45 protein-coding genes (1 of these 45 running past the window's edge) are annotated in these 57,671 nt (G+C 63.7%); 13 read left to right on the forward strand and 32 right to left on the reverse strand.

Annotated elements, in window-relative coordinates; all coding sequences use genetic code 11:
• Positions 1-185, forward strand: a 185-nt coding sequence (locus AC1DVS_RS18715) for a transposase (protein ID WP_478025435.1), incomplete at its 5' end; no start/stop codon positions are given.
• Positions 186-264: 79 nt separating this feature from the next.
• Here AC1DVS_RS18715 and AC1DVS_RS18720 read toward each other — a convergent pair.
• The 3 genes from AC1DVS_RS18720 to AC1DVS_RS18730 all read right to left on the reverse strand — a co-directional run bounded on the left by AC1DVS_RS18720 (position 265) and on the right by AC1DVS_RS18730 (position 7,012).
• Entirely contained in the window at positions 265-669 is a 405-nt protein-coding gene (locus AC1DVS_RS18720) for a hypothetical protein (protein ID WP_478025436.1), read from the reverse strand.
• 104 nt (positions 670-773) lie between these two features.
• The gene (locus AC1DVS_RS18725; RefSeq protein ID WP_478025704.1) at positions 774-3,797 is read right to left on the reverse strand and encodes a beta-galactosidase; all 3,024 of its coding nucleotides are present in this window, start codon (positions 3,795-3,797) and stop codon (positions 774-776) included.
• A 113-nt stretch (positions 3,798-3,910) separates the two neighbouring features.
• The gene (locus AC1DVS_RS18730) at positions 3,911-7,012 is read right to left on the reverse strand and encodes a TonB-dependent receptor (protein WP_478025437.1); all 3,102 of its coding nucleotides are present in this window, start codon (positions 7,010-7,012) and stop codon (positions 3,911-3,913) included.
• Positions 7,013-7,381: 369 nt separating this feature from the next.
• Here AC1DVS_RS18730 and AC1DVS_RS18735 point away from each other — a divergent pair, with 369 nt between their 5' ends.
• A complete protein-coding gene (locus AC1DVS_RS18735) occupies positions 7,382-9,259 on the forward strand; it encodes a rhamnogalacturonan lyase (protein WP_478025438.1) in 1,878 nt (625 codons plus the stop codon).
• 356 nt (positions 9,260-9,615) lie between these two features.
• Here the strand turns inward: AC1DVS_RS18735 and AC1DVS_RS18740 are convergent, their stop codons facing one another.
• Genes AC1DVS_RS18740 through AC1DVS_RS18750 form a run of 3 tightly spaced genes read right to left on the reverse strand, consistent with a single transcriptional unit; the run spans position 9,616 to position 12,619 of the window.
• Complete coding sequence (locus AC1DVS_RS18740; protein WP_478025439.1) at positions 9,616-10,596, reverse strand: alpha/beta hydrolase; 981 nt, start codon at positions 10,594-10,596, stop codon at positions 9,616-9,618.
• Positions 10,596-11,828: a rhamnogalacturonan acetylesterase gene (locus tag AC1DVS_RS18745; protein ID WP_478025440.1), complete on the reverse strand. Its 1,233-nt coding sequence runs from the start codon at positions 11,826-11,828 to the stop codon at positions 10,596-10,598. The genes AC1DVS_RS18740 and AC1DVS_RS18745 overlap by 1 nt, the downstream gene beginning before the upstream one ends.
• Positions 11,819-12,619 (reverse strand): rhamnogalacturonan acetylesterase, encoded by an 801-nt coding sequence (locus tag AC1DVS_RS18750; protein ID WP_478025441.1) that lies wholly within the window; start codon positions 12,617-12,619, stop codon positions 11,819-11,821. Before AC1DVS_RS18750 ends, AC1DVS_RS18745 begins: the two co-directional genes overlap by 10 nt.
• A gap of 254 nt (positions 12,620-12,873) precedes the next feature.
• Here AC1DVS_RS18750 and AC1DVS_RS18755 point away from each other — a divergent pair, with 254 nt between their 5' ends.
• On the forward strand, positions 12,874-15,588 hold the full coding sequence (locus AC1DVS_RS18755; RefSeq protein ID WP_478025442.1) for an exo-rhamnogalacturonan lyase family protein: 2,715 nt from the start codon (positions 12,874-12,876) through the stop codon (positions 15,586-15,588).
• On the opposite strand, the gene AC1DVS_RS18760 is transcribed toward AC1DVS_RS18755, so the two are convergent.
• A complete protein-coding gene (locus tag AC1DVS_RS18760; RefSeq protein ID WP_478025443.1) occupies positions 15,585-16,367 on the reverse strand; it encodes an IclR family transcriptional regulator in 783 nt (260 codons plus the stop codon). The two genes, AC1DVS_RS18755 and AC1DVS_RS18760, sit on opposite strands and share 4 nt — an antisense overlap.
• Positions 16,368-16,688: 321 nt before the next feature.
• On the opposite strand from AC1DVS_RS18760, the gene AC1DVS_RS18765 reads away from it, so the two are divergent.
• The 5 genes from AC1DVS_RS18765 to AC1DVS_RS18785 all read left to right on the forward strand — a co-directional run bounded on the left by AC1DVS_RS18765 (position 16,689) and on the right by AC1DVS_RS18785 (position 21,125).
• Positions 16,689-17,627, forward strand: a complete 939-nt coding sequence (locus tag AC1DVS_RS18765) for a LysR family transcriptional regulator (RefSeq protein WP_478025444.1) — start codon at positions 16,689-16,691, stop codon at positions 17,625-17,627.
• A gap of 88 nt (positions 17,628-17,715) precedes the next feature.
• Complete coding sequence (locus AC1DVS_RS18770; protein WP_478025445.1) at positions 17,716-18,687, forward strand: sterol desaturase family protein; 972 nt, start codon at positions 17,716-17,718, stop codon at positions 18,685-18,687.
• Positions 18,684-20,261 carry a sulfotransferase family protein gene (locus tag AC1DVS_RS18775; protein ID WP_478025446.1) on the forward strand — a complete coding sequence of 526 codons (1,578 nt, stop codon included), beginning with the start codon at positions 18,684-18,686 and terminating at the stop codon, positions 20,259-20,261. Before AC1DVS_RS18770 ends, AC1DVS_RS18775 begins: the two co-directional genes overlap by 4 nt.
• 12 nt (positions 20,262-20,273) lie before the next feature.
• Positions 20,274-20,675 (forward strand): hypothetical protein, encoded by a 402-nt coding sequence (locus tag AC1DVS_RS18780; RefSeq protein ID WP_478025447.1) that lies wholly within the window; start codon positions 20,274-20,276, stop codon positions 20,673-20,675.
• A gap of 123 nt (positions 20,676-20,798) precedes the next feature.
• Positions 20,799-21,125 (forward strand): UrcA family protein, encoded by a 327-nt coding sequence (locus AC1DVS_RS18785; protein WP_478025448.1) that lies wholly within the window; start codon positions 20,799-20,801, stop codon positions 21,123-21,125.
• A gap of 45 nt (positions 21,126-21,170) precedes the next feature.
• Here AC1DVS_RS18785 and AC1DVS_RS18790 read toward each other — a convergent pair whose 3' ends face one another.
• The 10 genes from AC1DVS_RS18790 to AC1DVS_RS18835 form a co-directional block, all read right to left on the reverse strand.
• Positions 21,171-22,076 carry a Vgb family protein gene (locus AC1DVS_RS18790; RefSeq protein WP_478025449.1) on the reverse strand — a complete coding sequence of 302 codons (906 nt, stop codon included), beginning with the start codon at positions 22,074-22,076 and terminating at the stop codon, positions 21,171-21,173.
• A 66-nt stretch (positions 22,077-22,142) separates the two neighbouring features.
• The gene (atzF, locus tag AC1DVS_RS18795; RefSeq protein ID WP_478025450.1) at positions 22,143-23,906 is read right to left on the reverse strand and encodes an allophanate hydrolase; all 1,764 of its coding nucleotides are present in this window, start codon (positions 23,904-23,906) and stop codon (positions 22,143-22,145) included.
• A complete protein-coding gene (gene uca / locus AC1DVS_RS18800; RefSeq protein WP_478025451.1) occupies positions 23,903-27,505 on the reverse strand; it encodes an urea carboxylase in 3,603 nt (1,200 codons plus the stop codon). Before uca ends, atzF begins: the two co-directional genes overlap by 4 nt.
• Positions 27,502-28,137 (reverse strand): urea amidolyase associated protein UAAP2, encoded by a 636-nt coding sequence (locus AC1DVS_RS18805; RefSeq protein WP_478025452.1) that lies wholly within the window; start codon positions 28,135-28,137, stop codon positions 27,502-27,504. Before AC1DVS_RS18805 ends, uca begins: the two co-directional genes overlap by 4 nt.
• Positions 28,138-28,154: 17 nt before the next feature.
• Complete coding sequence (locus AC1DVS_RS18810; protein ID WP_478025453.1) at positions 28,155-28,979, reverse strand: urea amidolyase associated protein UAAP1; 825 nt, start codon at positions 28,977-28,979, stop codon at positions 28,155-28,157.
• Positions 28,976-29,455: a CopG family ribbon-helix-helix protein gene (locus tag AC1DVS_RS18815; RefSeq protein ID WP_478025454.1), complete on the reverse strand. Its 480-nt coding sequence runs from the start codon at positions 29,453-29,455 to the stop codon at positions 28,976-28,978. The genes AC1DVS_RS18810 and AC1DVS_RS18815 overlap by 4 nt, the downstream gene beginning before the upstream one ends.
• 9 nt (positions 29,456-29,464) lie before the next feature.
• Complete coding sequence (locus AC1DVS_RS18820; protein ID WP_478025455.1) at positions 29,465-30,247, reverse strand: ABC transporter ATP-binding protein; 783 nt, start codon at positions 30,245-30,247, stop codon at positions 29,465-29,467.
• Positions 30,244-31,059 carry an ABC transporter permease gene (locus tag AC1DVS_RS18825; RefSeq protein WP_478025456.1) on the reverse strand — a complete coding sequence of 272 codons (816 nt, stop codon included), beginning with the start codon at positions 31,057-31,059 and terminating at the stop codon, positions 30,244-30,246. Before AC1DVS_RS18825 ends, AC1DVS_RS18820 begins: the two co-directional genes overlap by 4 nt.
• A gap of 55 nt (positions 31,060-31,114) precedes the next feature.
• Positions 31,115-32,197, reverse strand: coding sequence for a putative urea ABC transporter substrate-binding protein (locus AC1DVS_RS18830; protein WP_478025457.1), 1,083 nt, complete (start codon positions 32,195-32,197; stop codon positions 31,115-31,117).
• Between the two features lie 171 nt (positions 32,198-32,368).
• Positions 32,369-32,662, reverse strand: a complete 294-nt coding sequence (locus tag AC1DVS_RS18835) for a hypothetical protein (protein WP_478025458.1) — start codon at positions 32,660-32,662, stop codon at positions 32,369-32,371.
• Between the two features lie 299 nt (positions 32,663-32,961).
• Here AC1DVS_RS18835 and AC1DVS_RS18840 point away from each other — a divergent pair, with 299 nt between their 5' ends.
• The gene (locus tag AC1DVS_RS18840) at positions 32,962-35,364 is read left to right on the forward strand and encodes a TonB-dependent receptor (protein ID WP_478025706.1); all 2,403 of its coding nucleotides are present in this window, start codon (positions 32,962-32,964) and stop codon (positions 35,362-35,364) included.
• Between the two features lie 113 nt (positions 35,365-35,477).
• Complete coding sequence (locus AC1DVS_RS18845) at positions 35,478-36,362, forward strand: MBL fold metallo-hydrolase (protein ID WP_478025708.1); 885 nt, start codon at positions 35,478-35,480, stop codon at positions 36,360-36,362.
• Between the two features lie 611 nt (positions 36,363-36,973).
• On the opposite strand, the gene AC1DVS_RS18850 is transcribed toward AC1DVS_RS18845, so the two are convergent.
• The 12 genes from AC1DVS_RS18850 to AC1DVS_RS18905 all read right to left on the reverse strand — a co-directional run bounded on the left by AC1DVS_RS18850 (position 36,974) and on the right by AC1DVS_RS18905 (position 53,456).
• Positions 36,974-37,606 carry a hypothetical protein gene (locus AC1DVS_RS18850; protein WP_478025710.1) on the reverse strand — a complete coding sequence of 211 codons (633 nt, stop codon included), beginning with the start codon at positions 37,604-37,606 and terminating at the stop codon, positions 36,974-36,976.
• Positions 37,607-37,745: 139 nt separating this feature from the next.
• The gene (locus tag AC1DVS_RS18855; RefSeq protein WP_478025459.1) at positions 37,746-38,741 is read right to left on the reverse strand and encodes a sterol desaturase family protein; all 996 of its coding nucleotides are present in this window, start codon (positions 38,739-38,741) and stop codon (positions 37,746-37,748) included.
• 391 nt (positions 38,742-39,132) lie between these two features.
• Positions 39,133-40,590 carry a GH1 family beta-glucosidase gene (locus tag AC1DVS_RS18860; protein ID WP_478025460.1) on the reverse strand — a complete coding sequence of 486 codons (1,458 nt, stop codon included), beginning with the start codon at positions 40,588-40,590 and terminating at the stop codon, positions 39,133-39,135.
• Between the two features lie 26 nt (positions 40,591-40,616).
• A complete protein-coding gene (locus AC1DVS_RS18865; RefSeq protein ID WP_478025461.1) occupies positions 40,617-42,941 on the reverse strand; it encodes a glycoside hydrolase family 31 protein in 2,325 nt (774 codons plus the stop codon).
• A gap of 460 nt (positions 42,942-43,401) precedes the next feature.
• On the reverse strand, positions 43,402-44,709 hold the full coding sequence (locus AC1DVS_RS18870; protein WP_478025462.1) for a spinster family MFS transporter: 1,308 nt from the start codon (positions 44,707-44,709) through the stop codon (positions 43,402-43,404).
• Positions 44,706-46,334 carry a thiamine pyrophosphate-requiring protein gene (locus AC1DVS_RS18875; RefSeq protein ID WP_478025463.1) on the reverse strand — a complete coding sequence of 543 codons (1,629 nt, stop codon included), beginning with the start codon at positions 46,332-46,334 and terminating at the stop codon, positions 44,706-44,708. Before AC1DVS_RS18875 ends, AC1DVS_RS18870 begins: the two co-directional genes overlap by 4 nt.
• Positions 46,331-47,284, reverse strand: coding sequence for a TauD/TfdA dioxygenase family protein (locus AC1DVS_RS18880; protein ID WP_478025464.1), 954 nt, complete (start codon positions 47,282-47,284; stop codon positions 46,331-46,333). The genes AC1DVS_RS18875 and AC1DVS_RS18880 overlap by 4 nt, the downstream gene beginning before the upstream one ends.
• 77 nt (positions 47,285-47,361) lie before the next feature.
• Entirely contained in the window at positions 47,362-49,833 is a 2,472-nt protein-coding gene (locus AC1DVS_RS18885) for a TonB-dependent receptor (protein ID WP_478025465.1), read from the reverse strand.
• 159 nt (positions 49,834-49,992) lie between these two features.
• Positions 49,993-50,772, reverse strand: coding sequence for an IclR family transcriptional regulator (locus AC1DVS_RS18890; RefSeq protein WP_478025466.1), 780 nt, complete (start codon positions 50,770-50,772; stop codon positions 49,993-49,995).
• Between the two features lie 77 nt (positions 50,773-50,849).
• Positions 50,850-51,299, reverse strand: coding sequence for a DUF3237 domain-containing protein (locus AC1DVS_RS18895; protein ID WP_478025467.1), 450 nt, complete (start codon positions 51,297-51,299; stop codon positions 50,850-50,852).
• Positions 51,296-52,963: a CocE/NonD family hydrolase gene (locus AC1DVS_RS18900; protein ID WP_478025468.1), complete on the reverse strand. Its 1,668-nt coding sequence runs from the start codon at positions 52,961-52,963 to the stop codon at positions 51,296-51,298. The genes AC1DVS_RS18895 and AC1DVS_RS18900 overlap by 4 nt, the downstream gene beginning before the upstream one ends.
• Before the next feature lie 10 nt (positions 52,964-52,973).
• A complete protein-coding gene (locus AC1DVS_RS18905) occupies positions 52,974-53,456 on the reverse strand; it encodes a DUF3237 family protein (protein WP_478025469.1) in 483 nt (160 codons plus the stop codon).
• 103 nt (positions 53,457-53,559) lie between these two features.
• Here AC1DVS_RS18905 and AC1DVS_RS18910 point away from each other — a divergent pair, with 103 nt between their 5' ends.
• Together AC1DVS_RS18910 and AC1DVS_RS18915 are read left to right on the forward strand one after the other, a co-directional pair.
• Positions 53,560-54,072, forward strand: a complete 513-nt coding sequence (locus AC1DVS_RS18910; protein ID WP_478025470.1) for a MarR family winged helix-turn-helix transcriptional regulator — start codon at positions 53,560-53,562, stop codon at positions 54,070-54,072.
• 100 nt (positions 54,073-54,172) lie between these two features.
• Positions 54,173-55,633 carry a spinster family MFS transporter gene (locus AC1DVS_RS18915; protein ID WP_478025471.1) on the forward strand — a complete coding sequence of 487 codons (1,461 nt, stop codon included), beginning with the start codon at positions 54,173-54,175 and terminating at the stop codon, positions 55,631-55,633.
• 26 nt (positions 55,634-55,659) lie between these two features.
• Here AC1DVS_RS18915 and AC1DVS_RS18920 read toward each other — a convergent pair whose 3' ends face one another.
• Together AC1DVS_RS18920 and AC1DVS_RS18925 are read right to left on the reverse strand one after the other, a co-directional pair.
• Positions 55,660-56,223 (reverse strand): NUDIX domain-containing protein, encoded by a 564-nt coding sequence (locus AC1DVS_RS18920; RefSeq protein ID WP_478025472.1) that lies wholly within the window; start codon positions 56,221-56,223, stop codon positions 55,660-55,662.
• A gap of 37 nt (positions 56,224-56,260) precedes the next feature.
• The gene (locus AC1DVS_RS18925) at positions 56,261-56,686 is read right to left on the reverse strand and encodes a hypothetical protein (RefSeq protein ID WP_478025473.1); all 426 of its coding nucleotides are present in this window, start codon (positions 56,684-56,686) and stop codon (positions 56,261-56,263) included.
• A 14-nt stretch (positions 56,687-56,700) separates the two neighbouring features.
• Between AC1DVS_RS18925 and AC1DVS_RS18930 the strand changes: the two genes are divergently transcribed.
• Entirely contained in the window at positions 56,701-57,129 is a 429-nt protein-coding gene (locus tag AC1DVS_RS18930; RefSeq protein WP_478025474.1) for a Crp/Fnr family transcriptional regulator, read from the forward strand.
• A gap of 15 nt (positions 57,130-57,144) precedes the next feature.
• On the opposite strand, the gene AC1DVS_RS18935 is transcribed toward AC1DVS_RS18930, so the two are convergent.
• On the reverse strand, positions 57,145-57,671 hold the final stretch of the coding sequence (locus AC1DVS_RS18935) for a glycoside hydrolase family 130 protein (protein WP_478025475.1). It continues 787 nt past the right edge of the window; the window shows 527 of its 1,314 coding nt (coding positions 788-1,314); the start codon falls outside the window, past its right edge; the stop codon is at positions 57,145-57,147.

A 57,671-nucleotide genomic window follows, 5' to 3' on the forward strand; every position in this document is an offset into this window, starting at 1 on the left:
TCCGACGACAAACCGTGGAGCACGTCTTCGGGACCATCAAGGACTGGATGGGCCGAAGTCACTTCAAGACGCGCACGCTGCGAAACGTCCCTACCGAGATGAGCCTCCACGTCCTCGCCTATAACATCAAACGCGCAATCGCCCTGATGGGAGCAACCGGTCTGATCGCCGAGATGCAGCGGTAAGAATGCTCGTGCCGCAGCTCAATGCGCCGCTGCTCAAAATGGCGTTTTCACACAGCCTCGGTGGCTAGCGGACGTTCGTCTACGGGCGAGAGGCGCATTTCTCGTCAGACGTAAGGCGTTCCAGTTTCTTGATTTTCACAAAGATAAACTGGCTTCCCTCCCACGGCTGCATTGACGATGGCTGCCGGGGGGCGAGAAATCCCTGTCCAATAACGCGAAAGCAAATCGTCTCATCAGGACGGAACCTCATGGCCTGATACAAAGGTGCAGCGTAGATTTTCTGCCATTTTCCTTCTCTTATCTGGAAGTCCATGACTTTCAGACCTGAACCTTCGTCCGGAACGAAGTTCGGATATTCCCAATGCGCGTTTAAGTAACCACGAACCGAGAGCAATCTTTTGGTGCCATCCGGATCTCGACCGGCAGCGGGCGAAGCGATGGACGCCACGATAAGGCATAAGCCGAGCGTAATGGGCTTGATCATCGAGGGAGGCTGGCAGCAATTCCCGATGTCCGCAATTGGGCGAAAGTAGGTAGGCCGCCTTTATGAGTCTACGACCTAGTGGCGCCCGATGACGATGACGCCGATCATTGCGCGGCGACCGGATTCAGCTCGGCGGGGCGCGCAGGAGCGGCCACCAGCCGCACCGGCACCCCGCCGGCGACATTGCGCAACGTCACCAGCTTGACCGCCTCCAGTGCATCGCCCGGCGCACCGTCCGAGGTCACCGCCAGCGCGACCGTGTTGGCCCCGTGGTGATTCAGAATGCCCTCGGGAATCGGGAACACGCGCTGTGGCCCGACATGGGCGATGAACTGGCCCATGTTCCAGCCGTTGACGAAGATCAGCACGCGGTACCGCCCCGGCGATCGCGGCGTGGCGGGATCGCCGAACGCCAGCGCAATCGTTGCATCCTGTCCCTTCGGTACTGCGAGATCGAAGCGCGTGCGATACCAGGCGGTGCCGGCCGTCGGCGCCGATGCTGGAACCGTCGCGGCTGCCCATGTCGTGTCGTCGAACCCGGGAAGGTGCCAGCCCATCCGCTCGCCATATTGGCCGCCATTGTTGGCGGGGCCGCGCGCCGGATCGGGCAGCGTCTCGCCGCCCGCCTTGCCCTGGATCTTCCAGGCGAGCGGCACCGCGAAGCTGCGCCCGGCTGATGCCTCGATCGAGGCCGAGACGAGCCCGCGCGCCTCTTTGTGAAAGTCGTCCGCGCCGAGGTCCCAATTGTGGCCGTTGTTGCGCACCATGACCGAAAGCACATGGTCGCCGGGCGCGCGCGCTGCCTCGGGCAACGCAAAGCGCGCCAGTCCGGTGGTGATCGGCCGTGGCAGGCCGCCTGGCAATTCGTCCTGGCCGACCAGCTTGCCGTCGAGGAACAATTGCAACATTCCCGCGCCGCCCGCGCCGTAGAACAGCGCGATCTGCTGCGCTTCAGGCGATCCGCTGAAACGGCCGCGATACCACACGTCACCCTCGTGAAAGCCGTATGGATCCATGGCCAGGTTCGGCTGACCATCGGGCTTGGCGGTGATCGTCGCCGTCTCGCGATTGTCGATAGCTTGCCACTTGCTGTCGTCGAAGGCGGGATTGGTTTCGGGCGACCCTGCCGCCATCCGCCAGGCGGTCAGCGCGGGAAGCGCGAAATCGCCGGGTCCGGCCAGCGGTCGCGTCGCGAGGCGGTTGCCGATTGCGCCGGATTTCAGCGCGACCGCCGCGCCGTTCCAGCGCACCTGTTTGATTGCAACCGGCGCCCAAAGCTCGAGCGGCGTCTCAGCCCTGGTATCGCCGGTCAGCATCAGCGTGCCGCGGCTTGCATCGGCCCGTCGAACGAGCGCGGGGCCGCGCACAAGGACCGGACCCGCGGCAGTGTCGCGGCGCCAGTACCGAACACCTTCCGCTTCGTCGGTCAGCAGCAGCGTGAGCGGCGGACGCCCCCCGCCGGTCACGCGGACCACCACTCGACCATCGTGCGCGTAGTTCAGCCGAAGATCACCCTTCGCCGCGTCGAACACACTGGTTGCCTGTCCCTCCAACACCTCGACTTTGGGCGCGGAGGCGTAGCGCATGACGGTCTCCCCGCCCTCGCCCTGCCGGCCATAGAGCAGGATCAGACCATCGCCGTCGACGTTCAGCCACGACTGCAGCTCGGACGTCGAATAGACCAGGCGGTGTGCGCCCAGATCGACTCCCGCGACCAACCATTTTGCGTCGAAGCCGTGCAGCCGCATCGGCTCGGCCTGCGGGAAGGTGTAGCGCCCATCGGGCAGATCGGCGGTGATCGTGAAGCGGTCGTCACTCTGTCCGTTCGAGGGCCGGTGCGTGACCATCAGGAAGCGCGCGCCGCTCTCGGGGCTCTTGTCGTGATAGACCTGGATATTGGGCGAGGATGCGATCGCAGGCCCCGCCGGAACCATGCCGGCGAGATCGGGGACACTGGCAATCAGGCCGCCCAGCTGTTTCAGTTCCTCGGCCTTCTCGCGCACCTCCCGCGCTTCGGAAATCGCCGCTCCGTAATCATAGCTGGAAAACACCACCGGTGCCGGCAGCCAGCCCCAGCTCGTACCACCATAGCCCATATAGAAGCTCTGGATGTCGATGCCGTTCGCCAGGTTGGTGCCATAGAAGACGCGCTGGAACCGCTTGCCACGCTGGATCGCGTTGCACTCATACCCGCCGTTCGACCCCCAATAGTCGAACCAGCCGCCGCCGAATTCGGCAAGGAATGCGGGCGTGTCGGGCGAGGCCGAGGCCCCTCCCCTCGCGCCGCCGGGACCGTAAAAGCCCCAGTCGGGCGCGGCCGATCCGCGCGTGACTTTTCCGGTCACGGTGCAGGTGCCGCCGGGATAGCCGTCGAACGCGTACAGATCGTTCGGCCCCTTCACGACATTGTCGACAGGCGAGCTCTCGGGCACCCAATAGCCGTTGCGCCCCTGGTCGTTATGAAACACCGGGATGGTGACGCCGTCGGCGCGCACCTTGGCATAGAGATGGTCCATGTAGCGCCGTTGTGCCGAGGTGGTCAGCGGCAGCTCATTCTCGATTTGATAGAGGATGATCGTACCGCGATGTCCCTTGCCATCGCCATTGATCTGATGCCGCGCGACGATCGCGTCGATCCTGCTCATCCACTCATCGACTGCCGCCAGATAGGCAGGGTCGTCGGTACGCGCGCGCGCCTTCTGATTGACCAGCCAGCCGGGAAAGCCGCCGCGCGACAGTTCGGCATTCACATAGGGCCCCGGGCGAGCGATGACGTAGAGGCCCTCCTCTTCCGCCATGGTCAGCACGCGATCGATGTCGCGGATGCCGGTGAAATCATATTCGCCCTGTTTCGACGTGTGGTAGCCCCAGTCGAAATACAGAGCGACGGTGTTGAACCCGCTCGCCTTCATCTTTTGCAGGATGTCGCGCCACAGGTCCGGACTGGGCAGGCGGAACGGGTGGAACTCGCTCGACCAGATGACCTTGCGTTCGCCGTCGATCATCAGCGACCGCGCATCATAGGATACGCGACCGAAGGTCTTCACCGGCGCGGCCAGGTTCTCGGTCGGGCGCGCGGTCTGTGCCGGGGCGACGGTGGCCAGAAGGAGACCGACCAGCGCGCCCATCCCGATCGATGCCCGCGCCGTCCTGCGCAACCATGCGCCTCGTCCCCAACGGCAGAAAGCGGCCGGCAGCCCGTTGAGCTGCCGGCCGAGGGGGGAATCGTGACCGCCTCGCGTCAGAACTTGACCTGGACGCCGGCGAAGAAACGCTGGCCCGGATAATAGACTTCCGAAGTGCCGATGCCCTTAACGTAGGACCTGGAATATTCCTTGTTGATGTTCTGCATCTCCGCGAACAGGCTGAAGTGCCATTTGGGGAAGCGGACGGTGACCTTACMGTCCAGATAGCCTTCGGCCTGGCGATAGATTGGCAGGTTGCCGTTGTTCGCGTCGGCGATGGTCACCAGCCAATCCGAGCGGTAATTGTAGTTCATCCGGACGTTCAGCCAGCCCTTGTCGTAGAAGACGCTCGCATTCCAGGTCCAGGTCGAGAGGCCGGGATATTCGTTGAGCGGAGCGCCGGTCGCCGAATTGGTCAGGTTGGTGCGGATCGCCCGGGCATAGGTCAGGTTTCCCGACACGCCAAAGCCGTCAAAGGGTTTGGGCAGGAAGCTGAAGACCGTTTGCGCGCTCGCCTCGACGCCATCGAGCAGGGCACCGAACCCGTTGATCGGCTGACGGACGGTATAGGTGATGCCGTCGTGGAACAGGTCCACCCCGCTCCGCGTCACATTGGGAACTACAAAGCTCGATTCATATTTCTTGTAGTAGCCCAGGCTGATCAGCGTATCCTTGTTCGGATACCAGGCGAGGTTGAGCTCCCACTGGTCGGCACGATAGGGTTTCAGATCGGGATTGCCGGCCGTGCAGGTATCGTCGGCGGAGGCGACGGTGGCATCGTCGAGGCAATTGATGTTCGGCACGAGGTCGGTCGGTTTCGGACGCGCCAGGTTCTTTGCCCAATTGGCGCGCAGCACCAGATTTGGAGTGAACTCCAGCGCGGCGTTGAACGCCGGCAGCACATCGGAATAGCTGTTCTTCAGCGTCGCCTGTTGCGCGGCCAGCACCACCGTCTCGGTGCCCCCAGTCGAGTTGAAGCGAGTCACGCGGCTGATGTTGGTGCCCATGCCGCTGTCTCTGGTGAAGGCATAGCGCACGCCGGCGTTGCCGGTCAGTCGCATACCGAACAGGCGAGTGTCGAAATCGGCCTTCAGATAGCCGGCGGCGACCGTCTCACTGATCTTGTATGCCGGGATTTGCGGCAGGCCGTTGGCGTTCAGCACGAGATCCTGGTCAAAGCCGGACAGGTCATAATATTTGCTGAGGACGTCCGAGTTGAAATTGGCGTACGAGATCCGACCCGGAATCTTGTCCKGGGCGCCCTGCAGGCCGGTGAACAACGGTGCGCCACCGCTCACGGTGCCGAGCGCACTGATGAGGCCGGCATATTCCGTGCGCGTGAGGTAATAAGTGGAGCCGTTCACGCGCTGCGGCACCGTGGCTGCATCGACGACGTTGGTCGTAAACGAGACGTTGGCGCTGGACTGGTAGACGAGCGGCGTGACCCCCGGCGCGGAAATCAGGCGCGAACCGCCGCCGGTATAGGAAATATAATCCTGTCCGCGGAGCTGGGCGCCAAATTCGAGCATCTGCAGCGGGCCGAAATCGACCTGCCAATCCATGTCGAGCTTCAACTGCTTCTCGGTGTTGTTCGACTGGCCGGGACGATATTGCACGTTCGGGCCTGCCTGGCCCAAGTTTCCGGCGCGGTTATAGTCGACATAGATGTTGGGATCGGCTGGATCGACGCTGCTCGGATAGGCCAGCACCGGAATACCCAGAGCGTTGCGCGTATCCATCGACGCACCCGCGATGCCCGTGCTCAGCGATATGAGGTTCGTGTCGCCGGTCGTGTCGGCTTTGGCATAGGAACCCATCCCCTTGACCTTGAGCCGGCCGACCTCCCAGTCGAAACCGGTGGTGAAGTATTTCGACATTTGATTGTATTGAAAGTCGCGGCGCTGGACGCCCAGAATGTTGCTCGATCCGCTGTAATTGGGCGCAGCGGCGGTGCCGATGTTCACCGAGTTCAAGGCGGTCGTATAGCTGGTGACCACGTGGTTGCTATCGACCGTCGAGGTGCCGGTTTTGACCTGCGGTGTCGAGCTTGTGCCCAATGAAGGGTCGAGCTGGAAACGCTGATAGCGGCCGATGTCGAGTGAATAGTTGGTGTCCATCAACCGCTGATCGCGGTTGTTTATCTGCGCCTCGGCATACCAGCGAAGATTGTGCGCGACCTCATATTGGACGGTGAAGTCGCCCGACAGGCGCTTGTCGCGGCGCACAAGATTGCGATAGCGCGGGACCGTTGCCACCCAATCGAAGAACTGCGTCTCGCATGCCGTGCGGCGCGTCGCGAACGTCGCAGTCGGCGTGGAACCGACGGTCGCGCAGCTCGCATAAGTATTGTAGTTGGCATAGTTCGCGTCAGCGACGGTCTTCTGGTCCGAATGGTCGAAATCGGCGAGCCGTTTGTAGTTGGTATTGCTGGCATAATCCTGGCGCGTCGTGACGTCGTCATAGGTAACGTTGATCAGCACGCCGAGCTTATCGGTGAACAGATGGGGGGTTCCGATCACGAAGGTCCCGCGCGGCCGCCAATCCTGGCTGGTGTCGAGATGCTGTTCGGAAAACACGATAGTGCCGAGCGGCTTGGTCAAATCCAGCGGCTTGCGGGTCTCGATCGAGATCGTCCCGCCGATGCCGCCCTCGGTCAGGTCTGCCGAATAGCCCTTGTAGACATCGATCGATTTGACGAGCTCGGTGGCGAGCTCGCGAAAGTCGCCCCCGCGCGTGCCCAGCGCTGACACCTGGCTCATCCCGTTGACCTCGACGCGATTGAGATCCGGCTCGACCCCGCGGATCGACACCTGCACCCCCTCTCCGAAGTCGCGGCTGAGCTGTACGCCGGTCACGCGCGCGACGGAGTCGCCGACATTCTTGTCGGGGAAGCTCGCAATGTCGTCGGCGACGATGGAATCGACGATCGTTCCCGCATTGCGCTTGCGCGCGATCGCCGAGCGCAGCGACGCACGCGTGCCGATGACGATGATGTCCTCGGCCTTGGCGCTGTCTGACGACGTGCCAGCCTTGTCTTCGGTTTGCGGTGCCTCGGCGGTCTGGGCCAGCGCGGGCGCGGTGGCAGCGCAACCCAGCGTCAAGGCGAGAACGGAAACAGTGGTTAGACAATACCCCATCCGCCGGCGATCTGCAGTCATCGATCTCTCTCCTGTATTCGCGCTTCGCATTGTCCCGATGCCCCCTGGCTGGTGCGAGTCAGCGTATTTCTTGATTATCTGGCTCCGAAAGATGCGCAGCGGCGCGCAGCCGAACGGCCACGTGACGGGAATTTCTGCCGGAAGAATTGCACCTTCATCGCCATCCCTCTCCCCCCGACGCGGTCTTTACCGTCGCCACCAGCTTTCGCCGAAGTCCCACATTGTGGACAGTCGTTCCACTCTATGTTGTCAAATCGTGGAATGCAATCCTATTAAGTAGGATAATTGCCACGCTCATGGAGAGAGGATGTCATGCAGGGGTTCAGGAGATTGCTGATAGCGACGTCTGCTCTGGGCGGCCTGTTGGCAGTGGCAAACGCCCTCAGCGCTGCGCCACCGCGTGAGGCCGAGCGGCTCGATCGCGGGCTGATCGCGTTGCCGGCCAGAAACGGAGGTTGGCTGGTCAGCTGGCGTCTTCTGGACAGCGATGCACCCAATGCCCGCTTCGACGTCTATCGCGACGGACGCCGTATCAACCGCCAGCCGATCGCCAGGACGACCTCGTTCGTCGACCCCTCCGGGTCCGCTACCGCGCTTTATACAGTGCGCGGCGCCGGCGCTTCAGCGACAAGGAAAGCGAACACCGCGGCGATCATGATGCCCAAGGGCTATCTGTCGATCCCGCTGGCGCCGCCTGCCGACGGCAAAGCGCCCGATGGAGAGAGCTACACCTATACCGCCAACGACGTGTCGGTCGGCGATCTCGACGGCGATGGCCGGTACGAACTGATCCTGAAATGGGATCCCAGCAACAGCCACGACAACAGCCAGGCGGGCTATACCGGCGACGTTTTCGTGGACGCCTACAGGTTGGACGGCAAGCGGCTCTGGCGGATCGATCTGGGCAGGAACATTCGCGCAGGCGCGCATTACACCCAGTTCCAGATATTCGATTTCGACGGCGACGGCCGCGCTGAAGTAGCGATGAAAACGGCTGATGGCACGGTCGATGGCGCCGGCAAGGTCATCGGCGATGCCCAGGCAGACTGGCGAAGCCATGACGGTGAGGTGCCCCAACCCGACCGCACCGGCGCCAGGCTGTTGGCCGACGGTACCAGGGTGGCGCCGCTCAAGGGCCGCATCCTGAAGGGCCCCGAATATCTGACCGTGTTCGACGGCCGGACCGGCCGGGCGCTGGCCACCGCGCCTTACGACCCTCCCCGCTATCCCGACGGCAATCCCACCTTCGAGCAACTCCGCGACACCTGGGGGGATGGCTATGCCAACCGCGCCGACCGCTTCCTGGCCGGCACCGCCTATCTCGACGGGCGGCATCCCAGCATGATCTTCGGCCGCGGCTATTATGCCCGCACGGTGATCGCCGCCTGGGACTATCGCGGCGGCAAACTGACCAGGCGCTGGTTGTTCGATTCAGCGGCGCCCGGCAATGGCGACTACGGCAATCGCGGCAATCATCAGCTCAGCATCGCCGATGTCGATGGCGACGGCCGTGACGAGGTGATCTACGGATCGATGGCGATCGACGACGATGGCAAGGGATTGTGGACCGACCCGCTCTATCACGGCGACACGATGCATGTCGGCGACCTCGACCCTTTGCGTCCGGGGCTCGAGAAATGGGGCGTGTTCGAAGAGGTGAAGGCGAATGGCGGGCTCGGCTCAGGCCTGCTCGAAGCGCGCACGGGCGAAGTCCTGTGGACCAAGCCGGCCGAGACGGACACCGGGCGCGGCGTGGCTGCGGATATCGATCCGCGGCATGTCGGCGATGAATTCTGGGGGTCGAACAGCCGCGATCTGTTCGACGTCCATGGCAATGCGATCGGCCCGGCGCCGCGACAGACCAACTTCGCGATCTACTGGGACGGCGATTTTCTGCAGGAACTGCTCGACGGCACGACGATCAGCAAATGGGACTGGAATAGCGGCACCGCCATCACCCTGCTGCATCCTGATGACGTCGCCTCGAATAACGGCACCAAGGCGACCCCTGCCCTTCAGGCCGACATTCTCGGCGATTGGCGCGAGGAGGTGGTGTGGCGCTCAGCCGATAATCGCGAGCTCCACATCTACACCACGCCCTATCCGACGACGCACCGATTGGTCACGCTGATGCAGGATCCGGTGTATCGGGCCGGCGTGGCGTGGCAGAACACCGCCTATAACCAGCCGCCACATCTCAGCTATTTTCCCGGCGCCTTGAAACCAGGCGAGACGGCGGCACAATGACGGCTGCGCCGCCTCGCCCGCTTTAGGTCCATGCTGGAGCAGCATGCGTCAAACCTGAACCATATGCGCCGTTTCAGGGCTGGCGCATCGATTCAACGCGAGACGACGATGCTCTATGCTGTTTCCACCGCCGCGGCGGGTTGGGACCCAGGCTGTCGGAAATGTCAGCGCCCCGCATGACATTTCCAACAAGCGCCTTCCTGCGAGCAGGTCCGACTCGGCCTCGATTCAACATCGCGGCGAACCGTCATAGACCGGCAAGGCCATCAAAATGGTGCGGCTCATTCTCATCGCTGGATAAGATTTTCAGTCCGCGCCGTGGCCCGCGGTCTTTGGAGTCTTCCGTTCTACGATCGTCAGCCGGGCCAGCCGTGGTCACGGCTCCACGCCAGGAACAGGTCCAGCCACGGCACCGGCGTGCCGTCTTTGTGGTTGGCAGGCGGGCCGTGACCGCCCTTTTCGAAGACCATCAGTTCGGCCGCGACGTTCGCGGCCTTCAACGCCTCGAACATCAGCATCGCATTGCGGAACGGCACCACCGGGTCATCGCCATTGCAGGCGACGAAGCTGGGCGGCATCGACGACGGCAGGTCGCGTTGGGCAGAATATCGCTGCTGCCATTGCGGATCCGCAGCGTGCGCGCCTAGCAGCTCGCGGCGGGACTGGGCATGGACGCCGTCGTCGAGCATCGTGATGACCGGGAAGAACAGCCCTGCCACGGCGGGCGCCGCGGACAGGCGATCGGTGGCGTCCTGCGGCTGATAGGTCGACAGCGCCGACCGGCTCGCCAGCCGCGCCGCGAGATGCCCGCCGGCCGAAAAACCGGCCACCGCGACGCGGGCCGGATCGACGGTCCAGCGCGTGCCGGCACCGGCGCGGATCACCCGCATGGCGCGTTGCGCATCCTGGAGCGGCGTGTCGGGGCCCGCTGCCCAATTGTCGTGCGGCAGCCGGTACAGCAGCTCGAACGCCGTGATGCCACGTGCGGCGAAGTCGCGCGCGATGGCGCCGCCCGTACGGCCCACCGCGACGCGGGCATAGCCGCCGCCCGGACAAATCAGCACAGCCGCGCCGGTCGGTCTGGCCGGCTTGACCATTGTCAGCATCGGCGACGCGACATGCGGCCATGCGATGTCGTCGACGCCGCCATTGGGCGATCTTTTGACCCATTGTTCGACCACCGCCGGCGTCGGTGCGCCAGGCGGCGCCTTGGGCCAGATCGGGAAGCGATCGACCGTGACGCCCTCACCCGCCGCGTCTGGCCCCGCGCTCAGGGTCGCGGGAAGGGCAAAAGATGCGGCGATGGAGCCGGCGATCAGCGAGCGGCGCGTCGGCATCAATTGCCCTCCGGACGGCGCGCGTCGTGCGCGATGCTGGGTGCCAGCCGAAAGCTCGACGGATCGGGCGGGCGGGCGGGATCGAATGGCTGCAGGTCCGATTTCAAACGGCGTGCCAGCAGTAGCTTCGCATCCGCCAGCCCCATCGCCACGCAGCGCGCCAGCACCCAGGCGCCGTAATTGTCATGATGCGTTGCGTCCTTGCCATTGTCGTTGAAGGCAAGGGGTGCCCGATCCGGCCCCAGCGCCTCATAAAAGGCCGTGCTCATGGCATTGAGGTCGATCACCGGCACGTTGAGCTCGGTGCCGACCGCCTTCACCGCCGCGGCATAGTCGCTCAGGGTCGGGCGGATTCTCGTGCCCGTCCAGAAACGCCGCTCGGGAGAGGTGACCAGCACGGGCGTGACGCCGCGCCGGCGGAACTCGGCGATCCAGGTGCGCAGATAATCGCGATAGGTCGTCTCGGCCGCGGCATAGGTCTGCGGCCAGTTCGCCTTCTGGTCGTTGTGGCCGAACTGGATCAATGCCCAATCGCCGGGCCTGGCCAGCTCGAGCACCTTGGCGAAGCGCAACTCGGTCATGAACGACTTCATCGTCTCGCCACTCTCGGCATGGTTGGCGATGGCGATGTGGGGGGCGAAAAAGGCGGGAAACATCTGCCCCCAACTCGCGGCCGGCTCGGCCGGCTGGTCGGTGACGGTGGAATCGCCGAGCAGGAACACCATGGGCAATGTCACCGGCTCGATCGCGATCGCGGTGACGCCGGGATGCTCGCCGAGAATCTCCAGCGTCAGCTTGTCGTCCCAGGTGAACGAGTCCTTTTCGCGCGGCTTCAGCAGCACCTGCGATCCGCCCGGCGCGTTCGCAGGCGGCGGCACCAATTTGGCATCGCGCACGTTGACGATGAAGCTGACGGTAACGGGCCGTCCGGCTGGAATCTTCAGCGCATCGACCATCAGGCGGCGCGACTCAGCTTTGATTGTGGTCTCGGTCGCCAGGTTCCGCAGACCGATCGTCACCGTCACGCGGTAATTGCCTGGTGCCGCCGCGACTGAGAACAGCGCGTTGCTGCCCGGTTCGTAGCCGTATCCGTCCGCATAGGCGCGACCTGGAGCGACCGCGACGGTATCGGCGGTTGTCGGCACTGTGCTCAGGGCGAAGCGGCGGACCTGGGCGGCGGCAGGCTGGATTGTCGCGGCGGCGATCATCGCAGCGATCGGGATCAGACGCATGAAGGCCCGCCCGCCGGAATATTGCGGGTCAGCGCGGGAACATGGGGCGTCACCCGCTTCGAAATCGGCAGGCGCAACGCCTTGAGGTCCATCGCGACAAGGTCGGCGATATGGCGCGCACCGACCTCGTTGAAATGCGTGTCGTCGGACACGCCGTTGGGATAGCCGGGCGCCCCCGCCGCACCGTCATAATGCATGTAATAAGCCTTGGCGGCGTCCTGACCCAGCGCCTGGACCATCGCCTGCGAACTCTTGCCCAGGTCGATCAGTGGCGTGCGCGTTTCCTTCGCCACCTGGCGCGCGGCATCGGCATAAGCGGGGAAACTCGGCTGCTCGACGCCGTCCTTGAAGTCGCGGCGCGCGACGGGAGTCAGGATGACCGCCCTCGCCCCCGCCTTCTTCGCCACGTCGAGAAAGCGGTGGAGGTTGGCGATATATTGCTCGATCGTCGTGTACCGTTCCGGCTTGTCGATGCTCGCGTCGTTGTGGCCGAACTGGATCAGCAGGGTGTCGCCCTTTCTCAGGTCGGCGGCAATCTTGTCGAGCCGGCCTTCGCGGATGAAGCTGTTGGTGCTGCGTCCACCAATCGCGCGATTCTCGATCGTCACTCCCGGACCCACGGCACAACGCAGCATCGTGCCCCATCCCGACTGCGGATATTTGTCGGGTTTGTAATCCTGTGCGGTCGAATCGCTCGCGATGAAAATGCGCATCGGAGCAGGCACCGCTGCCGGCACGCTTCCAGCAACGCACAGGGCCAATGTCCCGATCAGCACGACGGGCACCCGCATCTCTTTTCTCCCTCACGGACTTGTTCCGCATTATGCAACCACGTCCTACAGGCCGCAACCAGCCGAGACAATTTGCGACACTTTTTTCCCAATATGTAGACATTGTATCTATATTTCGGGATATGCTAGGCCAAGTGATCGACACGGCCCGCGACACCGGCCACTCTTCGCACGGCCGATCCGAGGTGCGGATCGCTCGGAGCCCGCCGTCTATCCGCCGTCCGCCAGTCCCAGCTGTTGATGGAGAGAAAGAGATGAAGCTGAGCCGTCGCGAAGCGCTGAAGGCCGGTCTGTTGGCGGGAGTGACAATCGTGCTTCCGATCAGACTGAACGCCGCGATCGCTGGTTTCGTCCCCGCGCCAGTGCGCTGGATCGACGGGCAGACGCCCGCAACGCATAGCGGCCAAACCTTTGGCGTCGCCTGGCCGCGCGGGACCGTCAAGCGCGACACGCCGCTGACTATTTTGGATGGCGCGGGGAAGCCGGTGCCATCGCAGGGCTGGACCACCGCGACCTGGCCCGACGGTTCGGTCAAATGGACCGCGCATGCGATTCCGGCTGACCTGTCGCCGGACGCGCTGACCGTCACGCGCGGCCGGCCTCTGCCTCCAGCCCAGCCGGTTGTGGTCACGGAGAGCAACGCCACGATCACGATCCGCATCGGCGACCTCGCCTGGGAGATCGCCAAGGGCGGCGATGCCCTGATCCGCTCGGCGACGCAGGGCGGCCGGACGGTGCTCGGTCCCGTCTCACTGGTCGGGTCGTCGCGCAACGAACCGATCCACGGCGCCGACACGGTTTTCACCGGCAGGATCGAGACGGTGACAGTCGAGCAGCGCGGGCCGGTCCGTGCGGTGGTGCGGATCGATGGTCACCATATGTCGGGCGAGCGCGCCTGGATGCCCTTCGCCGTCCGCCTCTATGCCTATGCCGGGTCGACCGGCTTGCGCATCGTGCACTCGGTCGTGTTCGATGGCAGCGCGAGCCGCGACTTCCTTTCCTCGCTCGGCATAAGCGCGGCGGTGCCGATGCGGGGTGCGCTTCATGATCGTCACGTCCGCATTGCAACCGATGGCCAGATGTTCGCCGAAGGTGTCCGCCCGCTGACCGGCCTGCGTCGCGACCCCGGCAAGGCATTTCGCGACGCCCAGATTGCCGGCCACGCAGCACCCCCGCTCGACCAGATGACGCAAGCCGTCCGCTCGACGCTGGACCGCATTCCCGCCTGGGGCGACTTTCGCCTGGAGCAGCCGACCGCCAATGGCTGGGCGCTCACCAAGCGCACTGGACCCGATCAGGGTTGGATCGACGCGGCGGAGGGGCGCCGCGCTCCGGGCCTTGCCTATGTCGGCGGACCAGCCGGAGGCGCCGCGATCGGCGTGCGCTATTTCTGGGAGCGCCATCCGACCGCGCTGCACATCGACCGCGCCACGGGCGACACCGCGCAGCTGACCGCCTGGCTCTGGTCGCCCGCGGCGCCCGCCATGGATCTGCGCCCCTATCACGGCCCGATGGGAATGGAGGGGTATGACGCGCAAAATGAGGGGCTTTCGGTCACCTATGAGGATTATGAACCCGGCTGGGACGACGCCTCGGGCATCGCACGCACCAGCGAATTGATGCTGTGGGCGCTGCCCGCCACGCCCGACCACGACACACTGACGGCGATGGCCGCCGCTCAGGCGCAGCCGCCGCAATTGATGGCCGCACCCGCACACCTCCATGCTTCGGGCGTTTTCGCCGATTACGGCCTTCCCGACCGCTCGACGCCCAACCGGACCGTGGTCGAAAACCAGCTCTCCAACCTGGTCGATTTCTATGCCGGTGAGGTCGATCGCCGTTCCTGGTACGGTTTCTGGAACCATGGCGATGTGATGCACACCTATGACAGCGACCGCCATCGCTGGCGCTACGACATTGGCGGTTTCGCCTGGGACAATAGCGAGCTCTCGCCCGACCTGTGGCTATGGTATCAGGCGCTCCGAACCGGTGACGCCCAAACCTGGCGCCTTGCCGAAGCGATGACGCGCCACACCAGCGAGGTCGACGTTTATCACAGCGGACGTTTCGCCGGGCTCGGCACGCGCCACGGCGTTCAACATTGGAGCGACAGCTCAAAGCAACCGCGCGTGAGCAATGCCAGCTACCGCCGCATCTATTATTATCTGACCGCCGATGAGCGGGTCGGCGATTTGATGCGGGCGCTCATCACCTCCGATCGTGCGTTGACCAGTGTCGAGATCGGACGAAAGGTCCCCGGAGCGAAGAAGCCGCAATTGCCGCCCGGCACTGTCGAGATGGCCTTCGGCACCACCTGGTGCCCCCTCGCCGCGGCCTGGCTGACCGAGTGGGAGCGAACCGGGAACACCGGGTGGCGCGACCGGATCGTCATGGGGCTGGAAACGATCGGCCGCCTTCCGCACGGCTGGATGACCGGGAGCGCGCCGTTCGAACTGGCGACCGGCCGCTTCATCGACCAGAAACGCGGAATCGGGTTGTCCCATCTCAATGCCGTCTTTGGCGCGGTGGAAGTCAGCTCGGAGCTGCTGCGCCTGCTCGATATTCCCGCCTATCGCACCGCATGGCTCGACTATTGCCGCTGGTACAACGCACCGCAGGCAGAATATCTGGCGAAGTTCGGGCCGCCGTTCGGGCCCCGCAACCTGCGCGAGGGGCATTCGCGGCTGACCGCCTATGCCGCGTTCGAGGAGAGAGATGCAGCGCTTGCGACCCGCGCGGCCAGCGAGTTCCTGTCGGGCGATGCCGGGCTCGGGACATGGCCGCGCGACCCGCGGCACATGGTCGATGGTGTGCTCGAATGGCCGGGCGTGTCGACCAACGCCGCGGCGCAATGGGGGCTGGCGGCGATCCAGTGCCTGGCCCTGGTGCCCGAAGCGCTCGATCACGTGCCGATTGTCGCGCCCGACGCTCCCGGGCGCAGGCGGCTGGGCGATTCCGGCCGCGACTAGTCGGTGGACGCTCGATAGCCAAGGGAAGCACCGATGCCAGCCGCCGCCGCCTTTACGGGATCGGCAAGCTCCTCGACGACCTTGTCCGTCAGATAGGCCGCTGCTCCGGCGATGCTGATGGCAACCACGATATTGCCCTTGTCGTTCCTCACCGGCGCCGCAACGGATCGGACGAAGTCGCCCGCCTCGCTCTCGTGAAGCACCACGCCCCGCGCTCTGTTCTCACGCATGGCGCCGAGCCAATCGTTCAGCGTCTTCGCGCTGGCCTGGGGTTTTTCGGCCTGGAACAACTTGGTGAGCGCGTCTTCCGATTGGTCGAGCAGCAGCGCCTTTCCGATGCCGGTCTCCACGATCAATCGTCGATCGCCGGGCGCCGTCGCCACCCGGAGGCGCTGCCGCCCGGTCACGCGGTCCAGATGACGAGACCAGTCGCCCTCACGCTTGCCCAGGAAGACGCAATATCCGGTTTCGGCCGAAAGTGCCTCGAGATGCGGCCTGGCAACCCGCACATAGTCGGTCTGCTCCTGCGCCGACGATCCGAGCTGGAGAAGCTTCGGACCCAGCGAATAGCCGTCCGGCGTGATCGCAAGATAATCGCGCGCCTTCAGGGCTTGGGCAAGTCGATGGGTCGTCGATCGCGTGAGATCGAGATTTCGCGCCAGGTCAGCCGACTTCACGGGGCCGTTGATGACCTGGTCAAGAATATCCAACGCGCGCAGCAGCGATTGCGCGCCCTTTAGCGAAGCGTCAGGATCCTTGACGTCGGTATCTTTCGGCATCGAATTTCATCTCCGCGCTAGCGCCAGCGCACTGGTGAATGCTGATGAGTTTCCCTGGGGACTGCGGGATGAGATCGTTTCCTCCCCGCTCTGCCACTAGCGGTCCGAGGAAGGAAACGGAAGCCGCGCGCGGTAGCCACGATCGATGCGTTCCCGGATTCGAACCCAGGTGCGCAGGATTGATCCGGCAGGCATAGGGCTAGACCCCACGCTATCCCATTCTGCATCAATTTCATCTATGACCAGGCGATGAGCCCGTGCGATCCGTGATTGCGCAGGCATGCCCGGGCGGCAGGGCGGCCGGGCAAGGAAAGGCGATGCATGAGCGATCCGACGCCGTTGACTGACAAGAAGTTCGCTAACCGGGTCGACTGGAATCTGATGCGAACCTTCGTGGATATCGTTAGGGCCGGCGGCATCGGCGCGGCTGCGCGACAGCTCAACCGGCAGCAGCCGAGCATCAGCGCCGCACTCAAACGGCTCGAGGATCATGTCGGCGCCAGCCTGCTGCGCCGCACGGCTACCGGTGTGGAGATGACCGCGGCCGGCAAGGCGATGATGGCACTGTGCGAGGACATGCTGGAATCTGCCAGGATGGTGCCACACCAGATCGCTCAGGCGACGAAGCGGGTCGAAGGCATCGTCCGCATCCAGATCGTGTCGGGGCTGGTGTCGGTCGAGTTCGACGAGGCCATTGCCAGTTTCCACCGGCGCAATCCCGAGATCCATATCGAGATCCGCGTCTCGCCCTGGCGGCAGGTGCTCGATGCGCTGGAACGCGGTGAAGTCGAGATCGGCGTCGGCTATGACAGCGCCGTTCGCGGAAGCCTGATGTACGAACCGCTGCTGGTAGAGCGCCAGCAGCTCTATTGCGCGCGAAGCCATCCCTATTTCGGGTACCGGGTGAGCCGGTTCAACGAACTCAAGGATGAGGGGTTCGTGCTGACCGGCGATGACGAGATCGAACTGATCACCCAGCTGCGCCGCCGCTATCGGCTGGGCACTGAGGTGAACGGGCTGGCGGAGGACATCAACGAGGCGCGTCGCCTGATCGTCCACGGCGTCGGCATCGGGTTCCTCCCGATCTACGTGGCCGAGGATGATGTAGCCAAGGGCCGGCTCTGGCCCCTGCTTCACGCCGATGCCGAGCCATTCTATGACATTTTCCTCCTCGCACGCGCTCAGCCGGCGCGGGACACAGCGACGCAGCTTTTTTGGGACGAGGTCATCAGGCGGGTGCGCGCAAAGCAGAGACCATAGATTAAATCTATGCCTTTCATCGCAACTTTGCCCCTCCCTTGATGACGCAGCGCAACGCAGACTGACAGCTCTGAATGGAGCTGCGGTGATGCAAAGCACGAAGAATACGATCTTCAACCACATCCCCCCCGCGATGCTCGCGGTGGTGGTGATGTTCTGGGCCTATGGTCCGGAGGCGATGCTGAAAAGCCCCTGGACTCTCATCGTGGTGTCGCCGCTCATCACGCTGACCGTGTTGCTGCTCGAATTCGTCAACGAACGGCATGCCGGCTGGCGCATGAACTGGCGGGAATTCTTCACCGACCTTTATTATAACGTCCTGACTGCGACCGTGATCTCCTGGGTCACGGTGCATCTGGCCGAAGACCCTTTGAAGGCCGTCAAGACTTCGCTGGGGATTTCCACCCAATGGGCCATGCATATGCCCTGGATCGTGCAGGTCGCGCTGGTCTTCTGCCTGATCGAGTTCGGCCAATATTGGATGCACCGGCTGATGCATAACTGGCATCCGTTCTGGCTCACCCATGCGCCGCATCATCATATCACCCAGCTGAATGCGGCGAAGGGCGCCGTCGGCAATCCCATCGAGCTGTTTCTGATCACGCTGAGCGTGGTTGCGCTGTTCGACCTCGACAATACCGCCATATTCGCCGCCTATGGTGCAGGGAGTGTGGTGTCGACATTCGCCCACGCCAATGTGCGCTCCGATCCGCCGATCTGGTACTCCTTCTTCTTCACGACGATCCGGCACCACAGCCTGCATCATTCGACCGATTATGACTGCACGCGCTCCAATTTCGGCAATTCGCTGATCCTGCTCGATCGCATGTTCGGCACCTATCGCGAAGGCGAAGGCGTGTTGGTGGGCCAGGGCGACCGCAAGCGCCTGTCTGTCTGGCAGCAGACGCTGTTTCCGTTCCAGTCGATGATCGATGCCTACAAGGCCCGTCGAGCAGCATCTGCCTCCGCTGACGGATCGCCGGCGACCTGTACGCTCGAGCTCGGCGATACCTCGAGCGGCGATCCGCTGGATAGCGCGGGAGGCACGGCGACCGCATGACCGCCCTGCGCTCGGGACAGATCAGCGCGGCGCGGAGCGCACTTTCTCGCGGCGACCTCAATACGACCCACCGGTTCGCCGCGACGCTGGTGGCCAACAATCCCAGGGATGCCGAGGGCCACTTCCTCCTGGGCATCGCTGCGTCCGGCGCCGGTCGCGTCCAGACCGGCATCCAGCATGTCGGCAAGGCGGTGGCGCTCGATCCACAGGGCGAATATCGCGCGCACCTCGCCAAGCTCTTCACGCTCGTTCGGCGGGATGGCGATGCGGCCGCGACGCTCCACGATGCCGAACAGGCCCTCCCCGCCGATGCGCTCAGCCGGGACACGATGGGCTGCGTCTATGCCCGGCTTGGCGACCATCTGGCGGCGCTCACGCATTTTGCCGAGGCGGTGGAGCTTGAACCCCGAAACACCGGATATCGCTATAATCTGGCGACGACCCTCAATTTCCTGGGGCGGACCGACGAGGCCGAGGCGGCGCTGGAGACGTTGATCGCGCTCGCGCCGCATGATGCCCGCGCCCATCACCTCCTCGCCAGCCTGCGCAAGCAGACACCCGGGTGCAATCATGTCGAGCGCCTCCTTCGGACACATGCCGAATCCCGCGACGGGCGCGAGAGACTGTTGCTGGGCTATGCCGTTGCGAAAGAGCTGGAGGATGTAGGCCAGCCGGACGAGGCGCTGGACAGGCTTTGCGCGGCGAACGCCGAACATCGCAGGTCCCTGCCCTACACCTTCGCGCGCGATGCCGCAGTCTTTGACGCGATTGAAGCGAACTGGCCGAAACAGGCGGCGGCGCCGGCGACCGAGAGACCTGCGGACGCGCCGATCTTCATCATCGGCATGCCGCGCACCGGCACCACGCTGGTCGACCGCATCCTCTCGTCGCATCCCGAGGTCGAAAGCGCGGGCGAGCTGCAGGCGATGCCGCTCTCGGTGAAGAAGGCGGCCGGCACGCCCAGCCCCATGGTCATCGATCCGGAAACGATCGCCGCCGCCACGATCAGTGACATGGGGGCTGTCGGGCACGACTATCTGCAGCGCGCCCGTCATCACCGGCGCGACCCGGCGCTCAGGTTCACCGACAAGTTTCCGGGCAATTTCCTCTATGCCGGGTTCATCGCGCAGGCGTTGCCTTCAGCGAAGATCGTGTGCCTGCGCCGACACCCGATGGACACGGTGCTCAGCAATTTCCGCAATCTGTTCGCGGTCAGCTCGCGCTATTACGACTATAGCTACGACCTTCTCGACATCGCCGCTTATTATGTCCGCTTCGATCGGCTGATGAGCCTGTGGCGCGAGGCCCTCCCGGGCCGCGTGATCGAAATACGCTATGAGGATCTGGTCGCCCACCAGGAAGAGGAAAGCCGGCGGCTCCTGGCCCATTGCGGCCTTGCCTGGTCGGACGACTGCCTGTCGTTCCACACCAACAACGCCCCCGTTTCGACCCCAAGCGCCGCGCAGGTCCGCCGACCGATGTACCGGGACTCGGTCGCGCGGTGGAAGCGGCATGCCGCGGTTCTGGAACCCGTTCAGCGCTTCTTCGAAGACGCCGGCATCGATCTCGACTGAGGAGAATACACCATGCCCCTGCCCCCATACTCTCGCGCGCGGACATCGGGGCTGGCTGCAATGCTTGTCGCCGGCCTGGCTGGCTTCTGCGCGCCAGCCTGGGCCGCGACTGAGCCAAGGACGCGGGTGGTAGCCTGCGAGACTGGCAGCTGCCTGCTCGTGACCGGGCGCCGTACGAACGCGGCATCGATGGTGAGCATCAACGGACGCGCGGTTTCCGCCGAGGGCGCTCGCAACTGGCGCGTCCGCGTGCCGGTCGACACCGTACGCAAATGGTCCGCGCCTTTCGCGCGAACGATTGTCGTTTCAGTGGTGGATGCCGGCACCCGGACCGATGCCACGGCCGAGGTGGATCTCCCGATCGGATTGCTGGGGCAGGTCGAGGACCTCGCGCTGGTCGTCAGCGCCAAGTAATACCCAAAGCCATGGTAAGTAATAAAACTACAAAACCCGCCAATCTGTTGTAATTTTCCATGCCTGGGCCTATGTGGACTTCAGTCGCCGCAGAGCGACGCTCGTTACGCATAGGAGAAGATGATGAAAACTGGCCTCCTGGCCCTGGCCTTGCTCGCCGTTGCGAGCTCGGCGTCCGCCACCGACAATCCTTTCGCCAAGGACAAGGCGATCCTCAATCTCAAGGGACTCGATCTCTCGACTGCCGACGGCCAGCAGCGCCTCGCAATCCGCATGGACCGGGTCGCACGCGATGTTTGCGGCGATCGTCTCGCAAGCGTGCACCTTGCTCTCGACCAGCAGGCGCAGGAGTGCCGCACGGCAGTGATCGCCGATGTCCGTGCCCAGATCGAAACCCGTAATGCGCACGTCGCGACTGCTTCGTCGGTGCCTGTGACATCCGCCCGCTAAGCTATCAGCCTCGTTCCGCAGCCCGGAGCCCGGGCTGCGGACGAGTCATTTCTTGAACTGGGACGGCTTGGGCCACCAGGTCAGGGTGTGAACGTCATGGGCCGATGTCCAGATGCCCGAATGCGTATAGCGCAGCGCGCCGCTGCCTTCCGGCTTTCCCACTCGGGTAAGAACCGTCATTGTCTTCGGGTCGATCACGGCGAAGGTCTGGTCCTCGGTGGTCCGCAGCCACACCATTCGGCCACCCGTGTCGATGTCTCCATATTTCACAACCGCCCCGACCTTCACGCGGCCCAATAGCTCGCCGCTCCTGGGATCGATGCGAGCGACGGTGCCGTCGCCCTGCTCCTGAACCCACACCGCGCCTGCACCGGCGGCAAGGAATCCAGGTTCCTTGCCAAGCTCCGTGCGCTTGGCGACGGCGTTGGTCCGGGGGTCGATGCGCTGAACTGACTGGGCTTTGCTGCTGACAGCCCAGAGCGATCCAAGGCCGAATGCGAGATAATAGGTTCCGGGATCGACCGTGATGGAGGCCGTCACGCTGTTGGTCCGCGGGTCGATTCGGGCCACCACGCCTTTCTCCTCGGTTGCGACCCAGACCGACCCCGCCCCCGCGACGACATTCATTTCCCCGGCTGGATTGGCGATGCCGGTGGCGATCGTGGCGGTCTTCTGTGCGGTGCGCGTGTCGATCCGGACGACAGTGCCATCCTTGCAATCGGCGACCCACAGCGCATGGCGGAAGATGACCATGCCGCCGCAGGGCTTCGACATGGGCACTTCGGCGATCTTGCCCTGCCTGGACCAATGCTCGACGCGTCCGTGGTTCGTCGCCCAGACCGTATCTCCGTCGACCGCCAGAAAGTCGGCAAAGCCCGGCACGGTGATGACCTGTTCACCCTGCGCTCCCGCAGCAGACGCAATCGAAACGCAGCCCGCCGCTACTGCCATGACCATTCCCCTGAGCTTATGCATGACGTCCCCTTTTCATCCGTGATGGCTGCTTTTGGTGTGCGGTCAGCTGCGCTGGGCGATATAGGCGCGCCACCCGCCGAGGCTGGTGATGTCCTCGGCATTGGTCAGTGCGCGCGGCTCGGCGACGAAGCCCTTCACGCTGCTGCCGTCGGCCAGCGTCACCGTGCCGATGGCGAGCGGAGCGGGCACTTCGACGACGAAGCTGCCGAATTCGGCTACGCCCAGCTCATAGACTTCGAGCGCAATCGCCCCGCCATCTTCGCTATGGACCAAAGCGGGCTTGGGCGGCACGCTGTCCGCCATCGCATAGAGCCGATACGTCGGCGCGGTCTCGAAAGCGCCGACGAATTTCGCGTCGCGGGAGGTGAGCTGCCAGTGAAGCGGCATGTCCTTCAGATGAGCGCCGACGACGGCGAGTTTCACGGTCTGCATTCTGCCCTCCAGATCGAGTGGTGGTGGTGACGGAAGATTGGCGGCGGCGAGATACGCATCCGCCGCATCCAGCAGCGCGACATCGCTGTCCGCCGGACCGATCAGCGTGATGCCGAAGCCGGTGGCGTTGGCGCGCGTCCCGGCGGGCACGGCGACCGCAGCCATGTCCAGCAGGTTCACGAAATTGGTGTAGAAGCCGAGAGCGCTGTTGAGTGTGACCGGCGCCGCCAGGAGCTCGGCGACGCGGTAGGTCGTGCCGGTGGTCGGGAACGCCAGCAGGTCGATATCCGCCCAGAGGGTGTCGGCATGGCGCTTGAGCTCGGCCAGGCGATAGATGCCGTTGAACAGTTCGACAGCGCTTATTGTCTCACCCGGTTCGACAACGGTGCGGACAGTCGCGTCGACGGCGTCTGGGTTTTCGGACAGGATACCCGCCATCGCGGCGGTCCGCTCAGCCACCCAGGGGCCGCTATACAAGAGCTGCGCGGTCTCCTTCAGCGGTTCCAGATCGATCTCGACGACGTCCGCGAGTCCCGCGAGCGTCTCGAGCGTGCGGTCGTAGAGATATTCGGATTCGGCATCGCCAAACCAGACACGCTGGTCGCGGCGCGGGACACCGATGGTCTTGCGACCGAGCGGCCGGTCCGCCAGCACCTTCGAATAGGGATCGGCCGGATCGAACGATGCGATCACCTGGTCGACGAGACGTGCATCCCCCGTATCTTCAGTGAAGACAGTAATGCAGTCGAGCGTGCGGCATGCCGGCACCAGACCGCGCGTGCTCCAGCGCCCCTTGCTCGGCTTGAAGCCGATCAGGTGCTGGAAGGCAGCGGGAACACGGCCCGAGCCCGCAGTGTCGGTCCCAAGCGCGAAAGGCACCAGCCCTGCCGCCACCGCAACCGACGAGCCTGAGCTCGATCCGCCGCTGACATAAGCGAGATTATAGGCGTTGCGGGGACTGCCATAGGGGCTGCGGGTGCCGTTCAGTCCCGTGGCGAACTGGTCGAGATTGGTCTTGCCGACGCAAAGCGCTCCCGCCGCCAACAATCGCTCCACGACCGCCGCGGAGGCATCGGGGCGATAGGCGAAGGCCGGGCACGCCGCTGTGGTCTCGAACCCAGCGACGTCGATATTGTCCTTCACCGCGAAGGGGACGCCGGCCAGCGGCAGGTCTTCTCCGGCGGCCACCCGCGCATCGGCGGCGCGGGCCGCGGCGAGGAGCTCTTCGCGTGTCGCCCGACTGATCCAGATCTGCGGTTGGACGGCATCATAGGCGGCGATCCGCGCCACCGTCTCCTCGGCTACCGCGACCGCGCTCGTCCGTCCCGCGTTGACGGCGGCGGCGATTGCGGCTGCATTGCGACGCTCCGTCACGAGCCTGCGCGCCTCGTGAGCGCGACCATCGGCGCGCCGGGCTGGAGCGACTGGGTCTCCCGGACGTAAAGCGCCGCAACCGTCCCCGCGGTCGGACTGCTGACGGCACATTCCATCTTCATGGCTTCGAGAACGGCGATCGTATCGCCGGCTTTCACATCATCTCCGACCGCGACGAGCAGCTTCCAGACGCTGCCGCCGAAGGGCGCCTCGACCAGATCAGCGCCATCGGGGATTTCGATGAGGCCCGCCTGCGGCGCCTCGACCTCAGCCAGATCAGTGATCCGATCGAACTCGCCACGCCGCTGCCAGTCGCTGCGCTCGGCTTCGAACGCGACCTGCCGCTGTGCCTCGAAGGTAGCGATCGGCTCCGCATTCTGCGCGAGAAAGGCGCGGTAGTCGGCGAGACGGAATTCCGAGTCCTCGATGCGGATCGAGCGCCGGCCGGTTGGAAAATCGCGGCGCCAGTCAGTGAGGTCTTCCGCGCTCACCGGATAGAAGCGGATCTGGTCGAAGAACCGCAGCAGCCACGGCTTTCCTTCGATAAAGGCATCGGTCTGGCGATGCGTGTTCCAGACCTGGATGGTCCGGCCGAAGAGCTGATAGCCGCCCGGACCTTCCATGCCGTAGATGCACATATAGGCGCCGCCGATGCCCACGACGTTGGGGGGCGTCCAGGTGCGTGCGGGGTTATATTTGGTCGTGACGAGCCGGTGTCGTGGATCGACCGGGGTCGCTACAGGCGCGCCAAGATAGACGTCGCCCAGGCCGAGGACGAGATAGTTCGCCTCGAAGATCAAATTCTCCACCGCGGCGACATCAGGCAGGCCATTGATCCGCCGGATGAATTCGATGTTGTCCGGGCACCAGGGCGCGTCGGCGCGGACGGCGCCCATATATTTCTCGATCGTCTCGATGGTCGCCGGATCGCGCCAACTGAGCGGCAGATGGACGATGCGGGAGGGGATGGTGAAGTCCTCGAGATCCCCCAGCCGCTCCTCAGCGGCGATCAGTGCGGCCAGCGCCTCGCGCTGGTTCAGCACCGCACCATCGAAGTGAACCTGCAGCGAGCGGATACCCGGGACGATATCGATGATGCCGGGCAGCGCGAGCCGCTCCAACTCCGTCATCAGGGCGTGCACCCGGATGCGTAGCTCGATGTCCAGCACGATCGGGCCATATTCGACGAGAATGTTCCGGTCGCCCTGCTGGCGATAAACAGTTCGAGGAGAGCGCGGCCGTTCGGCGATCTCGGCAAGGATCGGGGAGAGCGTATCCAATGGCCGGGCCGGCCCCGTACCGGGCACCGCACCCGTTTCGATCAGCTTGCGCTGCAAGGTGTCCGCCATGGTCGCGTCGGCGATGTTGACGGGCTCGAAGCGAACCTTGTCGCCGGGGACCAACTGTCCGATCTTCCAGCGATCGGCGGCGATGATCACGAAGGGGCAGACGAAGCCGCCGAGGGATGGACCATCCGGACCGAGGATGATCGGCATGTCGCCGGTGAAATCGACCGCGCCGATGGCATAGGCATTATCGTGGATGTTGGAGGGGTGCAGACCCGCCTCCCCGCCGTCCGCACGGGCCCATCGCGGCTTCGGTCCGACGAGCCGGACGCCGGTGCGATTGCTGTTGTAATGGACCTGCCACTCGGCGGTCACGATCACGTCGATATCTTCGTCCGTGAAGAAGTCGGGCGCGCCGTGCGGGCCATAGAGTACTCTTATGGTCCAGTCGGTCGACAGCTCGGGTAATTGCACCGAAGGAAGCGGCTCGCCCGTGGCCTCGCCAGCAAGATGCAGCGTGTCCCCAGCGAGCAGCCGGCGCGCGGCATGGCCGCCGAACTGGCCGAGCTCGAACGTGCTGCGGCTGCCGAGATACGGCGCGATGTCGAACCCGCCAGCGACGAGCAGATAGCCCCGCATGCCGCCACCTGAGGCACGGCCAAGCGCGAGCGTCTGGCCAGTGTCCACAGTGATTGCCTCGCCGCGCAGTACCGGAACGCCGTCGAGCGTCGCGCCGAAATCTGCGCCCGTCAGGCAGATGCGCGCGGGCGCTGTGAAGAACAGGGTCGGCCCGGTGAAGGTGATCTCCAGGCCCGCCGCCCCTTCCGGGTTTCCGAGCAGCCGGTTGCCGAGACGGAAGGACTGGTCGTCCATCGGCCCGGACGGGGGAACCCCGACCGCCCAGAGCCTTTGCCGACCCGGCCAGTCCTGCACAGTAGTCGCCGTTCCGCCGCTGACTACCCGGATGCTGCGGGGCGTGTAGGCGATGTCGTCCAGGACGCGGGTCGAAACCTCACCGCTGACGAAGGCCGGCGACCGCACCACCTCCCGGAGCCATCGCAGATTGGTCTCCATCCCGTCGACGCGGCTATGTTCGACAGCCGCCTGCATGGCCAGAACCGCTTCCGCTCGGCTCGGCGCGTGCACGATCAGCTTGGCCAGCATCGGGTCATACCAGGCGCTGACTGTGCTGCCCGCCATGCACCAGGTCTCGACCCGGATATCAGCGGGGAATTCGACGGCGGTCAGTGTGCCTGATGTGGGGCGATAGTCGAGCGCCGGATCCTCAGCGTAGAGGCGGACCTGGATGGAGTGACCCTGTGGCCTCGGTGGCGTGGCATCGAGAAAGGCGAAATCCTCAGCGCCGCCGCGGATCATCCATTCGACGAGATCGATGCCCATCACTTCCTCGGTGACGCCGTGCTCGACCTGGAGCCGGGTGTTCATCTCCAGGAAGAAGAACTGCTCTCGCCCGGCGTCGTACAGGAACTCGACCGTGCCCGCCGACCGGTATTGCGCCGCCTCGCCAAGCCGGACAGCGGCTGCGATGAGGTCATGGCGCACGCTATCGGGCAATAGCGGGGCGGGCGCTTCCTCGACCACTTTCTGGTTGCGGCGCTGAAGCGAGCAATCGCGTTCGCCGAGCGGCATGATGCGGCCCTTGCCGTCGCCGAAGATCTGCACCTCGATATGCCGGGCCCGCCTGACATAGCGTTCGAGGAAGACGCCGGCGTCGCCGAAATTGCCCAGTCCCTGGCGCGCCACGGCGGCAAATCCTTCGCGGACCGCCTCCTCGTCCTCGCAGATGCGCATGCCGATGCCGCCACCGCCGGCGGTCGCCTTCAAGATCACCGGGAAGCCGATGTCCCGCGCGGCCAGCACAGCTTCGGCTTCGTCCGTGAGCAGATCCGTGCCGGGCGCGAGCGGAACGTCATGGGCGGCGGCGAGCGCGCGGGCGCTGTGCTTCAGGCCAAAGGTGCGGATATTGTCCGGCGTGGGGCCGATGAACACGATGCCGGCGGCAGCGCAGGCCTCGGCGAAATCCACATTCTCCGCGAGAAAGCCGTAACCTGGATGGATGGCGCCTGCGCCCGTCTTCCGCGCCGCATCCAGGATCGCGGCGATGTTGAGATAGCTCTCCGATGCGCGCGCGCCGCCGATGCAGACGGCCTCGTCAGCCTGGGACACGTGAAGCGAACCTTCGTCCGCTTCGGAATATACCGCGACCGAGCGCAGGCCCATGCGTCGCAGCGTGCGGATGATGCGGGTAGCGATTGCACCGCGGTTGGCGATCAGAACGGTGTTGAAAGTCATGCGGTCACGATCATCCGGACGGGCGTCGGGTTGAAGCCGTTGCAGGGGTTGTTGATCTGCGGGCAGTTGGAGACGACGACGACGACGTCCATCTCGGCGCGCAAGTCCACGGTCAGCCCGGGCGCGGATATCCCGTCGACGATCCCGAGCGAGCCATCTTCCTCGACCGGCACGTTCATGAAGAAGTTGATGTTGGAGACGATGTCGCGCTTGCCTCTCCCTTCGGAGAGGTTCGCCTCGAGGAAGTTCTCCACACAGGCATGCTCGGCCTTGGTGTGATGGCCGTAGCGCAGCGTGTTGGATTCACACGAGCAGGCGCCGCCGATCGTGTCGTGATAGTCGACTGAGGTGGCGGCGATGGTCATCATCGGCCTGCCTTCGTTCGAGCGCAGCACCGTGCCCTCGCGGAGGAACAGATTGCCCTGAGCCGCGACTGTGTCCTGAGCGCTGTAGCGCTCCGCATCGTCGGCGGCGGCGTAGAGGAGAAAGTCGACGGCCTGATTGCCCTCCAGGTCGACGATACGCAGGGTCTGGCCAGCCGCGACATGGTGCAGCCAGGGCGCGCGCGCGGGCACGACGATGTCGTGGGCGACGGTGCCGGAAAGGCCGGACAGATGGGGATCAACGCTCATTCGGGCATGGTCCTTGATTAACGGCGGAAATAATCTTCGACATTCTCGAAGGCGCGCAGGCCCTCGGGTGTCGCGTTGCGGATGGGGTCGTCGGTGGGCGTGACGGGGCCGCGCCAGGCGGTCGCGCGGAGCGGCGTCACCATCCATTCGTCGCGCGGATCGAGAACATGCGGGCAGTTCGCGATGACGACGATCACGTCCATTTCCGCGCGCAGGGTCACGGTCCGGCCCGGCGGAAACGGCCCGATCTGCGGCACGATCGCCCCATCGGCTTCGATCCTGGCGCCCTTGAACAGAGTCACGCAGGGGTGGACGTCGCGGCGCTGAAGCCCATGTTTGGCCACGCCGAGCAGGAACCGGTCGCGCCCGCTCGGGCAAGGCCCGCTATTGCTGCCGTCGCCATATTTCGCTGCGTTGGTTGCGGCATTCGAGGTCCCGCAAAAGCTGTCATGGGTGCCGGCATCGTCCTGCAGAATGCTCATGAGGACGCGGCCCATGTCCGACAGCAGCAGCTTGCCCTGGCCGAGATACGCGTTCCATTGCACCTTCACTGTGTCCGCGACGTTGAGCCGTTCGGTGGGCATCTCAGCGTTGAAGAGAAGCAGCGAGGCGCAGGCGTCACCCTTGAGATCGATCAGCCGTAGGCGAGCGCCGCGCGTCAGGCGCCGGGTGGCATAGCCGCCCGCCGCGATCGTCTCTTCCCACAGCAGGTCGTCCGCGGGCACGCCGGCCGGCAGGTCATCCGCGACGGGCGGCAGCACCGGCATCGCTTCCACCAATGTGCCTGCCATGCCGCGCGCATGGTCGCGCGCAGCCAGTGGATTCGCCAGGGTATCGGTCATGCGGCGACTCCCGCAGCTTTGGCGGTCTCGCCTTCCTGCTCATGCAGGGGCGGCAGGAGGGCCGTGGTCGCAACGAGTTCGAGTTGCTGCACGCCGCGGACGCGCCTGAGCGCATCGCACAATTCCTTCAGCCTCACGGCCGGGCCTTGCACCAGCAGAACCTCGAGCGACTGGTCATCCTCCAGGAACACGTGCTGGGAGGAGATGACCTCCTTGAGGTAACGGGCCTGTGTCTGCGCGAGCTGATGGCGCACGCGGCCGCGATCGCCGCGATAGACCATCGTGATGGTACCGGCGAGCATGTCGTCGGGCCGGGTGAACGCTTCGTGCTGGGCAAGCGCCTGGCGGATCAGTTCCGCCATGAGCTGGGAGCGCGACGGCAGGCCGCGCTCTTCCACCATCATGTCCAGCTGGCGAAACAGATCGCCGGGAAGGCTCATACTCAGCCTGGCCAGGCCAGCGGGTTCGGTACTCATGTCCAGTCCTCAACCAATTGGAATAATTTCATTTTCGATAACAGCGCGTTCGCCGCCGATGCGATCAGTCTTGTTCCGGAGCGGAAGGTCGTAGACGGCTGTCGCGCCAAAGCGGTGGGGCGCGTGCGGGTCGTGACGGCGCTTGTCGAGGGCGATCACCCGGGTTCCGAGGGCAAAGGCCTCGTGGATGTCGTGCGTCACCATGATGATCGTGAGCGAATAGTCGCGCCAAAGCCGCGTGATGAGCCCGTGCATGTCCGCGCGGATACCGGGATCCAGCGCGCCGAACGGCTCGTCGAGCAGCAGAATGCGCGGGCGCTTGACCAGTGCCTGGGCGATCGCCAGCCGCTGTTGCATGCCGCCCGACATCTGCGCGGGATAGAGATGGAGGCTGTCGCTCAGACCGACTGCGTTCAGCATCTCGGTCGCTTCGTCCATCGCCGCCCGCCTCGCCGCCCCGAACAGCCGCGCCGAAAACGGTGCCTTCGCGCATTCGAGCCCGAAAACCGTGTTGCGCAGCACCGACAGGTGCGGAAACACCGAGTAGCGCTGGAAGACGACGCCCCGATCCGGGCCGCACTCGGGCGTGAGCGGCGTCCCATCGAGGAAGATGGTTCCCCGGGTCGGCACTTCCTGGCCGAGAATGATGCGCAAAAGGCTGCTCTTGCCGGCACCGGAAGGCCCGATGATCGAGAGGAAGGAGCCCGCCTCGACGTCGAGGTCGACCCGCTCCAGGACGATCTTGTCGCCATATTCGACCCAGATGTTGCGGAGGCTCAGCAGCGAGCTCAATGGCTCGCTCCATGCGCCCAGGGGAACAGGCGCTCGCTCAGAAAGACGAGTGCCGCGTCCACCACAATCGCCAGCACGGCGATCCACGCGACATAGGGGATGATGACATCCATCGCGAGATAGCGGCGAACGAGGAAGATCCGGTAGCCCAGGCCGACATCGGACGCGATCGCCTCCGCGGAGATGAGGAACACCCATGCCGGGCCGAGCGACAGACGCATCGCGTGGAGAAGACGCGGCATGGCCTGCGGCAGCGCGACGCGGATCATGATCTGCCAGCTGCTTGCGCCCAGTGTCTGCGCCTTGACGATCTGCTCCCGCGGCAAGGCGCTGACATGGGCAATGATGTCGCGCACCATGACGGGCGCTATGCCGATGACGATCAGGGCGATCTTCGCGGTTTCGCCGAGTCCCAAAGCGATAAAGAGGATCGGCAGGAGCGCGATCGGCGGAATGACCGCGATTGCCGTCACCAGCGGCCCCAAAGTAGCGCGTACCGGTGGCAGGACGCCCAGCACCAGCCCCAGGACGAGCGCCGTCAGGGTAGCGATCCCGAGCCCGATACCCAACCGCTGCAGGCTCGCCAGCGTATCGGCCCAGAACAGCAACTGGCCGGAAAGCTGGTCCGGCTGGAAAAGCAGCGCGGACATGGCCTGTGCCATGCCGCTGGGCAATGGCAGGATCTTGTCCGCCGGGTTCTCGGCGTGGCGCTGCGCCGCCATGACGATATACAGCAGCAGCAGAAGCAGGATCGGCAGCGCGCCCAGAAGGATACGCTGGCTCCGGCTAACGTGACGATTCACCCAGCGCATGTCGTCACATCACCTTTGATAGGGCCGAACATGGAGCGTAAAACCGGCGACGCGATCAGAGCTTGCCGTCGGCCGCCAGCTTCATGAAGCTTTCGTCGAAGCGCAGCGTCACGTGATTTGGATCGCCAAGCGTCTTCCCGCCCGGGAATGCCATGCCAACCGCGCCGGCGGACGAGGCGCCCTTGAACAGCCCCTTGGAAAAGCTGAAATCGCGCACCTGCGTCATGGTTTTTATCAGCGACGGCGCCGATGTCGCCGCCACGGCGGCCTTGGGATCGGAATAGAGATAGGTCGTCGCGAGCTGGCTGTCGAACGCCTCGGGCGTCGAGCCGGCCAGCTTGGCCATGGCCGCACGGGCTTCCGCGCCCTTGGCGTCCTTGCGATTCATCAGAGCCGTCGTCTCGTACCAGATCCCGGCGAGCGCCTTGCCGAGGTTCGGATTGGCTTTGAGCGTGGCGGTGTCGACGACCATCAGGTCGAGAATTTCACCAGGAATATCGGCCGAGCTGAAGACCTGCTTCGTGCCCGGTTGGGCTTTCATCACTGAAAGCTGCGGGTTCCAGGCGACAGCCGCTTTGACATCCGGGCTGCCAAAGGCGCCGACGATGTCGGCATCGGACGTGTTCACCGTTTTGACGTCGGTGGACTTCATGCCGGCCGTCTCAAGCCCGCGCGCCAGCAGATAATGGGAGACCGACAGCTCGACCAGATAGACCTGCTTGCCCTTGATCGCGCTGAGCTGGTCAGCGCCCTTGAGAAGAATGCCGTCATTGCCGTTGGAATAGTCCCCGACGATGATGGCACTGGTGTCCTTGCCGCCCGCGGCCGGGATCGTAAGCGCATCCATGTTGGCGACAGTGACGCCGTCGAACTTGCCGGCGGTGTACTGGTTCACGGATTCCACATAATCGTTCACCTGAACGATGTGGATCTTGATCCCGTATTTATCCTCCCATTTCTTCACGATGCCGGCCTGCTGGGCATAAGGCCAGGGCATCCAGCCGGCGTAGATCGACCACCCGATATTGAACTCGTGCCGCGGCGCGGGCTTGTCGCCCGGTGCCTGGGAACACGACGTGACCAGAAGCGCTCCGGCCATCAGCGCCATTGCGCTCGCCCTGCCAAACCGCTTGATCATGATTCGATCCCCTTTCGCATTGCAGCATCTCTGCAATCAATCGCTTTGTCCATCGAAAATATTACTGATCATAAGCTAGGTAATAAATCTGTGCGCGATGCTGGCTTTGGCGACGTTAGCTCCCCTGCCGATCGATCCCGGAGGCGGCGCGAGATGCCTGATACCGCCGGCTCACCTGAGCGACCCCCGATTCGCGCATAACCACAATTGCGGCGACTCGACTTGTACCGATTCGGGGCTCGGATGGCGGCGCGGTGATTGGAAGCGTGTGTCGTGCTCGGTAACGCGGCGCGGCAACCAGCGCGTGCCTTTTGATAAAAGGCGATTTTGTGCGGTGCAGCACACTTTCTCTTCATACTGAGCAACTGCAAAATTATTACGCTTGACGTATTCTGTAATATCCATACCTTTTGATGACCGCTTCGTGACGCGGCGCAAAAGAAGGGGTTCGACAACGCCGGTCATCGCTGGCTGGGAATTGGGGGGTTCGGTGGATCGGAAGCTGGTCTGCAACGCTAATTTCTCGGGCAATCCGCTGCCCGCCATCGCCGTTCGCCGGCTTGGTTTGGTCGGTCATGCGACCGTCCCGCCATACCCGACCTTTCTTCGGGCTCGGCTCAGCTTCGGCAAGCCCGCCGCGCGCAGCGGCAGGTACCACAGGGTTTTTAAGACGGAATGCACTGAATAGGCGCCGGCTCAGTCAGAGCGCCAATAAGGGGGGATGTCACTTTTCGACGGGCTAATAGCAAGGGGTCGAAGTGACTATGAGATTGATTCGCAACACATTGCTTTGCGCAACCATGCTGATGGGCGTCGGAACCACATCGGCATTCGCGCAGGAAAAGCCCGCTGACGGCGGCGCTCAGGGCGATTCCAACGACATCGTCGTGACCGGCAGCCGCCGCCAGACGACGCTGCAGAACGCGCCGATCAACATCAGCGCGGTCGGCCAGGAACAGCTCGCCAGAGAGCGGATCGACGACGTGCGCGATGTCGCCGATTTTACGCCCGGCATGACCATTGCGGACACAGGTCCGGGCTCGACCGGAACCATCGTGTTGCGCGGCCTGAATGCGTCGGACTCAAGCACCACCGGCAATTCGTATGACAGCGCACTCGGCGTCTATCTCGGCGAAGTTCCGCTCTATTATGATTTCAAGCTGCTCGATATCGAGCGGGTAGAAACCCTGCTCGGGCCGCAGGGCACTCTGTACGGCCTCGGTACGCTGGCCGGCGCCATCCGCAACATCCCCAATCGCCCCAACACCGACAAGATCGAGGGCGAGGTGCATGGCCGCTTCTATGGTGAAAGCCATAGCAGCCGGCCTGGCTATCAAGCGGACGCCGTCATCAATATCCCGATCCTGAAGGACCATATCGCGTTCCGCTCGGCTACGGGCTATTATTACGATCCTGGCTTCATCGACTATCCGTTGCTGCTTCAGACGCCGGGTGTGTCGCTGCCGCAGCCAAGCGGACCGGTCAGCGTGTCGCCCGCCGGCTATGCCGCGAACCTGACCAAGCGCAAGGATCTCAATTTCGAGAGGACCTTCACCACGCGCAACCAGTTGCTCTTCCAGCTCAACGAAGACCTGAAGGTCAACTTCACCTACGTGTTCCAGCAGACCAAGACCGAGGGCGGCCAGTATAACAGCGCCGGCGTGCTCGGGACCGGCCGCTACGAAAGCGCTGGCCGCTACGCAGAGCCAGTGAAGCGTCGCGCGCACCTCGGCAGCATGGAGATCAATGCCAATATCGCCGACATCGTCGATGTCGTGGCGACCACCGCCTATACCGACGTCAAGAACGACACCCAGACCGATAATACCGATCTGCTGCTCGACCTCGACTATGGTTATGAGTCATTTCCGGCCTTTTCGAGCTGGAATGAGTCCGACGATCGCCGCAAGCAGTTCAACCAGGAAGTCCGCCTGGTTTCGCGTCATGGCGGTCCGTTCAAGTGGGTGCTTGGCGGTTTCTACAATTCGCAGAAGCGGCTCCGCGAATATACCGAGCATGTGCCCAACCATCCCTGGGTGGCATTCGGAACCCAGCCCAATCCTGGCGAAGTCGAATATAATTCCTTCAACAAGTCGAAAGTGACCGAGAAAGCCATCTTCGGCGAAGGCACGTTCACCGTGGTACCGCAATGGCAGGTGACCGCTGGCGCGCGTTATTTCGGCTATACGTCTGACGTCTCCGGCCGCGCGGTGCTCCCGCTGCTCGGCGACCCGGTCAGTCCCTATGACCTCGCGCCCGCGGGCGGAACGTCGAAGAAAAGCGGCTGGGTGTGGAAGTTCAACACATCGTACAAATTCACGCCAGACATCATGGTCTATGCGACATACAGCAAGGGCTATCGCATCGGCGGCCCGAACACCGTCGCGCCATGCGTGCTGCCACTGAATCCCAACCAGCAGAATGTTTGCGCGCTGCCGAACGAAATCCAATTTGGTCCGGACACCACCAAAAACGCCGAGATCGGAATCCGCACCCAGTTTTTCGATCGCAAGCTGACGTTCAACTTCAACGTCTACCAGATCAAGTGGGCAGGCATTCAGGTCGATTCCGCCACTGTGAACGGTATTGTCGGCATCACCGTCAATGGTGGCAAGGCAAAGTCGGAGGGCTTCGAGGCATCGTTCCAGGCAAGGCCTGTCCGGGGCCTGTCGATACAGGGCACCTATTCCTACACGAACGCCCGACTGACCGAGAACGTACCCGGTATCATCGCGGTCAACAGCCCGGCGGCGACCTATCCGAGCTCGCCGATCCAGCTGGACGCGCTTGCCGGCGATCGCCTTCCCGGTTCATCCAAGAACAGCGGAAGCCTGGGTGTGAGCTACTCCATTCCGTTCATGGCCGGGAATCTCATCGGCGACTGGACCGCGACCTATCGCGGAGACGTCGTGACCCGCCTTGGCTGGGATCGTGCCTATGGCGACAAGCTTCCCAGCTATGTGCTGCACCGCGCATCACTGTTCTACGAAACCGACAAGTACAGCCTCGGCCTCTTCGCGAGCAACATCTTCGACAAATACGCTGTGGCCTCTGTGTCCAATGATCGATCGCGCATCGGCATCAACGATGGCGTGGTGCTGCGATACTATAAGCAGACGGTCATCAGCCCGCGCACCTTCGGTATCGAAGCCCGGTTCAAATATTGATGAAAACGGACGGGGCGCTGTTCCGCAAGACAGCGCCCCGAACCGACAGGAGGGAAGACGCGTTGGCACTCGACACCGCAATCAACCGATCGCTCAGGATCGCCGGAATCGTTCTGGGGGGCCTGCTCGTCTGCGGCGCTCCGCTCGCCGGAGCCGCGGGCGCTCCCCTCCCCGGGTTATTCAAGGAACGCTGGATTGACGGTACCCTGGCGCAGGAGCCGGCTGCTCAGGTCCAGTCGCTCGACCGTGACACGTTCGTCATCCGGCAGTCGGTCAAGACGAACTTCGAGGCACCATTCCTCTATCTGATCTTCGGGCACGACAAGGTGCTGTTGGTCGATACCGGCGCCAAGGACGGGCAGATCAGGCCGGTAGTCGACCGTCTCATCACGGAATGGCTGGCTGCGCACCATCGCACCAGCATCCAGCTCGTGGTTGCGCACAGTCATAGCCATGGCGATCACATCGCCGGCGACGCTGCGTTCCGCGATCGTCCCGATACCATCGTCGTCGGGCTCAAGCCGGCCGACGTGGCGGGGTTCTTCGGCATTCGGAAATGGCCGGAGCAGAGCGCCAGGTTCGATCTCGGCGGCCGCATTCTCGATATCCTGCCGACGCCGGGGCATCAGGCGGCCGCGATCATGGTCTATGATGCCAGGCTGAAGATCCTGCTCTCCGGCGACACGCTTTATCCCGGTCGCCTGTACGTACCGGTCAATTTCATGCCCGACGACCGCGCCAGCATCGATCGTCTGGCAGCCTTCGCCACCACTCATCCCATCCGTGCGGCGCTCGGCGCCCATATCGAGATGACGCGCACGCCGGGACGCGATTATCCGCACGAAGCGCCGACGCATCCCGACGAGCATCCCCTCGAATTGCCCGCCGCGAGCATCGGCGAACTGCAGACCGGCCTGAAGGCGAAGCTCGACGTTCCGGACCAGCCCCAGGTCCATGATCACTTCATTATCTACCCGGTGGCGCCGCGGGCGGAGTGACGTAACAGGCGCGCGGAAGCAGATGCGCCTTTCATATATGGCCGATGCCGGCGCGCCCGTGTTGCTCGCGTAGATCGGCTAGAGCGTCGAGCATGAATCTGGATCACCAGATTTGCGCAGGCTGTTTCGAGCCACGGGGCTTGCGTCCAGCAATGAGATTTCCCGCTGTTCCTCGCTGTTATCGGCAATTTTTATTTTTCACCGCTGTTACGTCGGATTTCTGGCCGATTTCATCGCACATTATCAATAGCTTGCGCGCGATCCCGCTGTTATTGAATAACAGCGGAATAACAGCGGAATAACAGCGGAATAACAGCTGGGAACAGCGGCTATAACAGGGGCGAGCAGCAGGGCTGCCGTGGCAGCGCCGCCGGGCTGGCCGATACAAAAACGGTCATGTCAAAGAGCAGCGCGGAACCGAGACAGCATCCCGCCCGCTCATGCCCTCGCACACTCTCAGCCACAATTGAATCGACCCAGCGCATTCCGGTCGCCGGAGCAGGTTTTGCGCAGCCCGCTCCGAATTTCTCGGTGGGGTCGCGGGCTTGTTTGCGAATAGCCGGATTCCATCGGTTCGCAGGACGCTATGGGCGTGAGGCGGCTCGAACGGGCTACGAGCTCAGCAAGCTCTTTCTAAACAGCGCCTTGACCAACCTCGCCTCGAGCACGCGGCCAATGAGGTAGAGAGCCGCAAACATCCCTGCAAAGACATAGGCGGCCGTGGGTGAAGGCTTTTTCTTGTCTTTCTCCTCGGACCCGCCAGCACCGTCCTTTTTAGGCTTTTCAGGCGCGGGTGCGCCCAGGGCCTTGTCTATCGGGCTTTGCGGTAGCGCCACGTCTTTCTTTTCGGACTTCTTCGCATCCGGAGCCTTGCCGGACTTTGCCGCGGCTTCGGCTGACGCCTTTTCGAGCTTTCCGATGCCGACGGTAAGCTGACCAAAGGCCAGAAACAGCAATGGCGCCAGAAAGCAGAACAGCAATGTCCGGCTGGTCAGATGATAGCGCAGCACAGGCCCAGCTGAGCCATTTTCGATCTGCAACACGCCTGCATTAAAGATCGACATCTTGTCTTGAGCCGCCGGATCCTTCTTGCGGAACGTCAGCGTGTCTTGTGTCCGGTCATGGCTGGTACCGGCTTGGCCGAACAAGGGAGCCAGCTTGGCAAAAGCGTCGCTCGATTGTTGGGGAGCGAGTGCCAGGCTGCCCCTGATATGCCAGATCCAGTCGATGAACCGCAGGGTCACATGATCTCCTTTTGAGATGGAATCGATGCCCGAGCGGCTCGATGCCGGGGCGGCAAGGCTCAAGCCGGGCCACTCGAGGCGGCATCGGCCGGGGCATGACGAACGGGTGAAGGCAGGCTGTGCGAGCGAAGCCGTTCCATCACTCGGCAGGGACCGCCACCGGCTGGTCAGATCGTTCCTTGCCGAAGCGCTCCCTCAGCGTCTTCCAGCCCTCGGTGAAGGGATAGGTCATCTGCTCGGGGATCGACATGCGGCGCCCGCCTTCCATACCCAGCAATTCCGCCTCGCCGTCGATGCAGGTGCCGAACATGCGATCGATAAAGATAAAGCTGCTGGAATAATTGCAGCGGGTGGCTTCATAGTCCTGCGAATGGTGCAGGCTGTGATGCTCGGTCGTGTTGAACAGGAAGCGCCACCAGCGCGGCGAATTGAAGCGGACATTGATGTGCTGATAGGTCCCGATCGCCAGGCCGAATGCGCCGGCGAGCAGCGCGGCCCTGGGCAGGAAGTCAAAGAACCCGTCGAGACCAAGGCCAATCAGGAAAAGCTCGACAGGGTTGCCGATCGCGCCTTTGTTGATGTTCAGCTGCGTGATGTAGTGATGCACCGAATGGGGCAGCCATAACGGGTACCAGTTATGCATCCCGCGATGCATCCAATATTGCCCGAAATCCACGATGAGCACGATCAGAAGGGCCTGGAGCAGCACCGGCAGGCCGATGAACCACGCCAGCTTGTCCCAGTTGAAACTGTGCTGGACGGCCTCGATCACGGCGTCGGTGCCGATATACCTGTCGACCATGCGGATCAGCGTATAGGTGAGCCCGACATAGAAAAGGTCGGTGACCGCCTCCTTCCAGGTCAGGCGCCAGCTCTCGTAGCGCGGGTTGACCCATTCGAGGACCAGCAGCAGCACCTTGAAGCCGATGCCAATGCCGACAGCCGTCGATGCCTTGGCAATGGAATTGGGCGCATAATACCAGAATGCGATCAGCGCGAAGAGCGCTACGGGCTGGAACCAGGTGAAGAATACCTGCTTCACCGGGCCGCCTTCCACCCGGGGTATGTTCTCCCACCCCACCGTCACCGGTGACTGGGTGCCGATCAGCCTTTTACCTACCCACACTCCGTCCATATGCCTACCCTCGTAATGCTTGCCCGGTCTCCTGCGGTTGTCCGGCACGTCAAGGGACGAGGAGGATGTCCGCAGCCCGTTGGACGCACTGTCTGTTCAGCATCGTAAACGGGGCCCCATCACACCAGACGCCATTTCGATATATATGGCATAGATTCTGTCTATGCCCTTGGTACCGGCGGCTACACGTGGACCAGATACGCGGCACTCTTCGCGCTTTGCGTCGCGGTCTGCCCTACTGCTCGGTTCGTCCGCGTGCATCACCAGAGGTCTCGCCCGGCGCGGGGCGGAGGTCCTGTTGTGGATTTCCCGCGGCAAGGCGCAGGGAATGTGAGAGAAAGGCCGAGTGACCGAGATCCAAAATGTGGATTTCGGCCACTCGGCGGCGCGATCAGACCAGCTGGTTGCGCCGGATCAGTTCGCGGTACCAATGGGCGCTGAGCTTGGGCGTGCGCTTCTGCGTGGCGAAATCGACGTGATGGAGGCCGAAGCGCTTGCCATAGCCGTCAGCCCATTCAAAATTGTCCATCAGGCTCCACAGGAAATAGCCGCTCACCGGAAAGCCTTCGCGGACCGCGCGCTGCAGATGGGTGATATAGTTGCGCAGGTACATGATCCGGTCGGAGTCATCGACCCGTCCATCCACCATTGGATCGTCAGCCGAGCAGCCATTCTCGGAAATGTAGATCGCCTTGGGGCCCCATAGCTCGCTGACGCAGCGCACCGCCCAATAGAGGACTTCCGGGCCGACATAGAGCCATGGCGAGGCCATGCGCGGCGAGGAAGCGAGGTGCGGAAGCGCGACATAGCCCGGCGGCGAGCTGTCGGCGCGAACATAGACCGGCGAGTAGACGTTGAGCGCGACGAAATCGAGCGGGCTGCCGATCGCCTTCATGTCGCCGGCCTGGACCTTGGGCGCGTTGGCGCCCTCGCCCGTCAGATAGCTGTCGATGTAGCGGCCTTCCATGATCGCGGTCAGGAACATCGCATTGGCGTCGCGCGTGGCCCGCTTGGCGGCCTCGATATGCTCGGGCGTCTCGATCACGGGCACGAAGAAGGTTGCGTTGTCGGCGATGCCCACCTGGGTCCCAGGCTTCGCATGGGCACGGATCGCCTGGACGCCAAGGCCATGCGCCAGCACGCCGTGATGCCGGACCTGGTTGGCCTCTGCCGGCGGCAATTTGAGCCCCGGTGCGTGGATGCCCTGCAAATGGCTGAGATCCGTGAAGCAGCGCAGTTCGTTGACCGTCATGAAATTGTGCACGCGGTCGGACAGCTTCGATGCGGCATAGCCGGCATAGTCAGCGAACGCATAGGCCGTGTCGCGCGACTGCCAGCCGCCCGGGAGCGCCTGTGGCAGGTCCCAGTGGAACATCGTGATATAGGGCGTGATGCCGTTCTCGAGCAGATTGTCGACCACCCGGCTATAGTGATCGATGCCCTTCTGGTTCGGCTTGCCCTTGCCCTCCGGAAAGATGCGCGACCAGGCGAGCGACATGCGATAGGTGCGCACGCCGAGCGCCTTGAGGAGCTGGGTGTCCTCGGCAAAGCGATGGTAGCTGTCGCAGGCGACGTCCCCGGTATCGCCATTGGCGACCCGGCCGGGCGTGTGGGAAAACACGTCCCAGTTGGTTGGTCCGCGGCCATCTTCATTGGCCGCGCCCTCGATCTGATAGGATGCGGTGGCGCAGCCCCACAGAAACTCCTTGGGAAAGGCGAGGCCGCCGGCGGCGGCGCCGCCGGCAGCTCGCGGCTGTGCCGCAAGCGCAGCGCCGCCTCCGCCGACCATTGCGCCGATTGTCGCCGCCCCAAGTCCCAAGCCGATTCCGCGGCGTGTCAATTCGGTCACTTTAGGATTCTCCCGATTTCACTCAATTACGGATGCTCGCTCATCACCTGGACCAGCTTCGCCGGATCCTGGCCGGTCGGCAGCGCTGAGCGGCTGGTGAGCTTCCCGGCACGGTCGTCCCACACCAGTTCAGCCTTGGTGCCCACGCCCTTGCGATAGGCGTTGGTCGTGCCATCATCGTCATAGAGGGTGAAGCGCCCGTCGCGGCCCGGATAGACGCGGATGCTTTCCAGCGGCTGCTTCTCGGCGGTGCTCTTTACCGGCGCGCCCATCGGCAGGATCGAGCCGGCACGGACGAACAGCGGGATGCGGTCGATCGGCGCGGCGGCCTCGACCGTCTGGCCGCCGGTATAACGGTGGTTGGTCCAGTAATCATACCAGTCCGCACCCGCCGGGAGATAGACCGGGCGGCTGGTCTGCCCCTGCGTGGTCACCGGCGCGACCAGGAAGGCCGGCCCAAACATATATTGATCGCCGATAGTGGTGACCTTGGGATCGTCCGGGAAATCCATGAACAGCGCGCGCATGAACGGTGCGCCGGTCTCGGAGGTCTGATGTGCCTGCGAGTAGAGATAGGGGATCAGCGCGTAGCGCAGCTTGAGGTAGCTCGCGAGGAGCGGCTCGGCCGCCTTGCCATATTCCCAGATCGCCGTCGCAGGGCGGTTGCCGTGAATGCGGAGCGTCGGCGTGAAGGTGTTGTACTGGAACCAGCGCACGAACAGCTCGGGATAGTCGGTATAGTCCTGCCCCATCGCGGTCGCGCCGGCGGGATCGACCAGCACGGGCCGCGTGGCCTTGGGTCCATGCGGCCACTGCCAGCCGCCGGTGTCGCTGCTCCAATACGCCATGCCGCTCGCGGTGAAATCGAGCCCCGTCGGCACCTGCCGCGTGAGCGCTTCCCAGCTCGCCTGGACGTCGGACGACCAGAACAAACAGCCATTGCGCTGCGTGCCCAGATAGGCGGCGCGGCACAGGATCATGTTACGCAGGTTCGGCCGGTCGCGCGCCGATCCGTCGGCCACGCTGCCCGTATGCAACAGCGGAAAAACGTTGTGGTACCGGTCGCCCGATCCGATCGCGTAGAAAGAGCCATCGGGCACGAGGTCCGGCTCAGTCTCATCCAGCCAGAACCAGTCGAAGCCCTGGCTCGCGATATTGTCGCGGACCTTGCCCCAGAACCATTCGCGCGCCTCGGGGATGGTGGGGTCGAGCAGCGCACCGGCGCGATCCGAGCGTACGGGTAAGCCATCGACCACAGCGCCATTCGCGTCGTGCAGCAGCCAGCCCTTTGCACCGAGCATGTTGTAGTAGCGCGATTCACGCTCGAACCGGGGCCATACGCTGACGATCGAGCGCATTCCCATGCCCTTGAGCTGGTCGTTCATGCCCTTGGGGTCGGGGAAATAGGTGTGATCGATGTCGAGCTGCCCCATCCGGGTCCAGTAGAACCAGTCGAGCACCATCACGTCGAGCGGATAGCCCCGCGACCGATATCCCTGGGCGACCGAGAGCAGTTCCTTCTGGCTCTCATACCGCGCCTTGCTCTGGATCAGCCCGAAAGCGGCCTTGGGCGGCAGCGGCGTCTGGCCGGTGAGCTTGGCATAGCCTGCATAAAGCTCGTCAGTCGTCTTGCCCGTGATCACGAAGAAGGAGACACGCTCGCCCGTCTGCGACTGGAATTTGGTGGAATCGTACAGGCCCGGCGACACGGTCGTTGCGGCGGGATTGTCCCAGACAATGCCATAGCCCTTGTTGGTCACCAGGAACGGCACGCAAACGGTCTCGCCCGCCGGTGCATCGTAAAAATGCTGGCAGTCGATCGTCCGGCCCCTGAGGTCGAGAATGCCCTCCTGATTCTGGCCGAGCCCGTAATAATGGGTATCGGGCGTGTCGGAGAAACTCGCGCCGACGCGGAACGTCTTCTCGCTGTTCACGGTCTGCGGCGACATCTCCCAGCCGGTCATCCGGGTGATCTCATGACCATCGGCGCTTCCGATCGTGATCGAGACCGGTGGCAGCGACGGCGCGAAATAGCGTTCCATCTGGCTGGGCGCGTTCGGCCAGGGCTGGGCAGCGACCTTCACATTGAGCGTGGACGACAGGAACGTGTCGCCCGATGCATCCGACCGGTGCGTCCAGCCGCTCGAATCCGGCTTGGCGCTGACGCCGTAACCGGCACCCTTGTCGATCTCCTTGGGATCGAGCGAGATCGTCACATGGACGATATTAGGCGCATAGGGCTCGATCGACACCAGGCTGCCGTGGCGTTCGACAGTGTCGGCCGCATGAGCAACCGCCGGAAGCACCGCGGTCAGCGCGGCGCCGAGGAGAAGAAGGCGTCGTGGAGTCATGGATAATCCTTTAAAACTGAAGCGCCGCAGACGTGCAGCGGCGCCAAAAACTGCATCATTGCCGGGCATGCGGGCGCGATAGATCAAATCCGGGCAGGTCACTCATTTGCGACTTCATAACCCGCAGTCGAGATTTGACAACGATGTCATTTCAGACGGAGAAAATGCCCGTTCGTGTGACGTATCTGTCGAGGACTGGGGTGTGGTGCCCGAGCGCCCGGCCGTGAAGGCAGCGCAGGAACAAAGGATCGACATTCGGGCTCTCCCCCTGACGGTCGCGGGCGATTCGCCCCCGAGCTTTGACAACACCGCGCCTTCTGGCGGACGCATGAGTCACCAGGCATTATTATTTGTAATATTTATTGCGGTCCAGAGATAATGTCGCGCGCTATCCGTAAGATGGAAAAGCGGGTCTCGGGCGGGCGACCCACGCCGATCGCCCCGCCTGCCAGATCGACCGTCAGGCCGGGTTCGCTACCCGCGATGCTTCCTGCGCGGTGCCGATAGCGGCGGCATAGAGCGTTGCCGCCCGCCAGAAGCACAGCGCGGCCAGCACTGGCGTGACGGAGATCATCAGCATCGAATAGCGGATCGCCTCCTCGCCAAAGCGTGGGGCAAGCAGATCGTTGAGCAAGCCCACCGCGGTCGGCCCCGCGGCATTGCCGATCAGGCTGGCGCCGAGCAGGACCACCGAAATCCCCAGTGCGCGACGGCGCTCACCGACGACGTTGACTACGGCGGCAAAGATGGGCGCCTGATGGATCAACGTGAAGAAGCTGCTGAGCGCGAAGCCGCCGACCCAGGCGAGGTGCGAGTTGCCAAGCAGGAACAGTGCCTCGGCCGGCCCGGCGAACAGGCAGGCGATCGCCGGAATGCCGATGCGCCAGAAAATGCGCTCCTTGGGAAGCCGATCGATCAGCGCGCCGCCGAGCAGAATTCCAAGCAGGCCGATGAGCCCGCGCGCCGGCCCGATAATATTGGCGACTTCGCTGACGCCCAGATGATGGACGCGCACGAAGAAGGTCGGGGTCCATGCCCCCGATGCCCAGACATTGGCGCCCATCAACGTGACGCCGGCAAAGATCCAGGCGAAGCAGCGGTTCGAGAAGAGTGTGCCAAGATCGCCGAACAGCGAACGCATCAGCGGCAGGCGTTGCGGCGGGGGCGTCGTGCGTTCGGGCTCGCGCACCGTCAGCATCAGCAAGAGCGACAGCAGCACGCCGGGAAGCCCCATCGCGATGAACATCTGGCGCCAGCCATAGGTTTGCGCGATCCACCCGGCGAGCGGGAAGAACAGGATGAAGGACAGCGGCGCGGCGGTGCCGAAAAATGCCATCGCCAGCGGCCGCCGTTCGGGTGTGAAGCGATCGGCGATGATCGAGTTTGAGGGCGCCATGCCACAGGCTTCGCCCGCCCCCATCAGCAGCCGCACCACCGCCAATTGACCGATGCTGCCGATGAATCCGGTACACGCAGTCATCACGCTCCAGAAAGCGAGGCCCGCCGCGATGATGTTACGCCGGTTCGCGCGATCGGCCAGCCAGGCGATCGGAATGCCGAGCAGCGAATAGAAGAGAATGAACGCGAGCCCGGATACCAGCCCCAGCACGGTATCCGACGTACCCAGCTCGCGCTTGATCGCGGGAAGCGCCAGCCCCAGCAACGAACGATCGAGATAGTTGAAGACCGATACGAGCGTGAGGACCAGCAACGGCCAGGTTGCCGACCATGGCCAGCGCCCGCGTTCCTGGTCCCCTGCCTCGTTCATAGCCGCGAAGCCCTTGTTTCCTGCGCAGTGATGAATTCCAGCAGCGCCGGCTGCCCCGCCTCAGTCGCCGCGATGCCGCGCAGAATCGCGGGAACGATCTGGTCTGGCGTGGTGATCCGCTCGCCATATCCGCCGAGCGCTCGGGCGAAGTCGGCATAATTGCCTGATATGTCGGTCGCGCGGAAACGCTCGGTGGCGACCGGCATGATCGGCAACTCAATCGCCATCGCCGAGTTATTGAGCAGGATCGAGAGGATCGGCAAGCGCTCGCGAACCGCTGTTTCAAAATCCATCCCGGTGAAGCCGATCGCGGCATCACCCCACACATTGATGCACAATTTGTCGGGACAGGCGACCTTGGCGCCCATCGCCAGCCCCAAGCCGTAGCCGAGCTGGGTGGTCTTGCCCCAACCGATATAGCTGAGCGGTGCCGTCGATTTCCAATAGGGCGTCAGCTGGTCGCGCGGGCTGCCGGCGTCGTGCGTGATGATCGTGTTGGCGACATCGACGGTGTGCTGCAAATCCCACAGAACGCGAAAGGGGCTGAGCGGCGCATCGTCGCTTTCGAGCAGGGGCAGCCATTCAGCGAGCCATTTGCCCTCGACCTCGGCGATCTCGCGCGTCACCGGACCCGGATCTCGCGACGACGCCAGCCGGGCGTGGCACGCCTCGATCAGCATCGCCAGCGTCAGCTTCGCGTCGCCGATCAGCGCATCGATGCACGGCACGCCCTTGTTGATATCAGCAGGGTCGAGCGTGGCGTGGATGATCTGAGCGCCTGCAGGCATTGCCACGCCGAATGCCGTTTCGGAAAAGCTGCAGCCGATGCCGAGGATGAGATCGGCATGGTCCAGAAAATGACGGAGCTGACCCGGGATCGCAGCGCCGCCCGAACCGAGCGCCAGCGGGTGGGTCTCGTCGAACGCGCTTTTCCCTTCGAGGGTGGTCGAAACCGGCGCCGCGAGCAGTTCGGCGAGCGTGCGCAGCTCGCTATAGGCCTCAGCCCAATGCACGCCCTGCCCGGCATGGATCACCAGGCGCTTCGCAGCGACCAGCCGGTCCGCCACGCGCGCCACCGCGTCTGGGTCCGGCGCGTACCGTGTCGTGACGACCGGGGCATAATTGATCGGCTCGGGGACATCCTCCTCGAGCACGTCCCAGGGCATTTCCACGAGTGCCGGCCGCAGCCGTCCATTGCGAAGCGCCGAAAATGCCCGGCGCAGAATCGCCGGCGTATCCGCTGCGCGCAGGATCGGCTCGCAGGTCTTGGTGATGTCGCGCATCGAGATGCTGGCGTTGTAATTGTCCGGTACATGCGCAAGCCGACGGGCATAGCCCTGCGGCAACACCAGTACCGGCACGCTTTCCGAATAGGCCTGGGCTACGCCGCCATAGGCGTTTTCGGTGCCGGGTCCGTGCTGCATGGCGAACACGCCCATGCGCTTGCCGCGGGTCAGCCGGGAGAGCGCATCGGCCATATGTACACCGGTGCGTTCCTGGCGGACGATGATGGTGCGGATGCCGCGCGCCGCCGCCTGCTCAAGCACGGCGTTGCGCGGGTAACCGAAGATGACGTCCACGCCCTCATGCGCGAGAATTTCGGCAATCGCCGCACCGACCTTCACTTTGTCTTCGCGTCCGTCGTGCCGAGAGGCCGCTCGCCCATGACAGTGGTACGGATCAGATGGCGCCGCTCATATTTGAAATCATGGATGCCGCGGTGGAGGGTGAAACGATTGTCCCACACGATCAGTGTGTCCTTCTGCCACTTCACGCGGCAGTGATAATGGAGGTGCTGCGCCAGGCTCTGCAGATAGGTGAGCAGCGCGCGGCTTTCTTCCTCGCTCCAGCCGACGAACCGCTTGAAATAGGCGGTGGTGGCGAACAAAGCCTTACGCCCGGTGATGGGATGCACGCGCACCGCCGGGTGAATGTTTTCCAGCTGATCCTCAGTGAAATCATGGCTCTCGCGCAGCCGCATCCGTTTCTCCGGCGCGAGCTTTTCGTTCTTCGCCCAGATGTCCTTGCCCGAATAAACGACCTGCAAGCCGTCCAGCAGCGTCTTCAGCCCGTCGGACATGTTCTCATAGACGAGATAGGCGTTCGAAAACGCCGTATCGCCACCCCATTGCGGAACTTCGAGAGCCCGCATCACGATGCATTTGGGCGGACGGATCAGGAACGGGCTGTCGGTGTGGAAATGCTCGAACGAGGGCACCACATTCTCGGGCTCATGCGCCTCGCGGCGCACCTCCTGCATGTCGCGGTGGCCATCATAGGTCGGCGCCTGGGGCAGTTCGGTGATGTCGCCGAAGTAGCGCGAAAAGGCCTTGTGCTGATCGGGCGTCAGATTCTGGTCGCGGAACAGGATGACGAGGAAATGTTCGAACGCCTTCATGACCTCAGCGAGCGTTTCCTCGTCGAGCGGTTCGCGCAGATCGACGCCGCCGATTTCGCAACCGCACGCGCCCGAAATGGGCTCGACGGTGATGCGGCGGAATTCGGGCATCGGCAGTCCGGCAACGATCGGATCGGCAGGAGCGACGCTTGCGATAGGATTGAGTTGAGTGATCATTGGGAACTCCACTGGATTCAGATTGGCCCGAAAGGCCGGAGGCGGTGCTATCTCCGCCTCCGGCCCCTCCCCCCGGATCAGAATTTCCGTTTGACGGTGACGGCCCAGGTCCGCGGTTCGCCGGGCGAACCCTGGACCGAATTGGTGGACCCGCGATTGTCGAAGACGTCGCTAAAATAGAGCTTGTTGGTCAGGTTGCGGCCCTCGAGCGCGAACTCCCAATCATTGTCGGCCGTACGGAAAGTGAGCCGCGCATTGACCAGGGTCCGTCCCTTCACCTCGCCGAAAATGTCCTTGCCGCCGGTTGCCGCGTCGACATTGTTCGCGTTGCGATTGAAACTATCCTGATGATTGATGTCGATCCGCGGCGTCAGCTTCGCGCCGCTGCCGAACTCGAAATCATATTGAGCCCCGAGGCTCCACTGCCAGGGCGAGATATATTGGCCCTTGTCTTCAAGGCCGATCCCAGAGGTCGCCGCGGCGGCCGAGATCGAGGTATATTTGAAGTTGAGATAGGCGAGCGACGCATCGACCGTGAAGCCCTTGGCAGGATGCAGCGTCAGTTCGGCCTCAGCGCCCTTCACAGTGGCCTTGCCGGCGTTGAGCGGTAGCGCGCAGGGTCCAGGAAGGCTCAGGCAACTCGATACGGTCACGAGAATGTCGTCATACTTGTTAATGAACCCGCTGACGTTCAGGCGGACATGACGGTCGAAAAGGTCGCTCTTGAACCCGGCCTCATAGGCAGTCAGCTTCTCAGGCCCGAAAGGGAGCGCTTGCGCCGGGATGAATGGCCGAGGATTGACGCCGCCGCTTTTAAACCCCGTCGAAATCTGGCCATAGGTCATGAGCTGGTCCGACCAGCGATATTGGATCACCGCTCGCCAATCGACGCGATCGCCCTTGAACGTGCCCACCAAACCATCGAGCGAAGCGATCGACGCAGGCGTCGCGCCACCGGTCGAGGATCCGGGAATCCCCTTGCGGCCATAGATGAAGCTCTTCGACATGTCGGTGTACCGGATGCCGCCGATCAGATGGAGGTCCTTGACGACCTCCCAGTCGGCATTGGCGAACACGGCCTTTGTGGTCGCCGGAATCTGGTTATTTTCGATGAAGTTGAGCGTAGGCAGCGTCACACGCGTGATATTCTGGCTGCGCTTGTGCAGATAATAGCCGCCGACAGTGAAGTTGAATGAGGGGCCGACCCTGCCGTTGAGCCTCAGCTCCTGGCTGAATTGGCGGTTGAAGATCTCGCTTGCCTGCAGCGTCGGCGAGAAGGGCGTCCCGTCTCCCGAAGAGTAGACGCCGCTGAACTTCCGGTACGCTGTGATCGATGTCACGCTGAAATCGGGCGACAGATCGACCTTCAGGTTCCCCGATACACCCCAGGTATCGATCGCCGACTTGATCGGGGCCGACCATGGGGCAGATCCGTCGCGCGGCGCGAGCTCGGTGTAATTTTCGTAGCTTGTATAGGGGCTTGAGCTGAAAGTGTCCTGCGCATAACTGCCATAGGGCGAATAGCTGATGAATTGCGATCCGGTCGACGTGCCATAACGCACACCGTTCAGCGTATAGGCCGGCGCGGACGCTCCTGTGGTTGCCGATCCAGTGTTGGTCGCACCGGGAACGGCGTTCTGACCCACATAAAGCAGGGTCGTCGGCCCCGCCTCACTGTCGTCCTGCGTCATATCGGCGACCACATCGAGGGTCACGCTGTCGCTCGGCTGGTAGCGCAGCGCGAGGCGCCCGGCGACATAGGCCTTGCCGCCTTCGGTGCCCAGCTTGCACGACTGGGAATTGGTCAGCGATGACGGGATCGCCGTGCCCGGATGGGCGCAGGCGAAGTCGTAGCGCGTGACATAGCCGTCCTTGTGGACGGCCGTGCCCGAAATGCGTGCGTACAGATCCGGCAGGATCGTGAAATTGGCCGCGCCGCGCAGCTCGACCCGATTGTAGCTGCCATAGGTCGCCTGGAAATAGCCACCGCCCTTGCCGTCCGGCTTCTTGGAATAGAGCTTGATCGCGCCGCCGATCGAATTCTGGCCCGCGAGCGTGCCCTGAGGGCCGCGCAGGATCTCCACGCGATCGAGATCGATCAGATCGAGCAGCGAACCGTGCAGGGTCGGCAGATAGACGTCGTCGATATAAAGGCCGACGCCCGGCTCGAGCGCGAAGCTGGTGTCGCGCTGGCCGACGCCGCGGATATAGGCGACCACAGCAGGACCATAAGTGGCCGGCGCCTGACGCAAGGTGACGTTCGGCGCCGTATTGCCGACATCGGCAATGCTCGTCTGGCCGCGCGCCTCGAGCATCGCTCCGGTGAGCGCGGTAACGGCGAGCGGTGCGTCCTGGAGCTTCTGCTCACGGAACTGCGCGGTGACGACGATGTCGGGTGCGGTCTGCCCCGCTGTATCCGCCTGGTCGGCGCTGTCGGGTGTTGCAGCCGGCGGCGCGGTCTGCGCCACAGCGGGCGCGCCGATGGCCAGGGCTCCGGCGAGCGCAATGAATGATCCAGTCGTTCCCCACCGATTCGATAGAAATGCCATGATGCTCCCTCCCCTTTTCGGCCGCGCCTCTGTGGCGTCGTCCAGTTGGGAGGAGTGAACATGTTGAGTAATCAACTGTCAAGCATAATCCAGGTATATTCCGGATTCCGGAAGATCAATTCCATAATACGGAATTTCTTGCCCTTTTCGCCGCTTTCTCTAGCTGTGCGATATCGCCGCCAGCTCGCTCAATATGGTGGCCGCCTCCCGCACCGCGATCGCCAGATCATCCTCGAGATGAAGCTGATACCGCTTCGAGGGCATGGTGACGCCCAGGCACCCGACAATCTCGCCAAAGGGACCGAAAACCGGCCCGGCGATGCCGGCAATGTCGTGGCTTGGCTCATAATAGCGGGCGTATCCACGCTCCCGTATCAGCGCGAGAACCTCTTCCATGTCCTTGCGCGGCGAACGCGGCCGGCCGGTCAATGGACCGAACGAGGCCTCGCGCATGATCGCCTCAATATCGCCCTCGGGGAGATAGGCCAGGATCGCATTGCCGAGCGATCCCCAGGGAAGCTGCACCTCACCGCCGCGCTCGATCGAGAAGCGAAGCGGATGGGGCGTCACCACCGCATCGGCAATGATCGCAGTCCGCGATACCGGGCTGTAGGCGCATAGAACCGCGGTCTCGTGCCATTGCACCACGAGCTGTTCCAGGAGCGGCCGCGCGCTTCGGATCAGATCGAACCCGGCGACGAGCTGCGACGCGAGCCGGTGAAGCTCGCGTCCCGGGCGATAGCTTTGGCCCTGCCCTCGCTCGACGAGCCCCGAACGCACCAGCGCCTGGAGCAGGCGGTGCACAGAACTCGCGGGCAGATCGGCGCGCTCAGCCAGTTCGCCGAGCGTGAACTGCGGCGGCCCGCCGGCGACGAGCTTGAACAGATAGGCGAGTCGGTCGGCCGCCCCGCGCGGCGCAGCGGATTTACTTGTCCTCATTGGCCGAATGATACCGCAAGAGCGGGTCCAAGAATGCGCAAAATACCCCCATGGCGCGAAGTGGCGGCCGGCTGCGGTCAGACCAGCGCGTAATAGCGGAACAGCGACCGGTCAGGTTCAGTCCTCCGCTCGCCACCGCCGACGATCACCGTTCGCGACAGCCAGTCATGCGGTCCGGTTGGCACACGGAAATAGGGGGTAAGCCGGAAATAGGAGGGCTGGCTGCTGCCCATCCGCGCTCGGACGAGATAGCCGCGGTTCTGAATATAGATATTCGTGCCATCCTCAGCCTCCAGCATGTAATGCGCGCTGAGTTCGATCGTGCCGTCGTCGCGGACCAGCGCGTAGTCTGCGCCGCTATGCGGCACGACGCGCCCCGACAGCCGCGGTCCGCTGATCGTGCCTCCGATCGCAGGCGTGTAGCCTTGATGGCCGCCACCGGGCAGCGGTCCGAACATATGACGGTCCGCACCGAACTCCACTTCGATATCGAAGACATGCTCCAGCGTGCAGTCGGCATTGGTCATTCGGAAGCCTCCCTGGGCGGAACGAAGGGCAGCAGGATAGCAGAATCATACGTGCCGCCGGTGCGAATGATATGGGTGCCGGCGTTTCGCGTCTGCTCATGGAGCGCGAAGGGCAGCATCGCACCTTCCTCCTTGCGACAGATATCCGCACCGGCGACGATTACCCGCAAAGTCTCCCCCGCCGCGAAGTGCACCGAGAAGGGCCAGATTTCGATCTCGACCGGCACGCATTCGCCCGGTGCCAGGCGCTCCTCGTGCGTATGCAGATGTACCGGCATTTCCGGGCGCGACCTCTCGGGATCGAGCGCACGGTGGCTGGCGCGAAGCCAGCCGAGCGCGATCGGACCGTTCTCGTAAAAGGCATAGAAAGTGAAACCGACAGGCTCGCCCGCGGCGTCGATCTTCTGCAGCGCGACGAAGAGATCGATATCGTCGCTGCCCTCAGCCTCGACCCAGAGCTTCAGGCTGGCATGGCCGGTGATCTCGGTATCCTCGGTAAAGCGAAGATCGAACATGGCACTGCCATCCCGCGCCGGGTATCGCGCTTCGGCCTCGGCCGTCGCCATGTCGGAAATGGCGCCGGTTGCGGCATCAAGCCCGAGCCGCCGATACTCCGTGCGCGCGAGCGGCCATTCGTTTTCGGCGCGCTCCTCCGCAACGCCGTGCCGATCCCGCACTTCGATCCGAACCTTCGGCCAGGCCGCGACCACAGTGGGGCGGTCGCGCATATAGTGGTCGAAAAAGGCGAGCTGGCGAGCCCGGCTCTGGGGCAGATAATAATGCGCCCATTTCTTCTGGCCGTGAATCTCGAGCCATTTCTCGGCCGATCCTATCCGGCGCCACGCCTCGATCGTGCCGCGCAGATGCAGTCCCTGATCGGACCAGCTCGCGACGATATAGGCCGGCTGGCGGATCGCCTCGAGATCGAACTCCTTCGAGCGCCAATATTCGTCGATCAGCGGGTGCGCGGTAATGTTCGCCCAGCTGTCCTCGGTCCGGTTGAGCGACCATTGGATATTGTCGCAGGCACGCGGCAGGAAACTCGTCTCGAGGATTCCACCATGATAGGCGAATTCGCGGTACCAGTCCGAAAAGCCCTCCCAGGGATTGAGCGCGGCGAGCGGCCCGGGGCGGAGCGGCGCGACGAGATACTGGATGCCGGCGAGATAGGAGACGCCCGTCATGCCGACGCGGCCGTTCGACCAGGGCAGCCGCCCCAGCCATTCGATCGCGTCGGCGCAATCCTCGGCTTCCTGGATGCCATTATGATGGAAGTCGCCGCCCGACAGCCAGGCGCCGCGCGGATCCACCACCGCGACCGCATAGCCCTGCCCTCCCCACCATAAGGGATCGGGCGCCTCGAACGCGGTCAGGTCGGAAAGCCATTCGGGATCGACGCCCGAGCGCGGCCAGAAGACGCGATTGGTATGCGCGTGCTTGCCATAGGGGCCCCAGGCCAGCAGGATCGGCACGTTCGCGGTGGCATGTTCGGGGCGATAGAGATCGCAGAAAATCTCAACGCCGTCGCGGAGCGGTATGCGGCAATTGCGTTCGATCGTCAGCCCACGCTCGGTGCGGCAGACATAATCCTTCGGGGGCAGCGGCGGTTTGGTCGGGTGGCTGAAGGGGTCACTCCCCTCTCGCATCAGCGGCTGGAAACGCACCTTGCCCCCTTCACAGCACGAGGAAATAATGGATCCGGTTGGCGCCCGGCACCTTCTCCGCAACGCCTATGAAGACATGCTGCGACATCCATTCATGCGGCCCCGCCGGAGCGTCGAAGCGCGGGGTGACGCGCATATAATAATCATCGAACGCGACGGGTTCGTTGCGGCGCATCTTCTCGGCGATTTCCTCGCTGCGGGCCCAGCGAAAGCCACGATTCTCGAGATAGATGATCGCGCCGTCATCAGCCTCGAGCAGATAGCGCGCGTCAAAGTCGATCACGCCATTGGGGCGCGAAAGCGGGTAGTCGCCCCCCGACATCGGCACCACGCGCCCGTTGAGGCGTGGCCCCTCGACCGTGCCCTCCGCCGCAAAGATCGCAGCACGGCTATCCCCCCGCGCACCCGGTTTGACCCAATAGGGCTTCGACAGGACGATCGAGATCGTGAAGGCGTATTCAAGGCCCGGCGTGAAAGGATGTGGTCCGCTCATGAACGCAACTAAAAGCCGACTTAGTTGATTTGTCAACAATGCTGCGCAATCGCTGCGCGGCAGGCGGGAAGACAAAGCCGATTTCGTTAGCTACAAAATCGCGATGCACGACAACACCCACAAAGCCGAAACGCCCGTCGCCGACATATCGGAGCGGGCTCCCTTCCAGTTCGGCCCTACCCACCTTCCCTATCGCATCCTGTTGCTCGGCAAGATGATCGATCGGGTTACGGCGCAGCATGTTCGCGATACGGCACAGCTCTCGCTCGCTGAATGGCGTGTGCTGACTCATGTCGAGATGATGGGAAAATGCAGTGCGGCGGAAGTGGCGAGTGCCGCCTATTCGGACCGCGCCGAGGTGAGCCGCGCGGTCGGATCGCTCGAGGAGCGCGGGCTGGTGCAGCGCGAAGCCAATCCGCGGAACCGGAAGAGCAGCCTTGTTTCATTGACGGTCGAGGGCAAGGCCGTCCATGCGGCGATCCGCGGCGAGCGCGGCAAATTCTACGAGCAATGGCTGAAGGACCTCAGTGATGAGGACAGGTCGGCGCTCAACGAAGGGCTGGACAAGATGACCCGCCGCGTCATCGAAAGTGCACCGCATATGTTCGATCCCTGATCGGGATTGTGCCGCGGCCGCCTGCATCGCCGAAATATTGTATTGATTAATCACCAACCCTGGGCGACAACCGCCAGGCAGCACTCGGCGCACCCCTTTGGTGACCGCCGCTGCACATGCGGAACGGGACAATTTCGGCATCCGGAATTGCACCCCGGCCTGGTGGCTGGAGAGGATCAAGCCTTTGCAAGACGAGGACGAGCGCCTGTTGTCCGCAGGCTATAGACGCCTTTTCATCGGCATGTCCTTTTCGGTAGCTCTCTTCAATTTCGCCGATCGTTCCGTCCTCGTCGTGCTGGCCCAGCCGATCCAGCGCGATCTGGGGCTGAGCGATTTCCAGCTCGGTATCCTGCAGGGCACCGCCTTCGCGTTCCTCTATGCCATTCTCGGGCTGCCGATCGGCCGACTTGCCGAGCGCTTTTCGCGCGTGAAGATCATTTCCGCTGCGATCCTGTTCTGGTCGTTGATGACCGCGGCCTGCGGGCTGGTCGGCAGCTTCGCGCAATTGCTGCTGTGCCGTGTCGGCGTCGGCATGGGCGAAGCCGGCTCGCAGCCTGCGACATCGTCGCTCGTCAGCGATCATTTCCCGCGCGAACGGCGTGCGTCGGCGATGTCGCTGATCCTGCTCGGCACCCCGGCGGGCACGTTTCTCGGTGCGACGATAGGCGGGTGGGTGGCGGCGCAGTGGGGATGGCGCATGGCTTTCCTCGCGCTCGGCATTCCCGGCATGCTCGTCGGATTGCTCGTTCTCGTGCTGCTGCGCGAGCCACGGCGCGGCCTGGCGGACAATGCCCCGCGCGAACCGACGCCGCTCCCCGATTTCGGCGCTTTCCTGCACGTCGTCGCGCGCAAGCGCGGGCTGTTGTTCGTGATCATCGGCGGGGCGCTGGCAGGCTTTGGCATGACCGCGATTTCGCAATTCCTGGCCGTGTATCTCGCGCGCATCTACCAGCTGCCGGTTCAGCAAGCGGCTGCGCTATACGGCACGATCTCCGCCATCGCGCTCACCTGCGGTCTGCTCATCGGATCGTTCGGAACCGACTGGCTTTCGCAGCGTGGAGACCGGCGCTGGTCGGCCTGGGGTCCGGCGATCGGTCTCGCCATTGCGCCCCTGCTCTATTGGGTGGCGTTCAATACGCATTCGATCGCCTGGGGTTCGGTGATGCTGTGCATTTCCGGCGCGACGCTGCTGCTCTATTACGGGCCGACGCTCGCGATGATCCAGAACCTGCTCGAACCGCGGATGCGCGCGACGGGCGCCGCCCTGTTCGCGATCCTCTACACGATCTTCGGATCGATGCTTGGCCCCCCTGCGGTCGGCTGGATGAGCGACCGCTATGCCGGATCGGTCTTCACGGGAGGCGATTATCTGACCGTTTGCCGGGGCGGAAAGGCAGCGCTCGCAGCCGCGAAGGCGATCGACGATCCCTGCGCGGTTGCCGCAACCTTCGGCATCAAATCGGCGCTGATCGCCGCAGTGTGCGTGTTCTTCCTCGCTTCGATCTGCTTCGTGATCGCGTCGCGCACATTGCGTGAGGACTTCTACGTGGCGGACGAATAAACCGGTGTCGCGTCGGTCTCAGACGTTCAGCAAAACAGCTCCGGTCGCCGCAGCATCAGGGCCTGGACCAGGATAATCAGCTTGGCATCCACCAGCGTGCCGTTCAGCGACCGTGAGCGGAGCTCGTCCAGCGAAGGCTCCTCCACGGTGATGCATTCGCCTTCATCGTGAAGCCCGCCGCCCATCCCGACGCGGTCGCTCTCGGTATAGGGCGCAAGGTACAGGTGCAGCCGTTCGGTCGAGAGTGCCGGCATCGACCAGATCGTCGCCACTGCTTCGAGCCGCCCGAGGCGGACCCCGGCCTCCTCATCGGCCTCGGACCGTGCGCAGCTCTCCGGCTCGGAACCGTCCAGATTGCCTGCGACCGCCTCCCAGAAGGGCGGTTCGCCAGCCGCTATCGCGGGTGCACGCGGCATGCTCACCACCAGTGCCACGCGCCGGACCGGATCATAGGGCAACACACCGGCTGCGGAGCCATGGTCTTCGAGATGGCGCTCAACCTCGCGGCCATCCGCGTGACGCAGACGCAGCCGGTACAGCTTGTACCAACCGTCATAGACTAGCTGCCGATCGGCGATGGTGGTGCCCAAGGCGAATCCTCGCGGTCGGGCAGCGGAGATGTGCMCGCTACCGCGCGTAAATCGCATCGATCACCTCTGCAACGCGGACGAAGTGATCGGCCGCGGCATCGAAGGAGGCATCGCTCGCTAACTGCGACGCCCAGGCAGCTGCAGCGCGACCGCCCCATTCATCGGGCGGATCGATCAGAACTTCCGCCGTCGTCCCGGTGAAACGCTCGGCGCGAAAATCATAAAAGGACCCATCGACATTGCGCAGACTAGCGCCGCCCTCAGTACCGTAGAAGGAGGCCTCGATCACGGCGCTGCGTCCTGCATTCAGGCGCCACGAGCAAGCGAGCCGCACGTCGATTGCGTCGCCAAGGCGGAAGCGCGCGCTTGCATAATCCTCGACTTCATCTTCCGCGACGGCAGGCGGCAGATCCTGGGTTTTCTGGTGCCGGGCGACCTGATCGGCATTTGCCCCCAGCCTCACCGGTCTCGACGACGATGATCACCGCGATCACCGAAGTAACGCTCTGCCACGTGCCGCCGCACGCCCAGGCCGGCCCGGGATTGCGAACCGCCTACGCGATGAGCCGCGCACTTGAGGAGGTGTATCTGTTCCGGCAGATCGCCCGCCTCGGCCGCCTCAGCGCCTATGAGCGGTTCGTCGACTGGGTGACGGAGATGCGCGAGCGGCTCTCGCTGGTCGGGCTGGCGAGCCCGCATGGATTTCCGGTGCCACTCACCCAGGAGCTGATGGCCGATGCGCTTGGCCTCACCAGCGTCCATGTGAACCGGACGCTTCAGCTGATGAAGCGCGAGGGGCTGATGGAGATGCGGAGCGGCTATCTGACGCTGACCGACCCCCAGCGGCTGGGCCAGCTGGCGGATTGTCGCCCGACAGTGGTTTCCCTGGCGAGCGGCGAGGGTTGAAGACCGGATCGCGCTCTATTCCATCGCCCCGAGCACTGCGTCCACCGACACAGTCGCAAAGGTCGTGAACTGGTCCGCCACGCCGTAAGGTACCAGCAATTCCMGCCCGCGCAGGAGCGAACCGCAGCTGTACACGACATTCGGCACATAGCCGCCGCGCACCTTGGGACTCGGCGTGATCAGCGGCATCCGCGTTCGCGCCAGCAGCTTTGACGGGTCGGCCTTGTCGAGCAGCACCGCCCCCATGCAATAAGCGCGCATCATCCCGACGCCGTGGACCATTACCAGCCAGCCTTCGTCGATCTCGATCGGCGATCCGCAATTGCCCATCTGCGCGAATTCCCAGGGCGCTTTGGGCGAGACGATCTTCTGCCCGCCGTTCCACACATGGAGATCGTCGGAACTCAGCAGCCATATGCTCTCATTGTCCTGGCGGCCCAGCATCATGTAGCGCCCGTCGATCCGCCGCGGGAACAGCGCCATGCCCTTGTTGCTCGTCGCGTCGCCGCGCAACCGGTGCATTTCGAAGCTGCGGAAATCCA

This window comes from Sphingomonas sp. P3_C5 (assembly GCF_056402635.1).

Coding starts and splice junctions, on each gene's coding strand:
- AC1DVS_RS18720 (WP_478025436.1), bottom strand. CDS start 669: ATGATCAAGCCCATTACGCTCGGCTTATGCCTTATCGTGGCGTCCATC.
- AC1DVS_RS18725 (WP_478025704.1), bottom strand. CDS start 3,797: ATGGGCGCGCTGGTCGGTCTCCTTCTGGCCACCGTCGCCCCGGCACAG.
- AC1DVS_RS18740 (WP_478025439.1), bottom strand. CDS start 10,596: ATGCCGACGCGCCGCTCGCTGATCGCCGGCTCCATCGCCGCATCTTTT.
- AC1DVS_RS18745 (WP_478025440.1), bottom strand. CDS start 11,828: ATGCGTCTGATCCCGATCGCTGCGATGATCGCCGCCGCGACAATCCAG.
- AC1DVS_RS18750 (WP_478025441.1), bottom strand. CDS start 12,619: ATGCGGGTGCCCGTCGTGCTGATCGGGACATTGGCCCTGTGCGTTGCT.
- AC1DVS_RS18755 (WP_478025442.1), top strand. CDS start 12,874: ATGAAGCTGAGCCGTCGCGAAGCGCTGAAGGCCGGTCTGTTGGCGGGA.
- AC1DVS_RS18760 (WP_478025443.1), bottom strand. CDS start 16,367: ATGCCGAAAGATACCGACGTCAAGGATCCTGACGCTTCGCTAAAGGGC.
- AC1DVS_RS18765 (WP_478025444.1), top strand. CDS start 16,689: ATGAGCGATCCGACGCCGTTGACTGACAAGAAGTTCGCTAACCGGGTC.
- AC1DVS_RS18770 (WP_478025445.1), top strand. CDS start 17,716: ATGCAAAGCACGAAGAATACGATCTTCAACCACATCCCCCCCGCGATG.
- AC1DVS_RS18775 (WP_478025446.1), top strand. CDS start 18,684: ATGACCGCCCTGCGCTCGGGACAGATCAGCGCGGCGCGGAGCGCACTT.
- AC1DVS_RS18780 (WP_478025447.1), top strand. CDS start 20,274: ATGCCCCTGCCCCCATACTCTCGCGCGCGGACATCGGGGCTGGCTGCA.
- AC1DVS_RS18785 (WP_478025448.1), top strand. CDS start 20,799: ATGAAAACTGGCCTCCTGGCCCTGGCCTTGCTCGCCGTTGCGAGCTCG.
- AC1DVS_RS18790 (WP_478025449.1), bottom strand. CDS start 22,076: ATGGCAGTAGCGGCGGGCTGCGTTTCGATTGCGTCTGCTGCGGGAGCG.
- uca (WP_478025451.1), bottom strand. CDS start 27,505: ATGACTTTCAACACCGTTCTGATCGCCAACCGCGGTGCAATCGCTACC.
- AC1DVS_RS18805 (WP_478025452.1), bottom strand. CDS start 28,137: ATGAGCGTTGATCCCCATCTGTCCGGCCTTTCCGGCACCGTCGCCCAC.
- AC1DVS_RS18810 (WP_478025453.1), bottom strand. CDS start 28,979: ATGACCGATACCCTGGCGAATCCACTGGCTGCGCGCGACCATGCGCGC.
- AC1DVS_RS18815 (WP_478025454.1), bottom strand. CDS start 29,455: ATGAGTACCGAACCCGCTGGCCTGGCCAGGCTGAGTATGAGCCTTCCC.
- AC1DVS_RS18825 (WP_478025456.1), bottom strand. CDS start 31,059: ATGCGCTGGGTGAATCGTCACGTTAGCCGGAGCCAGCGTATCCTTCTG.
- AC1DVS_RS18830 (WP_478025457.1), bottom strand. CDS start 32,197: ATGATCAAGCGGTTTGGCAGGGCGAGCGCAATGGCGCTGATGGCCGGA.
- AC1DVS_RS18835 (WP_478025458.1), bottom strand. CDS start 32,662: ATGACCGGCGTTGTCGAACCCCTTCTTTTGCGCCGCGTCACGAAGCGG.
- AC1DVS_RS18840 (WP_478025706.1), top strand. CDS start 32,962: ATGAGATTGATTCGCAACACATTGCTTTGCGCAACCATGCTGATGGGC.
- AC1DVS_RS18855 (WP_478025459.1), bottom strand. CDS start 38,741: ATGGACGGAGTGTGGGTAGGTAAAAGGCTGATCGGCACCCAGTCACCG.
- AC1DVS_RS18865 (WP_478025461.1), bottom strand. CDS start 42,941: ATGACTCCACGACGCCTTCTTCTCCTCGGCGCCGCGCTGACCGCGGTG.
- AC1DVS_RS18870 (WP_478025462.1), bottom strand. CDS start 44,709: ATGAACGAGGCAGGGGACCAGGAACGCGGGCGCTGGCCATGGTCGGCA.
- AC1DVS_RS18880 (WP_478025464.1), bottom strand. CDS start 47,284: ATGATCACTCAACTCAATCCTATCGCAAGCGTCGCTCCTGCCGATCCG.
- AC1DVS_RS18885 (WP_478025465.1), bottom strand. CDS start 49,833: ATGGCATTTCTATCGAATCGGTGGGGAACGACTGGATCATTCATTGCG.
- AC1DVS_RS18890 (WP_478025466.1), bottom strand. CDS start 50,772: ATGAGGACAAGTAAATCCGCTGCGCCGCGCGGGGCGGCCGACCGACTC.
- AC1DVS_RS18895 (WP_478025467.1), bottom strand. CDS start 51,299: ATGACCAATGCCGACTGCACGCTGGAGCATGTCTTCGATATCGAAGTG.
- AC1DVS_RS18905 (WP_478025469.1), bottom strand. CDS start 53,456: ATGAGCGGACCACATCCTTTCACGCCGGGCCTTGAATACGCCTTCACG.
- AC1DVS_RS18910 (WP_478025470.1), top strand. CDS start 53,560: ATGCACGACAACACCCACAAAGCCGAAACGCCCGTCGCCGACATATCG.
- AC1DVS_RS18930 (WP_478025474.1), top strand. CDS start 56,701: ATGATCACCGCGATCACCGAAGTAACGCTCTGCCACGTGCCGCCGCAC.